37 protein-coding genes and 2 pseudogenes (1 of these 39 running past the window's edge) are annotated in these 57,671 nt (G+C 46.0%); 34 read left to right on the forward strand and 5 right to left on the reverse strand.

Annotated features, from left to right (window positions below; translation table 11 throughout):
* Positions 1-343 precede the first annotated feature (343 nt).
* The 11 genes from NBH16_RS13830 (at position 344) to NBH16_RS13880 (ending at position 14,796) form a co-directional block, all read left to right on the forward strand.
* The gene (locus tag NBH16_RS13830; RefSeq protein ID WP_122145659.1) at positions 344-886 is read left to right on the forward strand and encodes an RNA polymerase sigma factor; all 543 of its coding nucleotides are present in this window, start codon (positions 344-346) and stop codon (positions 884-886) included.
* A 75-nt stretch (positions 887-961) separates the two neighbouring features.
* Entirely contained in the window at positions 962-1,945 is a 984-nt protein-coding gene (locus NBH16_RS13835; RefSeq protein ID WP_250788751.1) for a FecR family protein, read from the forward strand.
* A gap of 142 nt (positions 1,946-2,087) precedes the next feature.
* Positions 2,088-5,528 carry a TonB-dependent receptor gene (locus NBH16_RS13840; protein ID WP_333558125.1) on the forward strand — a complete coding sequence of 1,147 codons (3,441 nt, stop codon included), beginning with the start codon at positions 2,088-2,090 and terminating at the stop codon, positions 5,526-5,528.
* Positions 5,529-5,546: 18 nt separating this feature from the next.
* The gene (locus NBH16_RS13845) at positions 5,547-7,211 is read left to right on the forward strand and encodes a RagB/SusD family nutrient uptake outer membrane protein (protein ID WP_250788753.1); all 1,665 of its coding nucleotides are present in this window, start codon (positions 5,547-5,549) and stop codon (positions 7,209-7,211) included.
* A 263-nt stretch (positions 7,212-7,474) separates the two neighbouring features.
* Complete coding sequence (locus NBH16_RS13850; RefSeq protein ID WP_250788754.1) at positions 7,475-9,157, forward strand: hypothetical protein; 1,683 nt, start codon at positions 7,475-7,477, stop codon at positions 9,155-9,157.
* Entirely contained in the window at positions 9,144-10,577 is a 1,434-nt protein-coding gene (locus tag NBH16_RS13855) for a DUF3863 domain-containing protein (protein WP_005863528.1), read from the forward strand. Before NBH16_RS13850 ends, NBH16_RS13855 begins: the two co-directional genes overlap by 14 nt.
* Before the next feature lie 7 nt (positions 10,578-10,584).
* Complete coding sequence (locus NBH16_RS13860; protein ID WP_005863526.1) at positions 10,585-11,088, forward strand: sugar-binding domain-containing protein; 504 nt, start codon at positions 10,585-10,587, stop codon at positions 11,086-11,088.
* Positions 11,066-11,821 (forward strand): glycoside hydrolase family 2 protein, encoded by a 756-nt coding sequence (locus NBH16_RS13865; protein ID WP_250788755.1) that lies wholly within the window; start codon positions 11,066-11,068, stop codon positions 11,819-11,821. The genes NBH16_RS13860 and NBH16_RS13865 overlap by 23 nt, the downstream gene beginning before the upstream one ends.
* On the forward strand, positions 11,818-12,291 hold the full coding sequence (locus tag NBH16_RS13870; protein WP_250788756.1) for a hypothetical protein: 474 nt from the start codon (positions 11,818-11,820) through the stop codon (positions 12,289-12,291). The genes NBH16_RS13865 and NBH16_RS13870 overlap by 4 nt, the downstream gene beginning before the upstream one ends.
* Positions 12,292-12,390: 99 nt before the next feature.
* Positions 12,391-13,536, forward strand: a complete 1,146-nt coding sequence (locus NBH16_RS13875) for a glycerate kinase (RefSeq protein ID WP_122382721.1) — start codon at positions 12,391-12,393, stop codon at positions 13,534-13,536.
* A 12-nt stretch (positions 13,537-13,548) separates the two neighbouring features.
* Positions 13,549-14,796: a GntP family permease gene (locus NBH16_RS13880; protein WP_005863520.1), complete on the forward strand. Its 1,248-nt coding sequence runs from the start codon at positions 13,549-13,551 to the stop codon at positions 14,794-14,796.
* 181 nt (positions 14,797-14,977) lie between these two features.
* Here NBH16_RS13880 and NBH16_RS13885 read toward each other — a convergent pair.
* A pseudogene (locus NBH16_RS13885) lies at positions 14,978-15,633 on the reverse strand (serine hydrolase).
* 379 nt (positions 15,634-16,012) lie between these two features.
* Here NBH16_RS13885 and NBH16_RS13890 point away from each other — a divergent pair.
* The 13 genes and pseudogenes from NBH16_RS13890 to porW all read left to right on the forward strand — a co-directional run.
* Positions 16,013-16,711 (forward strand): annotated as a pseudogene (locus tag NBH16_RS13890) (glycoside hydrolase family 97 C-terminal domain-containing protein); the annotation flags it as partial.
* A gap of 200 nt (positions 16,712-16,911) precedes the next feature.
* The gene (locus NBH16_RS13895) at positions 16,912-19,113 is read left to right on the forward strand and encodes a GH92 family glycosyl hydrolase (protein ID WP_250788758.1); all 2,202 of its coding nucleotides are present in this window, start codon (positions 16,912-16,914) and stop codon (positions 19,111-19,113) included.
* Between the two features lie 128 nt (positions 19,114-19,241).
* Positions 19,242-20,984, forward strand: coding sequence for a PD-(D/E)XK nuclease domain-containing ATP-binding protein (locus NBH16_RS13900; RefSeq protein WP_250788759.1), 1,743 nt, complete (start codon positions 19,242-19,244; stop codon positions 20,982-20,984).
* A 62-nt stretch (positions 20,985-21,046) separates the two neighbouring features.
* Positions 21,047-21,994, forward strand: a complete 948-nt coding sequence (locus NBH16_RS13905; RefSeq protein WP_009275201.1) for a tyrosine-type recombinase/integrase — start codon at positions 21,047-21,049, stop codon at positions 21,992-21,994.
* A 359-nt stretch (positions 21,995-22,353) separates the two neighbouring features.
* Complete coding sequence (locus NBH16_RS13910) at positions 22,354-23,118, forward strand: DNA-binding domain-containing protein (protein WP_121960703.1); 765 nt, start codon at positions 22,354-22,356, stop codon at positions 23,116-23,118.
* Between the two features lie 181 nt (positions 23,119-23,299).
* Positions 23,300-28,270, forward strand: coding sequence for a C10 family peptidase (locus NBH16_RS13915; RefSeq protein WP_250788760.1), 4,971 nt, complete (start codon positions 23,300-23,302; stop codon positions 28,268-28,270).
* A 117-nt stretch (positions 28,271-28,387) separates the two neighbouring features.
* A complete protein-coding gene (locus NBH16_RS13920) occupies positions 28,388-31,072 on the forward strand; it encodes a family 78 glycoside hydrolase catalytic domain (protein WP_211738732.1) in 2,685 nt (894 codons plus the stop codon).
* A gap of 57 nt (positions 31,073-31,129) precedes the next feature.
* Entirely contained in the window at positions 31,130-33,448 is a 2,319-nt protein-coding gene (locus tag NBH16_RS13925) for a GH92 family glycosyl hydrolase (protein ID WP_284705631.1), read from the forward strand.
* A gap of 72 nt (positions 33,449-33,520) precedes the next feature.
* Positions 33,521-34,342 carry an alpha/beta hydrolase gene (locus tag NBH16_RS13930; RefSeq protein WP_005863499.1) on the forward strand — a complete coding sequence of 274 codons (822 nt, stop codon included), beginning with the start codon at positions 33,521-33,523 and terminating at the stop codon, positions 34,340-34,342.
* Positions 34,343-34,890: 548 nt separating this feature from the next.
* Positions 34,891-36,126: a 3-phosphoshikimate 1-carboxyvinyltransferase gene (locus NBH16_RS13935; RefSeq protein WP_250788761.1), complete on the forward strand. Its 1,236-nt coding sequence runs from the start codon at positions 34,891-34,893 to the stop codon at positions 36,124-36,126.
* A 35-nt stretch (positions 36,127-36,161) separates the two neighbouring features.
* Positions 36,162-36,581, forward strand: coding sequence for a hypothetical protein (locus tag NBH16_RS13940; protein WP_005860099.1), 420 nt, complete (start codon positions 36,162-36,164; stop codon positions 36,579-36,581).
* Positions 36,582-36,598: 17 nt separating this feature from the next.
* Positions 36,599-37,402, forward strand: a complete 804-nt coding sequence (locus NBH16_RS13945; protein WP_005860097.1) for a metal ABC transporter permease — start codon at positions 36,599-36,601, stop codon at positions 37,400-37,402.
* Between the two features lie 7 nt (positions 37,403-37,409).
* Positions 37,410-40,970, forward strand: coding sequence for a type IX secretion system periplasmic lipoprotein PorW/SprE (gene porW, locus NBH16_RS13950; RefSeq protein ID WP_005863491.1), 3,561 nt, complete (start codon positions 37,410-37,412; stop codon positions 40,968-40,970).
* A gap of 16 nt (positions 40,971-40,986) precedes the next feature.
* On the opposite strand, the gene NBH16_RS13955 is transcribed toward porW, so the two are convergent.
* From NBH16_RS13955 to NBH16_RS13970, 4 genes are all read right to left on the reverse strand, one after another.
* Positions 40,987-42,000, reverse strand: a complete 1,014-nt coding sequence (locus NBH16_RS13955; RefSeq protein ID WP_005863489.1) for an AI-2E family transporter — start codon at positions 41,998-42,000, stop codon at positions 40,987-40,989.
* A gap of 56 nt (positions 42,001-42,056) precedes the next feature.
* A complete protein-coding gene (nagA, locus tag NBH16_RS13960; protein ID WP_250788762.1) occupies positions 42,057-43,232 on the reverse strand; it encodes an N-acetylglucosamine-6-phosphate deacetylase in 1,176 nt (391 codons plus the stop codon).
* Between the two features lie 11 nt (positions 43,233-43,243).
* Complete coding sequence (locus NBH16_RS13965; RefSeq protein WP_057326085.1) at positions 43,244-44,626, reverse strand: S41 family peptidase; 1,383 nt, start codon at positions 44,624-44,626, stop codon at positions 43,244-43,246.
* 76 nt (positions 44,627-44,702) lie between these two features.
* Complete coding sequence (locus NBH16_RS13970; protein WP_009016699.1) at positions 44,703-46,388, reverse strand: Na/Pi cotransporter family protein; 1,686 nt, start codon at positions 46,386-46,388, stop codon at positions 44,703-44,705.
* Between the two features lie 83 nt (positions 46,389-46,471).
* Here NBH16_RS13970 and NBH16_RS13975 point away from each other — a divergent pair, with 83 nt between their 5' ends.
* The 10 genes from NBH16_RS13975 to NBH16_RS14020 form a co-directional block, all read left to right on the forward strand.
* Positions 46,472-48,139: a nucleoside kinase gene (locus tag NBH16_RS13975; protein ID WP_048927006.1), complete on the forward strand. Its 1,668-nt coding sequence runs from the start codon at positions 46,472-46,474 to the stop codon at positions 48,137-48,139.
* Positions 48,140-48,447: 308 nt separating this feature from the next.
* On the forward strand, positions 48,448-49,905 hold the full coding sequence (gene rpoN, locus NBH16_RS13980; protein ID WP_005860047.1) for an RNA polymerase factor sigma-54: 1,458 nt from the start codon (positions 48,448-48,450) through the stop codon (positions 49,903-49,905).
* Between the two features lie 6 nt (positions 49,906-49,911).
* Complete coding sequence (locus NBH16_RS13985; protein ID WP_005863464.1) at positions 49,912-50,532, forward strand: hypothetical protein; 621 nt, start codon at positions 49,912-49,914, stop codon at positions 50,530-50,532.
* A 16-nt stretch (positions 50,533-50,548) separates the two neighbouring features.
* A complete protein-coding gene (gene gcvH / locus NBH16_RS13990) occupies positions 50,549-50,929 on the forward strand; it encodes a glycine cleavage system protein GcvH (protein ID WP_250788763.1) in 381 nt (126 codons plus the stop codon).
* 2 nt (positions 50,930-50,931) lie between these two features.
* On the forward strand, positions 50,932-51,438 hold the full coding sequence (gene purE / locus NBH16_RS13995; protein ID WP_250788764.1) for a 5-(carboxyamino)imidazole ribonucleotide mutase: 507 nt from the start codon (positions 50,932-50,934) through the stop codon (positions 51,436-51,438).
* A 106-nt stretch (positions 51,439-51,544) separates the two neighbouring features.
* Positions 51,545-53,380 carry a 4-hydroxy-3-methylbut-2-en-1-yl diphosphate synthase gene (locus NBH16_RS14000; RefSeq protein WP_005863460.1) on the forward strand — a complete coding sequence of 612 codons (1,836 nt, stop codon included), beginning with the start codon at positions 51,545-51,547 and terminating at the stop codon, positions 53,378-53,380.
* A gap of 33 nt (positions 53,381-53,413) precedes the next feature.
* Positions 53,414-53,848 (forward strand): dUTP diphosphatase, encoded by a 435-nt coding sequence (gene dut, locus NBH16_RS14005; RefSeq protein WP_022192384.1) that lies wholly within the window; start codon positions 53,414-53,416, stop codon positions 53,846-53,848.
* Between the two features lie 28 nt (positions 53,849-53,876).
* On the forward strand, positions 53,877-55,595 hold the full coding sequence (locus tag NBH16_RS14010) for a tetratricopeptide repeat protein (RefSeq protein WP_005863454.1): 1,719 nt from the start codon (positions 53,877-53,879) through the stop codon (positions 55,593-55,595).
* Positions 55,592-56,437, forward strand: coding sequence for a lipoprotein insertase outer membrane protein LolB1 (gene lolB1 / locus NBH16_RS14015; RefSeq protein ID WP_005860032.1), 846 nt, complete (start codon positions 55,592-55,594; stop codon positions 56,435-56,437). The genes NBH16_RS14010 and lolB1 overlap by 4 nt, the downstream gene beginning before the upstream one ends.
* 6 nt (positions 56,438-56,443) lie before the next feature.
* Positions 56,444-57,671, forward strand: the 5' portion of a protein-coding gene (locus NBH16_RS14020) for a murein hydrolase activator EnvC family protein (protein ID WP_044545170.1). 92 nt of this gene lie beyond the right edge of the window; the window shows 1,228 of its 1,320 coding nt (coding positions 1-1,228); its start codon is at positions 56,444-56,446; its stop codon lies beyond the right edge, outside the window.

The following is a 57,671-nucleotide window of genomic DNA, read 5'->3' on the forward strand; positions in this document are numbered from 1 at the left end:
ATAACCAATCGAATAATAATTTTTCTACATTTGCGTTACAGGAGATTTGAGGAAAGACACGATTGATCCCTTGTAAAATATATTTCTGAGATCTATTACAACTGAGTCTCGGCAAGACTATGGTTTTGTTGATAAACCGTAAATCACTCAACCATATATATTTATAATCTATTCCTCCTTTTTATGAAATCTCAGATCTATCAACTAAGCATCTTTTTAAACCTCGATTACAAACTGATTCTGTTCGCTTTATATCTTCGTTCTTCTTTTTGTTAGCCATAGTCTTGCCGAAACTCATTTACCTGTAAAGACGATTGCGAATATTCATGATAATAAAGATTGTATGCAGGAAATTCATGCCGATAAGGTTTTAATGATAGCGATCGGAAATAATGATTATATCAGTTATAATAAACTGTTTGATCGTTATTACGGGCGTCTTTGTCAGTATGTGTATAGTCTATTGATGGATAGAAATGATGCGGAGGATGTTGTTCAAGAGCTTTTCTTGAATTTATGGAAAAATAGGGGGAGAATAGAAATAAAGGAAAATGTATCAGGATATTTATATCGGATGGCTAAACATCTGGCCTTGAACTTTATCCGATCAAAGGTGCAGACGGGAAGTTTATCAGAGAATCAAGACTTATTACTTCTATCCTATGAGGATAATCAACTGGAAACAGAAGAGTTTAGGATCGCTCTTTATGATTGTATAGACCATTTGCCGGATCGGAGCAGAGAAGTGTTACTTCTTCACAGGGTAAAAGGATTGAAGCAGAAAGAAATATCGGAGAAACTATCTATATCCGTGAAAACAATTAAAAATCAAATATGGATGTCTTTACAGAAGTTGAAGGAATGTCTGGAGATGAAGGAGGTATAAAATAATGAGAAAATTTTCAAGGTTCGTATAGGACCTTTTTTTATTTGTGGTGTCATTTAAATAAAGACTAGACTCATGGAGAAGAAAAAGCAAATAGGAGAACACATCGTTGACCATTTATCGGAGAGGATGAATGAAGAGATCGTGGATCCGGTTCTGGATGAATGGTTGGCTGAGGATGAGTCTAATCAAGAGGATTTTAAACGGTATAAAGAGATCTGGAAAGAAACAGGCTCTTATCTGGAGCAAGAAACTTTTAATGCTCAATACGCATGGGATAAGATCGATCGTATCAATAAGGAGAGAGATAATAAGCGGAAACGCTTGGTGAATATCGGATATATCATTTCAGGAGTGGCGGCTACTTTATTGCTTGTCCTCGGGTTTTCGAAAATGGGAGTATTTGATAAACAGCCGGAAATGCTGGTTCGAATGACCGCTGATTACGGAAGCCGATCGGAGGTGGTCTTGCCGGATGGTTCCGTTGTTAAGCTGAATTCTGGATCTGATATTACGTATTCCTATAACGCAAAGGAGAATATCAGGGAAGTGAATTTCCAAGGAGAGGGCTTCTTCGATGTCTCGAAGAACAAGATACCGTTCGTGATCAAGATGAGCAATGGATTACGCTTAAAGGTACATGGAACTTCTTTTAATTTGCAAGCGTATACGGATGAAAAAACAGTTGAAGCCTCGTTGGTGGAAGGTTGTATCGAGTTGGATCATGGGAATGATAAGTTGTTAATGAACGCCGGTGACATGGCGATTTTCGATAAGCAAACCAACAAGATGAGACCGACATCGGGTGTGTTATCTCATTCGTACAGCTGGCTGGAGGATAAACTCTATATGGATCATATGTCGTTGGCTTCCGTCTGCAAATATCTGGAGAGGAGGTACGATGTAACCATCCATCTTCAAAAGGATTTGGGGAATAGTATACATTACGATGGAGTCATACAGGAGGAAACCATAACGGATATATTGGGCGTACTATCCCGATTGAGTGATATAAGTTATAACGTGAAAGGAAAAAATATAAGTATAACCTCTAAATAAAGTCTGCCTATGAAGTAAAGAACAGGAATCGCATGAATACACATGAAAAACGGGAAATGCTGGAACATTCCCCGTCATCTTTTTGATCATTAAAATTAGTGCTCGTAACACTAGTGTTAACAAACAATCGAATTACAAATATATGAATTTTTGGAATATAGCAAGGCCGGAAGAGTCTCCGGTCCTTAAAAAAACTTTGTCTATTATGAGATTGACGACATTATTCTCTATCGCATGTTCACTTCAGATCTCGGCCTCTGTCTATTCGCAAGAGACAAAGTTGTCTTTGGACGTTAATAACCAGACAATAAAGGAGGTTCTTTTCAAGATAGAGAAACAGTCTGGCTTCCGTTTTATCTACGAGAGCGAGAAGGTTAACCTGAATAAGAAAGTATCTGTACATGTGAAAGAGCAGACGGTGGAAACCATTTTAAAGCGTCTTTTCGCAGGGGAAGGCGTAAAGTATGAGATTACGGAGAATAATTTCATCTTGATTAATCCCTCTACAAAAAACGAGAAAGCCGCCCCTTCCTCACAAGCCGTTTTGCAAAAGAAGAATTTAGTGCAAGGTGTAGTGACCGACGAGAATGGAGAACCTATTATTGGCGCGAACGTAGTTGAGAAAGGTACTACCAACGGAACGGTTACGGACCTTGATGGAAAATTTACGATGGAGGTATCGGAAAACGGTGTCCTTCAAATCTCTTACATCGGATATGCCATGACGGAATTGCGTCCCGGCAAGGAAGCGAATTTGAACGTGAAGTTACGGGAAGATGCTTTGCAAATGGATGAGGTTGTAGTTGTCGGTTATGGTACGGTAAAAAGAGCGAACTTGGGTGGTGCCGTATCTACGGCCGACGCGAAAGCGTTTGAATCTCGTCCGATTCAGAATGCGGCTCAGGCTTTGCAGGGAGAGGTACCCGGTTTGACGATTACACGTGCCGGAGGCGCTCCGGGTTCGGACATGACCATGAAGGTTCGTGATGTCTCTTCTATCAACGGTGGTACTCCCCTTGTTTTGATTGATGGAGCGGAGGGAAACATTAATATGATCAATCCTTCCGATATCGAGAATATTTCTGTATTGAAAGATGGTACGGCCGCTATTTACGGTGCTCGTGCCTCGGATGGTGTTATTCTGGTGACAACGAAAAGTGGTAAGCGCAATCAGAAGACATCTGTTGCTTTTGATGCATATTACTCTATTAAGACTCCTGCGTTGTTAAGGAAACCGGCGAATCTATTACAACATGCGGAGATGGCCTTGGAGATCACCGATGGATCATTCACTCCAGAATACACGAGAGATCAATTGGACCTGATCCGGCAGAATAGTGATCTGGTGTTGACTGATGCGGAATGGGGGCGTTGGACCGGTTATCCGCAATTCTTCAAGGATCAAGACTGGAATGATATGCTTATTGGCAATGGTAATATGCAGAATTACAATGTCAATATCTCCGGCGGTGGAGAGAGATACTCGTATATGTTGTCTTTAGGCCATCAGCGGGAGGAAGGTATCCCTAAATTTGGTGAGGATGTGAACAAGCGTTACTTCGTACGTGCTAAATCGAGCGTCGAGATCTTCAAGAACTTGACTTACGATCTTAATTTAGCTTATGAGGCAAGCAACAGGGACTATTCCTCGGGTTTGACGGAAGGACAGAATATATGGGAACTGATTTATAAGACTCGCTCTTGGACTCCGATGTACAATCCGTCGGGAACTTTCTATACATTCGAGGGTTTCGATAATCCGGCTCAAGTATTGGAAGACGGGGGTATGGTGAATAAGACTACAGGTAATATAACGGTCAACAACCAATTACGCTGGAAAGTGATCGACGGATTACAATTGGTGGGGCAAGCCGTGATCCGTAAGTATGATCAGGATGAGAACGTGACGAACAAGAAAATCACCAATTACGATTGGGATAATAACGAGGTCCGGGAGAAACGTACGCCGAATAGCGCGGAGCGTCGTTACCAGAAAACTTTATCCAAGAACTTCACGCTCTATGCTGATTATAAAAAGAACTTCAATGACCGGCATGATTTAAGCGTGATGGTCGGTACTTCCCATGAGTCTGAGAATTATGATAGGTTCACGGCGAAGCGTATTAACTTCGACCAACAAGAAAATATGTCTTTGCAATTGGGTAGCGCCCAAGATCAAAACGCTTGGAGCGAGGGAAATCAGTGGACGATTAATTCTTTCTTCTCCAGAGTGAATTATACGTTTGCCAATAAATATGTCATCGAAGGAACGATCCGTGCGGATGGTAGTTCCCGTTTTGATCCGGATCACCGTTGGGGATGGTTCCCGGGTGTAAACGCGGCTTGGCGTGTCGGGGAAGAAGGCTTCATGAAAAGATTGGGTTGGTTCGAGGACTTGAAGGTAAGGGCTTCTTATGGAGAGATGGGTAATCAGTCTGGTATCGGATTGTATGATTATATTCAATTGATCTCTTTATCGAACGATTATTATCCTTTCGGGGCTGGCGTAAAAGGACAAATGGCTACGTCTGGAAATATTATTTCTACCTCTCGTACATGGGAGACGATCCAGACAACCAATGTGGGATTTGATTTCTCGACGCTCAATAACCGTTTATATGGATCGTTCGACTACTTCTGGAAAGAGAATAAAAACATGCTTATCCCGAAGACATATCCTTCTATGTTAGGTGCGGACGCTCCGAGCACGAACAGCGGCCATTTAAGTATTCATGGATGGGAAATCTCTCTAGGCTGGAGGGATCAGATCAAGGATTTCAGCTACTCGGTTCGCTTTAATATCAGTGACGCGAAAAACAAAGTCGTGGATCGGGTTGGAAGTAACCTGATCAAATTAGGTAATAACGAGACTCCGACCGGATATCCGTTGAATTCCTATTTCGGATATGAATTTGATGGAATCATCCAGAATGAGCAAGAATTGGAGGCGTATAAATCTCGTTTCTCGGAAGGGGGTATCCCGGGTGACTTGAGCGTAGGTGACGCTATGTACAAAGACTTGGATGGAGACGGGAAGCTATCCGTATTAGGTGATGGTAAAGAAGGCTCCGGTGACGTGAAATACTTGGGCGACAAGAACCCGCGTTATAATTTCGGCTTTAACCTGAGTATGGCTTGGAAGGGATTCGATTTGAGCGCTTTCATACAAGGAGTCGGCCGTAGGACGATGTTCTTGGAAGGGGAGAGCCGGTGCCCGATGCCAGAGGCATGGTATCAATCCGCCGAGTATTGGTATGGAAAGACTTGGACCCCGGAAAGAACGGACGCCCAGTATCCGGCGATCACGTTGAAGGATAAACGAAACTACAATTATTATGTATCTACGAACACGAAGTTTAACGTTGCGTATGCTCGTTTGAAAAACTTGCAGTTCGGTTATACGATCCCGCAGACTTTGACCTCGAAGGCCGGTTTGCAGAAGGTGCGGGTGTATTTTTCCGGCGAGGATTTATTCGAGGTACATAACACGCCAAATGGTTGGGACCCGGAGGAGAACAGCGGTAGCATTACTTCCTATCCGTTTACCCGTAATTATTCATTTGGTATAAATGTCGTATTTTAAAAATTAAAGCGAAAAGTCATGAAAAACTATCGGATAATATTGGGAAGCTTTATTGTTTCCGCTTTGTTCTTGTCAAGTTGCCAAGATATAGACCTGTTGCCAAAAGATAATATGCCGGACGAGCTATTCTGGAAAACCCCGGATGATTTCGAGAAAGAGGTCAATTGGCTCTACACACGTACCGAGACGTTCGGCACGAAGGATACGGATAGCGATATCGCCTATGAGTTGAACGAGAATACGACGAGCAACGGTACGTTGATCGCACCGAATACGGATGCCCTATGGGACTCTACTTTCATAGACCTGCGTCAGAGCAATATGATTATCGAGAAGAGCCAGACGTACGAGGGCGATCCCTCGGAGATCGAGCGGTATGTGGCTGAGGCCCGTTTCTTCCGTGCTTACTCGCATTTTCGGTTGATGGCGAAATACAACGATATCCCTATCTTGACGAAGGTGCTTACCGTAGATTCCCCGGAGTTGTATGGTTCTAGGAATAAGCAACAGGAGGTGGAAGACTTCATCTTGTCGGAACTCAACGAGGTGTATGCTAAACTACCCTTGCAGAGTGAGTTAAACTCGGATGAGGCGAGACGTGTAACCCAAGGCGCTGCCTTGGCGTTGAAAGCGAGGGTTGCCTTGTTTGCCGGGACTTGGGCGAAGTATCACCAGCACCGTTCGGACTATCAGCAGTTGTTGCAACAAGCGATCGATGCCGCTGCAAAAGTGATCGATAGTGGTGAGTATGCTTTATATGAAGGCTCTGGTGAGGAGAGCTACCGCTACTTGTTTATCAATGCGGGCGATAATTCAAAAGAGGGTATCTTCGACAGTCGGTACGAGACGGATATCCGCCACCATAGCGACGCGTGCCCTGTATATTGGGGATGGCGAGGGACGCCTACCCGTAAGCTGGCCGATATGTATTTGTGTAAGAGTACGGGATTGCCGATTGAGAACGCTAATTCCGGATTTGAGGGATATGCCACGATCAAGAGCGAATATGAGAATCGTGACCCTCGTATGAAACAGACCTTCTTGATGCCCGGAACCGACTATATCAGTCCGCAAGACGGCGCCTTGACCTGCCCGCCGCAATTTACCATACGTCCCGAGACACGTACGGGTTATAAGTTGTGGAAATATATGGCGGAGACTTCCGTTCCTTCTGACAAGGATGTATATGATTATCACATCATCCGTTATCCGGAGGTATTGCTGATATTGGCTGAGGCCACTTACGAGAAAGACGGGGCGATCAGCGATGACATCTTGAACAAGACGATCAATGTGATCCGTTCCCGGAAAGGCGTGGAGATGCCTCCTCTGACCAACGCTTTCGTGAAGAGCAATGGGTTGGATATGCGGACGGAGATCCGTCGGGAACGTACGATCGAGTTAGCGTTCGAAGGCTTCCGCAGGGATGATTTGAGACGTTGGAAGACGGCTGAGACGGAATTGATAGGTGCCATAAAAGGCATTAAGCTGAAAGGTTCGGAATACGAGAACTTGGATGTCTTGAACGAGGGAAATCCCGGTTTGACAGACGAAAATGGATTCTTGATTGTGGAACCGGCGGAGAATCGTAACTTTGTGACCCCGAAGCATTACTATTATTCCCTTCCGTTGGATGAGTTGTATCTGAACCCGAACTTGGCTCCGAACAACCCGGGGTGGTAGGGTAATGCCTTATATTCCGGTAAAAATGGCCTTGCACTGGTGTAAAATGCCTTTTTAGATCTAAGAAATGGCTTTTCACCCTCGCGAAGTACCTTTTAGATTTCTAAAAACGACTTTGCGCTTGTGAAATGCCATTTTTAGGTTTAAGAAATGGCTTTGCACCCTTGCGAAATGCTTTTTAGATCTCTAAAAATGATTTTACACCGGTGAAATGCCATTTCTAGAATATTTTATGAGAGTAAATGAATTTAAAATTGAATCGAATGTCATTCATAAAGAAGATAGGTCTTGTATGCTTTATCGTCTTCTGCTGTGCGGGATGCCGTAGCGCGGGAGAGAAACCGGTTGAGAGTGCGGCTGCTCCCCGTATTATCAACATCATCAATTTCATCCGCCAGACAGATTACCGGGTGGAGAACGCTGATAGTTTATTGTACGAGACGGTTTGTGAGCAAGTGAAATTGGTGAATAAATATGATTTACCGGCAACCTTCTTATTGCAGTACGATGCGTTGATCAACCCATTGTACCAAGATCTGTTGAAAAGTAAACTCAATGATCATTCCGAGATCGGCGCTTGGTGGGAACTTACGCAACCGCAGATCGAGGCCGCCGGGATCAAGTGGCGTGGCGAGCATTCTTGGGTCTCGCACGCGAATATCGCTTTCAGCACCGGATATACGAAAGAAGAACGGGAGCGACTGGTGGATGTCTATATGGCGAAGTTCAAGGAGATATTCGGCACGTACCCGAAATCGGTCGGCTCTTGGTTTATCGACGCGCATACCTTGGGGTATATGTACGATAAATATAAGATCGTGGCGTCGTGCAACTGCAAGGACCAAGTGGGGACGGATGGTTATACCCTATGGGGTGGTTACTGGAACCAAGCCTATTACCCGAGCCGGGTAAACGCCTATATGCCGGCGCAGACCGAGGAGGGGCAAATCCCCGTTCCTATTTTCCGTATGCTGGGCAGTGATCCTATTTATCAGTATGATGATGGTCTGGGACAAGAGCGTCAAGGGGTGATCTCCTTGGAACCCGTGTATGAGAAGGCGGGCATGGATCGCCGCTGGGTGGATTATTTCTTGGAATCGATCGTGGATCAGCCTTGTCTGGCCTTCAATTACGCGCAAGCGGGACAGGAGAACTCTTTCACGTGGAGTAATATGAGCAAGGGACTGGAGATGCAGATCCCTATCTTGGACTCCTTGAGGAAGGAAAATAAGATCCGGGTGGAGACGCTGGGCGAATCCGGTGCGTGGTTCAAGGAATGCTTCAAGGTTACGCCGGCGACGGCTGTCACTACGTTGACGGATGTCCGTGGAGAAGGCAATAAGACGGTCTGGTTTAACAGCCGTTATTATCGGGCGAACTTATTGTGGGAGAAGGGAACATTCCGCTTTAGGGATATCCATCTTTTCGACGAAGGCTATAAGTCCGCTTATATGGAAAAGCCCGGAGACGGGAACCAGTTCTTGTTCTATACCTTGCCCGTCGTGGACGGATTCATGTGGAGCGAGGGACTCGATCGTGCCGGGCTTCGGATCGTCCGATTAGACAAGGATGGAGATAAGGAGGAACTTACCTTGGATCATCCGGTAGTGACGGAGATAGGCAAGGATACCTTGGTAGTTTCCGCCGAAGACTCAAAAGGCCATCCATTCAAGATCACCTTCTATGAGACCCGCTTCGAGGTAGCCGCTCTGTCAAAGGAGGCGGATTTCTCATGGGCTTTAGAGCTAAAGGCTGCGGCAGGGAAGGAGCTACCTTTCACCGTTATAGAGGATAAGGCAGTCAACGCTAGCTTCGATGGTTTCAACTACGTGATCACCTGCGAGAAAGGCCATATAAGGAAACCTGAATCTGGTTCGGATTATGTCTTTAGGATATTTCCGTCGGATCAGGAAATAGTAATAGATTGTACAAATGCGAGAAAGTAATATGAATATATCAGTTTGGAGAAAATGGGTGATCGTATGGATGGTCGCTGTGCTCAGTGGTTTTCAATTAAGGGCGGCGGATCCTGTGGTCGTCCCGGCGAATACGGAACCGCTGACGATAGAAGGAAATCGTTTTGTCACCTTATGTATCATGATACGTACGACGCCTTGGGAAGTCTCCCGGGATGTCAAGTTACATCCCCGCGATGAGGTGGATTGGCATACGCTTGAGGGAGTACGTGCCTTGCGGGAGGCTTTCGCCACGAATAACCCGAACGGTCGTCTTACATGGGGATTCACGATGAATGCCTTGGAGGACGGACGGAAGAATTACCGGGAGATCCGTGATTATGTAGTGGAGTGCCAAAAGAAATATGGGGATGAGGTTACTTATTTCCCCGGTTATTTTCCTGCGATGTATCTACCCCGTGAGCGGGTAAACCGTGAGATGTCGGAGGCGATAGAGATCATTTCTAAAATGGTAGGAAATGGTTATCGTCCCCAATCGATTATGGGAGGTTTCTTATCGGCCGATAATCTAAGATATCTGGCGGAGAAAGAGAACATCCATGTGGCGCACGCCGTGATCTGGAGCCAGCATAATATAGACGGTGGTGGCGCTGACGGTTCTCCTTCTTATCCTTTCTATCCCTCGACGGAACACTTCTGCAAGCCGGCGCAGGGAAAAAGCGATTTCATCGATTGCGTGAATCTGGATGGCTGGACGATGGACTTTATCTGTGCCCGCCGTAGCGGACAGACCGGACATGGTATCGATGGATATAACAGCCGTAGAGGTGTCGGCCCGATCGAGACGTACAAAGGTTGGGGGCTTGATTTGGGGCATCGTGAGGTGATGCACACGGAAGCGATTCACTTTGATAAAGGTCTTGAGTTGAATGGCTTTGGCTGGGTAGCCAATATCTGGGAGGCGCAGATGGTACATGAGTTCGGGAAGGATCTCATCTGCGATGCCATGAAGATGTGGGTAACGGGTACCAAGGAACGCTGGCCGGATACTCATTTCGTTACGTTCGGAGAATTTGGCGAACTTTGGAGAAAACAATATAAATCGAACGACGACTGGAACTATCGCTTCGTAGAACGAGGCTCTGGTTTGGGAGACTCTTATAATAACTTGGAGATAAAATGGTTTATGAATAAGGAATTCCGCTTGGCCTTATTACGTGATTGGCATACGAAAAATTCCCCGGCTTATGTCATCGACTTTACCCGTTATGATTTGCCGGCTCATGAACCTGCCGATCCGACCCCGACAAAACCGGCTAAGGATTGGAGCTTGATCAACAAAATCAACCAAAAAGGTCTCCGCCCGCAAGATAAGCCGGTCTTGATCGATAAGTTGGAGAAAGAAGATCAAGATTTGATTCGGAAATATTATCCGGAATTATTTAAATAGTTGGTTTATGAAAAAGATTACCGTTGTTTGTTTAGCTCTTTGCTCCTTTCTTTTTGGGGGAGATCTCTTCTCCGTAAAGGCGCAAATCCTAGAGAAGTTCACATTGCCTACTCCATGGACAGAGGAGGCATTGAAGGCTGAGATTCCTTTACCGGAATATCCGCGTCCACAGATGGTGCGTTCGGAATGGTTGAATCTGAATGGTATATGGGATTATATGGGAGGAAAAGACCTGCTCGATCCTGTTACGGCGACCACTCCTCCAGCCTTTCCCGCGAAAGTAGAAAAGATACGTGTGCCGTATCCTCCGGAATCGGAATTATCCGGTATAGCTCGTGGGGGTGATACTTGTCTGTGGTATAAGCGTAGCTTCTCTGTTCCTCAAGCATGGAAGGGCAGGCATGTATTGTTGAATTTTGGGGCTGTAGATCGGATCTCGTCTGTGTTTGTCAACGGTAAGAAGGTGGGTACCCATACGGGAGGGTACGATGCTTTTAGTTTATATTACTGATTATTTGAAATCCGGTGAAAATGTCCTTGTGGTAGGTGCTTATGATCCTAACGACGGCCGGGCCGCTTCGGGCAAGAACGGCTCACGTGGAGATTATATTTTTACCTCCGGTATCTGGCAAACCGTTTGGCTTGAACCGGTAGAGAAACAATATATTTCTCAGATTAAGCTAGTGCCCGATTTAAAAAATAATCGGTTGGAAGTAATTGCTTATACGGAGGATAAGGAGTTAAAGGTAACGGCTATCGCGGATAATGGTACTTCAGAGGTGGCAAGAACCGAAGGAAATTCCAATATGAGTTTTTACTTGCCTATCCGGGAACCCCGTCTATGGAGTCCAGATGATCCTTTCTTGTATGGTTTGAAATTACAGTTGAAAGATCGAAAGGGTGAGATAATAGATGAGGTATCTTCTTATTTTGGTATGCGTTCTGTTAGTATGGGAAAGGTAGATGGTGTGCTTCGGCCTTTATTGAACGGGGAGTTTGTTTTCCATATCGGTCTTTTAGATCAAGGTTATTGGCCCGATGGCGCATTTACCGCTCCTACCGACAAGGCTTTGTTATATGATATAGAACTGGCGAAACGTGCGGGTTTTAATGTAATACGCAAGCATATCAAAGTAGAGCCTCAACGTTGGTATTATCATTGTGATAGGCTTGGCTTGATGGTTTGGCAAGATATGCCGAATCTTTGGGAGCCTTTGAAGCGACAGACATCACAGCTTGGGTGAAAAAGTACGATCCGAATCGTTGGGTAAACGGTATGTCGGGATATAATTACGCTCCGGGCTATCGGAAAGCTTATGGAGATCCCGGAAATGGAGATTTCGTGGATATGCATCATTATGGCAAGATCGAGCCTAAGGCGATCCCCCGTCCCGATGATAAACGTGCTGCGTCCCTTGGCGAATTCGGAGGAAAAGGTCTATTTGTGCGTGGGCATATGTGGCCTGTACGCAATGACGCTTATGAGATGATGTTGAATAGAGAAATCTTGACCGATACCTATGTATTAATGCTTACCGAGCTAGAGCAGATGATAAACTATTTCGGACTAAGCACGGCCATCTATACGCAGACTACAGATGTGGAACATGAGATAAACGGCTTGGTCACTTATGACCGAAAGGTGGAAAAGATGGATCTGGAGAAGGTTAAATACATCAATCAAGAGGTAATCAAATGTACACGGGCAAAATAAAGAATACCTAGTTAAGTTTATGGGAGTGTCCTCGGAAAAGGACACTCCTTTTTTATATATTTGGGCATCTTATTTTTCATGTTATAAAAAGGTTGGTAAATGAAAAAAATCGTTGTTGCTTCCGATTCATTTAAAGGCTCAGTATCTTCGATTGAAGTGGCTGAATGTGCCGAGTTGGCGATCCATAAGGTTTTTCCGGATTGCGAGGTCGTGAAAATCCCGGTTGGGGATGGGGGAGAAGGTACCGTGGAGACTTTGATTACGGCGATGGGTGGAGAAGCCGTATCTTGTGTCGTACATGATCCGTTGATGAGATCGGTCGAGGCCACTTATGGGATACTGGGAGATAATCGTACGGCGGTTATCGAGATGGCGACGGCGAGTGGTCTTACGTTAGTGCCTGTGTCGGAACGTAATCCCTTGAGAACAACGACGTATGGAACCGGTGAGTTGATAAAAGACGCTATGGATCGTGGTTGCCGGGATTTCTTGATAGGAATAGGGGGAAGCGCAACGAATGACGGAGGAACCGGTATGTTGCAGGCCTTGGGTTTTCGTTTTCTTGATAGAAAAGGGAATGAGCTGGGATTGGGTGGGCAGATCCTTAATCAGATTTATGAGATAGATTGCTCAAGGGCATTATCGCAATTGCGGGAAACTTCATTTACCATAGCCTGCGATGTGAATAACCCTTTTTATGGTGAGAAAGGGGCGGCGTATGTCTTTGCCCGCCAAAAGGGAGCGGACGACGCTATGGTCCGTTTGCTGGATGAGGGCTTGCGAAATTTTGCGGAAGTCATAAAAAGAACGGGACGAATAGAGATAGACGACATTCCGGGTGCGGGAGCCGCAGGTGGTTTAGGTGGAGGATTTGTCGCTTTCCTAAAGGCTGAACTTAAACCCGGTATCCAGATGGTTCTGGATGCCTTGCGTTTTGATGAATGTATACGGGGGGCGGATCTGATTATTACGGGAGAAGGTAAACTGGATAAACAGACTTGTATGGGAAAGACCCCATGCGGAGTATTGCAGGCAGGCATGAGACAGGGTATCCCGGTTATCGTAATGGGTGGTTCCGTAGAGGAGGTAGAGGCGCTTAATAAATCCGGGTTTCTGGCGGTCTTGCCACTTCTTCCTTATCCGGTTTCCTTGGAGCAGGCGATGGATAAGGATTTCACTTGCTGGAATATTGGGCGTGCCTTGGAACAACAATTGCGTGTAATCAAATATTATATGAATCACTAATACATGGGTATAATGAGTGCATGGGGAGCTTTTATCGGATTATTAGTGTCGATTTTCTTGATTATAAGAAAGGTATCGCCAGTCTATAGCCTTATTTTAGGGGCATTAGTAGGAGGATTATTAGGGGGTGTGTCGTTGCCGGAAACGATCTCTTTAATGATCAGTGGAGTAAATGACGTAACTCCGGCCGTCATTCGGATCTTGACGGCGGGAGTATTGTCGGGGATATTGGTGAAAACAGGTGCGGCGGCTTCTATCTCCAATACGATCATTTATAGATTGGGAGAACGGCATGTGTTTTTTGCGCTCGCTTTCGCTACGATGTTGCTGACGGCTATTGGAGTGTTTATTGATGTTGCTGTTATTACGGTGGCTCCGATTGCGTTGAGCATCGGCCGGAAACTGGCGGTTCCCCGGGGTAGCCTTTTGTTGATGATGATCGGTGGAGGCAAATGTGGCAATATCATTTCTCCAAATCCGAATACGATTATCGCCGCTGAGAATTTTCATGCGGATTTGTACTCTGTCATGTATGCGAACTTGATCCCGGCGTTGGTTGGCTTGTTGTTTACGGTATATGTCATAGGCCGTTTCTTACCCCGGCAAAATGGATTTTATGCGAACGAGGAGATAGATAACCTGCAAGCGGATCTCCCCTCCTTCGCCTCTAGCATGGTCGCTCCGGTAGTGACGATCCTACTGCTGTCGTTTCGCCCTTTATTCCATGTGGCGATCGATCCGATGATAGCCTTGCCCGTTGGAGGAATCGTTGGGATTCTGGCGATGAGGAAATGGTCATTGATTACGGACAGCCTCTCGTATGGACTCAAGAAGATGTCGAATGTCTCGATCCTGTTGGTCGGGACAGGCACTATAGCGGGAGTGATCAAGGCTTCCTCTATCAAGGATGTTTTATTAGATGCGTTATCGCATACGAATATGGGAGAGCTTTTATTGGCTCCGGTTTCCGGCGTATTGATGTCTGCCGCTACAGCCTCTACTACAGCCGGAGCGACAGTTGCCTCTTCGTCATTCGCGGATATTATTATCGCCGCCGGTATCAGTGGTGTCTGGGGAGCCGCTATGATTAATTCCGGTGCTACCGTGCTTGATCATTTGCCGCATGGATCGTTCTTCCACGCTACTGGTGGGGTAGCGGATATAAGCATTCGTGAGCGGTTGAGGCTGATTCCTTATGAGACCGCGATCGGCGCTATTTTGGCCGTTGGGACTATAATTGCTTATCTTACCGTGAATTAATTCTTTTCGTGATAAGGCTTAGTGTTTTCGTTTTGGAGTTATTCCCGAGTGTATTGGTCTACCTTGGATTTACGGTCATACAGATCGCATTTAGCCAGCATGGGTTGTCCGGCTTGCGCTATGTCTCGAAGGAGTGGTTACAGCGGATCGGCACGTATATGAAATGGCAATCCCTTGCATGCTAGTCTCTTTGGATATACTGATATACGATCCGGGATATATCCGCAATGATTGCCGCAGTTGCTTCCGGGCTCTCTTCCGAGTCTTTAGCGAATACCGCAATCGTATATCTTTCTTCATCCGGTAGGAAAACGAAACCTATGTCGTTCGTACCGATCAGTTGCCATCGGGCATTCAGGTCGCCCGTTCCTGTTTTATGCCCGATAATGGCATCGGTTGCCTCTAGCGGTTGAGCCAGCCGATCTTTTCCGGTCTCACATTCGATCATAGTCTGTTTGATGAACGTTTGATGAGGTTCGGTAAAGAGAGGGCGGGATACAAATAGGTCTAGCAGCTTGGCAGCATCCAGCGGAGAAGTCCAATTCTGATAGCATAATCGCAGGTCACGGTGCATATCTTCTTCTGTTTGGGAAATATATAAAGAAGTTGTGAGTGGTAATTTGTTTTGTTCCAGATAATGTATCACGGATAACGTACCTTATTATTCAGTGTAATCGTATCCTCGCCATTGATAATAACTGCGATTCCTACTTGGGCTTTTTTGTTGGCTATAGCTTCTCTCAATAATTTCTTTAATTCTCCTTTCTTGTCTTTGGCTATGACAGGTAGTGCGAATACAAGTAAGATTGAGAGAATCGTGCTAACGTATTTGTTCATGGAATATACCGTTTTTACGCGAAGGTAGGAAATTTTTCCATGTTCGGCTTGCCATTGGGTTATTGTATATTTTTCCAAAGGCGTTTACGATCTCATTATTTGTTTCTCAAAACACGTACGTGTTTTCCTGAATTCTCGTACATGTTTTTGAAAAAACACGTACATGTTTTCCCGAAAATATGATTGATGTTTTATTCTTTTGATTATTAATATATTATAGTGTAAGGTCGTTGAAGTACTTATTGTTTTTTTTACTTCTAGATTAACAGGAAATCTCAAAATGATCTCATCACCATATTGCCTGTCCATATATTTTTGATAATTAACCTTCGGAATTTGGGGCAGCCAAAGAACAAACAATTAAAGGATACTTCGCCTTATGGCAAAGGCGGCTAAACATCATTTGTTCGTGCAGTTCCATGGTTCCAGTAAGCCATCTGGATTACATCGGACTTATCCGAATGAATTTACCCGGGAAGGGACGCTCAATTATGAGAATTTCAAAGGATGTATGGTCACGACTGCGGATCATGATATATCTATGCCTTTTACCCGTTTATTGGCTGGAACTGCCGATTATCATTTAGGTGGGTTTCGGGCTCTTCCGAAAGACAAGTTTAAGATACAACAAAGCAACCCTTATGTCACTAGCACTCGCTGCCATATGCTAGCGATGTATGTCGTATTGGAGAGTTATTTGGGAATGATCTGCGATACTCCGGAAGCTTACGAAGGCCAGCCGGGATTCGAGTTCTTACAAACCGTACCGACTACTTGGGACAAAACGGTCGTACCGGATGCCTCTGTCAATGAGTATGTAGCGATCGCACGTAGGCATGGAGACGATTGGTACGTTGGGGCGATCAACAATAGTCAAGCCCGTAATGTGGAAATAGCCTTGGATTTCCTCGGTAAAGGAGATTATAAAGTAACTCTTTATAAAGATGCGCGAGACACGGATACCAATCCTAATCATCTTATCAAAGATACTTTAACTGTTACCGCAAAGGATAAAATAACAGTACCGCTCGCTTCAGATGGTGGTGCCGCTATGCATATTCAACCCGTATCCTTTTGATAAACTTTATTCTAGATAGAAAAGAGGTTCACTTCAAAAGGAAGGTAGCCTCTTTTCTAGTTATAATACGGGAACACGGCATGTAATTCTCTAGAGAGTTTTGCTTTGAATAGTTTACGATAGTTTTGCTTCATCAATTTTAATTTTCATCTTTGTAGGGAGACAGATGCTAGAGAATCGTTATTATTAATTACAATCTCATGAAGAAACTATTATTTCAGACAACCTTGTTTCTATTATTATGTAGTTGCATAAGTAAAATAGAAAAAACACCAGTAGATTATGTGAATAACCGGATTGGGAATATCAGTCATTTACTTGTGCCTACCTATCCCACTACCCACCTGCCTAACAGCATGTTGCGAATGATTCCGACTCATAATGAGTTTACGACGGATCGTATGGAGGGACTGGCCCTAAATAGTCCTTCCCATAGGCAAGGCCATTCATTGTTGCTGTTGCCTTATAGGGGGGACGTTAAGGAGTTCGGTGGGAATTTAAAATATCGATATGATCATGAGAAATCTACGCCTTATAATTATTCGGTGTATTTGGATGATTTCTCCGTAGGGGTGGATTTTGTGCCTGCTGCTAAATCGGCGATCTATCGTTTTCGGTTTGAGGATTCGGATCGACGGTTGATTTTGTTGAAAGCCAATGGAAAAGGAGAGATCGATATAAAGGATGGAGCTTTGTGTGGATATGATAATTTCGCCGGGATAAAACATTATTTTTATTTGGAGTTTGATGCCCAGCCCATTCAAGTTGATAGCCTCTCTCATTCTTTGGTATTTGCTGAATTTCCGGAATCGAAGGATGTGGTAAATGTCCGTTATGGAATTTCTTATATTGGAGTAGAACAGGCCAAGCGGAATTTATATAATGAAATCAATGATTTCAATCTGGAGAAATTGGCCTCGCAAGCTCGTGATAAATGGAACGACGTGTTAGGCAAAATAAAGATTGAAGGAGGCACGGAGGATCAAAAGACCACATTTTATACCGCCTTGTATCGGGCGCACGAAAGAATGATCAATATTTCTGAAGATGGTAAATATTTTAGTGCGTATGACGGAAAGGTACATGAAGATAATGGGGTGGATTTCTGGGTGGATGATTGGGTATGGGATACCTATCTGGCCCTTCACCCGTTGCAAGTGTTATTGAATCCGGAGGCTCAAGAACAAAAACTGGCGTCTTATATCCGGATGTATGAGCAATCCGGGTGGATACCTACTTTCCCTTGTGTATTTGGGGATGCGCATTGCATGAACGGTAACCATGCGGCAGGTGTCTTTGCGGATGCCTTGAATAAAGGCTTGCGGTTTGACGTGGAAAAGGCTTTCGAGGGTATGAAGCATACGGTGATGACTGAGTCCATGATCCCTTGGTACCGGGGACCTAAAACGGCCTTGGATGATTTTTATCATGAGAATGGCTGGTTCCCCGCTTTGCATCCGGGAGAAAAAGAAGAGTTTACGGAGGTAGGACCATTTGAACAGCGACAAGCGGCAGCCGTAACTACAGCCGCATCCTATGACGATTGGTGTATCGCCCAATTAGCTAAACATTTGGGAAAAGATGAGGATTATCGATTCTTTCAGGATCGTTCTTATAATTACCGGAATGTCTTTAACAAAGAGACTCATTTCTTCCATCCGAAGGATAAAGATGGGAAGTTTATAGAACCGTTCGACTATATTTTTTCCGGAGGTATCGGGGCTAGGGCTTATTTTGATGAGAATAATGCTTGGACCTATAATTGGGATGTACGCCATCATATTCAGGATTTAATAGATCTTTTTGGAGGCAACACTCCTTTTATTGAGAGATTGGATCAGTTATTTGTTGAGGATATGAAAATGTCAAAATGGCAATATTACGCTCTTCATCCGGACGCTACGGGCAATGTCGGGCAATTCGTGATGGGAAATGAGCCTAGTTTCCATATTCCTTATCTGTATAACTACGCCGATCAGCCGTGGAAGACGCAAAAACGGATTCGTATGCTTATGGAAAGTTGGTTCAGGAATGATCTGATGGGTGTTTGTGGTGATGAGGATGGTGGTGGAATGTCGGCTTTCTATGTATTCTCCGCTTTAGGTTTCTATCCGGTTTCTCCGGGAGTGCCTGTTTATACGATAGGTAGTCCTTTATTTGATAAATCGGAGATTCAGTTGGCGAACGGGAAAGTGTTTACCATGATCGCTCATGGGGTTTCGTGGGAAAATAAATACATTCAATCCGCTAAGTTGAATGGCGCCGAGTATAATAAGACGTGGTTTACTCATGAGGATGTCATGAAGGGAGGAACATTAGAATTGTTTATGGGAGACCACCCTAATAAGAAGTGGGGAGTGGGAGAAGGTGCGAATCCTCCTTCTGGTGAGTTTGTCGATTGATTTGGTTTGACGGCATGATTCTACGGTCAAAGATTCGTGAAATCATTTTGTAGATGTTATCTTTGCGTAAGTAAGTTACGAACAAGTGATTTATTCGTAAGTGACAAATAAACAGGAGGAGATATATTATGGCAACGAAGCAAATTCCATATGGCCTGACGGATTTCGAGCGAATCCGTACCGCCAATTATTATTATGTTGATAAGACTCGCTATATTGCGGAGGTGGAGCGGAACGCAAGTTTCTTTTTCCTTATCCGCCCGCGCCGTTTCGGGAAGTCGCTATTCTTGAATGTCCTCAGATGGTATTATGACGTGAACCGTAAGGATTCTTTTGAGGAACTCTTCGGCGACTTATATATCGGCTCCCATCCGACCCCGGAGCAGGGACAATATCTTGTACTGGATTTCAATTTCGCAGGCGTGAACCCAGATCCTGACGAGTTGATCCGCTCTTTTAATGATCACTGTGCCGCTCGTTTCCGGGAGTTTGCCTACTACTACGAACGTTTCTTCAATCCGGGCTTCCGGGAGAAAATGGAGAGTCTGCCAAATGCTGACGAGAAGTTGACCTACACGATCAGTGAGGCTAAACGCTTGAATCTCTCTATCTATCTCTTCATTGACGAGTATGATAACTTCACCAACGCTATCCTCGCCAATATGGGTGAGAAGCATTACAAGGCATTGACACACGGTACGGGCTTCTTCCGTTATTTCTTCAACAAACTGAAAGAAGGGGCTACGGGCGATGGCCCTATCAAGCGCATGTTTATCACTGGGGTATCTCCAGTGACGATGGACGACGTGACCAGCGGTTTCAATATCGGAGCCAACATGACGACAGATTACCGCTTTAATGGAATCATAGGTTTTAGCGAGGGAGAGGTACGGGAGATGCTGGCCTATTACAAGAGCGAGACAGGTTTTGAGGATAGTGTGGACGATCTGATCAACTTGATGAAGCCGTGGTACGATAACTACCGTTTCTCTACGAAGAGTCTGGACGAGCCTATGTACAACTCGGATATGGTACTGTATTTCATCAGCAATTACCTGCCCTTGAGATCGGCCCCGGATAAGATGATCGACAACAACATCCGCACGGACTACAACAAGCTCCGCCATTTGATCCGTCTCGACAAGCGGTTCGGCACGAACGCTTCGATCATCCAGGAGATCGTGAACAACGGCGAGACCACCGCAGTAATCAAGGATGCTTTTCCTGCCGAGGATATCGCCAAGCCGGACAACTTCAAGAGCCTGCTTTACTATTTCGGGTTGCTCTCCATCAAGGGTACCAAGCGTGGAGATACCCTTCTGGGCGTTCCCAACCTGACGGTACGTGAGCAATTATATACCTATCTGATCGAGGCTTACCGGGAAGCTGATGTCTTCTCAATAGAGTTATACAAGCTTCATGATCTGGTAAAGGACATGGCTTACGACGGAGACTGGAAGCCTGTGTTCGAGTATTTTTCCTCCGAGCTGGAGCGGCAGAGCGCTATCTGCGAGTTCATAGAGGGGGAGGCGCACGTGAAAGGTTTCCTACTGGCTTATCTAGGCTTGACCCGTACCTATATAATTTATCCGGAGTATGAGGCCAACAAGGGGTACGCCGATTTCTACATGATGCCCGACTTGATCCACCAGCCCGAGATAGGCTTTAGCTATATCGTGGAGGTGAAATACGCCCGTCGGGACGCTTCCGAAACGGAAATCGAGGCGTTGAGAGCCGAGGCCGCCATCCAGTTACGCCGTTACGCCGCAGACCCGAAGGTTCACGCTACTAAGGGGGATACGGAGCTTCGTCTTGTCACCTTGGTCTTTAAGGGTTGGAAGCTTGCTGTTTGCGAGATGGACTTGGCTTGATTTTGTTTTTATGCTATTTTTGATGGTAGATAATAATACGTTTAATCATCAAAAAAGGAGATATGAGCAAGAGAAAGAATAACCGCTTGGGCAAGGCGGGCATCACATTTTATACCTATGCCACCGAACGCATCCGGGAGAAACGTTTAGCGGGGAAACATAACACTGCCGATTTATATAGGACGACCCGTAATTGGATCTGCGCCTTTCTGGGTAGGAGAAACCTTTTTTTCCCGGAGATAACCCCGGGCTTAATAAGCCGTTTTGTCGCTTATCTGCAATCCGCCGGTTTGCGAGTGAATACCGTGAATACATACCTCAGCAACTTTCGCTCGATTTATAACCAAGCTTGCCGGGATGGTCTGTTGCCGGCTTGCGTCGTATCGCCTTTCGCATACTTGAACTTGAAGCGGGAAAGAGCCGGATCTAGGGCGTTGGGAAACGAGTCGCTCCGGGAGATCGTGACCTTGAAGTCTGAGGAGCCGGATTTGGCGTGCGTGATCGACTATTGTACGTTCGCCTATTTATCTTGCGGCATGCCTTTCGCGGATATGGCTCGCTTGACTACGGCGAACCTGTATGGCGAGGAGATCGTATATCGGCGTAAGAAGACGGGGACCTTAATCCGTGTCGGGATAACAGCGGGGATGCGGCGGTTGATTAATAAGTATGCGGACGCTTCTTCCCCGTACCTTTTCCCTATTTTATCTCCGGGTAGAGAGGTAGGGCATGAGGAATACAAGGCGATACTGCGTTCGTATAATAACTCGTTGAAGAAGATCGGTCGTGCGCTATCTCGTCCCATTCATCTGACCTCGTATGTTTTCCGCCATACATGGGCAACGAACGCCTTGCGGAAACAAGTCCCTTTATCGATCATTAGCCAAGCGTTGGGGCATACCTCGGAAAAAACAACACGTTTTTATCTGGCCTCTTTGGAACAGTCAGAATTGAATCGTGCGAACGCTAGGGTGACGGAAGAGGTGGATTTGCTTTTGGCGGCTGGATGATACCCTTATTCGCGAAATAAGGGGAATAGCCTATTCAGCATAAAAATTACCTATAATAGGCTATTTTCAACGGAAGGCTTGGCAAATGTAAAAAATATTATTGATAAACAATCACTTTTATCTATTTATTAAGAAATAGGAATTGAAGGGGATACAGATATCGTATCCTCTAATTAATCCAAATTTATGCTTATTGCGCATATATCGTGGATATGCGGTTAAAAATAGTGGTTATACGTGTTTTTTTTAGTTTATGTTGGACGTGCGATATCTCCTCCCCTTATTTCGCGAATAAGGGTGATAAACATTATTAAAAGGTAACGCCTCACTACCACGGGGCATTAAAGACAAAAAACATCATGGCAGAAGAAAAGACCATCTTGACCGTAGATCTGTACGACAACGTGTTAACCGAGAAAGCCGGTGATTACACCGGAAAGATCCGCATCACCGGAACCACGCGGACCTCAGACATCTCGAACCGCATCGTGAAGAAACGTACCGAGTATCGTCCGGAGACGATCACCAACATCCTCGACCTCTCCTACGACGAGATGATCGAGGCCCTCGCCCAAGGCCGTTGCGTGGTGAACAAGTTCGGGCAATGGCTGCTCACTATCAACGGCTCGTTCGACGGAAAGAAATCAGACTTCCGCTCTACGGAGAATAAGATCACCGTAATGTTCACCCCCAGCGCCACCCTCCTGAAGGCGCTAGAAAACATCTACGTGAACGCCGACGTAGCCACTGTGGGCCCGATGATCGAGAGCCTCACGGATTCTACCACGAAGGAGAAGAACCTCCATATCACTCCGAACGCCCCGGCCATCATCTTCGGCAGCACGCTGCTTATCAAGGGGGATGATCCATCTGTAGGCGTCTACTTCACCAAGGACGAGGAGGGCGCCACGCCCGTGAAGGTCTCCCTTATCGTACGTAACACCAAGAGCGAGATCATCATCCAGATCCCTCCACTCGCCGAGGGGCAGTACTGGCTGAGTGTCACTACGCAGGCAGGTGCGGGCTATTCTCTCGTAAAAGACCCACGCACCTACAAATTTCCCATACTCCTGACCGTTGGCGTAGGAGGAGGAGGCGACAGTGAAAGCCCGGACGAGATCTAGGCGCATAGCGGGATGGGAGAGCCTCTATACCTAGGGTAGGGAACACTGTTGCTCCCAGCCATGGGAACCGAGGCTTTCCCATGCCTATCAACCGGGGCTTTCCCACCCATGGGAACACCGTTGTTCCCATCCCCCTTACTAACGAATGTTAAATCATTTATTCATTATAAATTTATAATTCATGAGAAAACAACTTTTACTAATGCTGATCCTTTGCCTGTCGGCCACGATGGTCTGGGCGGAAAGGATAGATGTGTCCACGGCCCGCAAGGTGGCGGAGAACGTGGCTAATGCGGGTTCGGGCTTGCGCTCGGCTGGAGACTTATCGTTGGTTTATGCGGCGGCACCGGGAAAATCAAGTTCTGCGTTACGAAGCGGGACGGTTGATGGTGCTGTGGACTATTTCGTGTTTAATGTACCGGGAAACAAGGGATTCGTGATCGTCTCCGGTGATGATCGTGCTTATCCGGTTCTGGGACAATCGGACGAGGGTAATTTTGATCCGAATAATTTGCCGGACAACTTGCGTGCGATGTTAGCTTTCTATCAAAGCCAGATCACTTATGCCGAACGTAAAGACTTGGAAGCCTCGGTGAATATCCAATCCGAGTGGGGGCGATACCTAGCTGGTAATTTGAGGGCGGCTTCTACCGAGGTACTGCTTACGACCGCAAGGTGGGATCAAGGAGATCCGTACAATCGGCAGACACCCATCATTGATGGATACCATGCTGTAACCGGATGTGTAGCTACGGCACTTGCCATTGTCATGAGATATCATGAGTATCCGGTAGAGACTGTTACTAGCAGTAATAGAGTAAATGAATATTGGAGTGGACTTCCTGTTTCCTACGGGCCGTATGAGTGGGACAAGATGCCTCTTATTTATAAAGATGGAGAATTTACGGAGGAAGAGGCAAATACTGTAGCGTCCTTGATGTGGCAGATTGGGGCCAATGTTGATATGGGGTATTCTGTTGATGTAAGTGGAGCTAATACAAAGAATGCGATAGAGAGGCTTAACTCTGTATACGGTTATAGTGATGGCTTGCGATACGTTAATAAATCGGATTATCGTTGGACAGAATGGAAAAAGTTGGTAAGAGATGAATTGGAAAGTAATCGACCTGTTATTTACAGTGGGAATAATAGCGAAGGTGGCCATGCTTTCATTTGTGATGGCTATAAGGAAGATGAGGCTTTTCATATTAACTGGGGGTGGGGAGGTATCAGCAATGGATATTTTTTACTTTCCGCATTGGATTCCGACGGCGGGGATGATCCTTACGTTTTATATGGGATGGGAATAGGTATACGTCCTCCAAAGGCTGGTGATACGAAAATATATATGTTGAAGTATTTGTCTCTTGAACTATCAGGTCAACTAGCGGTAAATACAGATTTTACGATTAACGTAGGTGCGAAAAATATAGGGAATGCAGAGTTCTACGGTTCAGTGGATATGGCCGTGATCGGAGCGGATGGAAAAATCAAGAAGCGTATCAGTACGCCATCACCAGAGGTTTCAATTTGGATGCAAAAGTCTACATATTGGGATTTCAAATGTCAGCTGACCGAGGCTCTAGCAGAGGGAGAGAAAATTCTTCCGGTTTATTCAAGGGATGGAGAGAATTGGGTAGTCATGACAGGTACGGCTGAGGCTCCTTTATATATTGATATGAATGGAGTGCGAAATTCAAATGATGATCCGGACGATCCGAATGTAAGACCTATAAATGTGAGCATTCGTTGGAATGGTTTTGATGACAAGTATTTGGCAATAACGGGTTTGGATAACTCTGAATATAACGATTACAATACAGATAGGATTTCTTACGGTCTCGCCAATGTGGCGGAAAATGTCATTTTGCGTTATACCTTGAAAGATTATGCCGCATGGAAAGGACAATTGAATGTTTATTATGGTGATCGCGATATTTATAAAGCAAATCAAGGGACAAAGGCCGAGATCGGTACAGATGGCTCTTTCGACGTGCCGGTGAGCCTGGAGCAAATCACTAATGGGTCATATATAAATTATCTCAAGGTGCTGTCTGCCAAGGCTGGCGAGTTGGTTTACGATATTCAAATATATATCGAATCCGATATGGTTAATTCTAAGGGTGGGGTAAAAGATAAATCGATGGTATTTTTGAATCGCATCGAAGGAAAGATTACTCCAGACCCTGTCATTGGAACCGTGAATACGGAAATACCTTTCACTTATACTTTTGATAAGGCAGATCCTTGTCTTGTGGGAAAAGAGGTTAAACTATCTACATCTTTAGTTGCAGAGTCAATAGACCAAATTAAGTTATATTATGTAGATGGCGAACAGAAGACAGAACTTAAACTAGAGACGATTGATAAGAATTATCATTATACAAAAGAGCCATTAGCTGTCGGTAATCTTGCGGAGGGGGCTAGTTATCGGTTCTTGCTAAGTTCGGGGCGGCCAATTACAGAAGATGAATACGCAAATGTGTCTGTTTCTGTTGGGACTGTGGGAGGAAAGAGTGTTCCCACCGATAATAAGAACGCAAGTCTTATCATATCGGAAACTCCGATAACAACCCATAAGGTCCAAGTGAATTTGCAAGATTTGACTGTCCAAGACGAGGTGACAACTGTCATAGACCAGAAGTCCTTGGTGCTTGTATTACTTCCGAGTATGGGATATCAACTTCCATCTTCAGTTACGATTACGATGGACGGGAATACCCTAGATCCGGAAATCTATAGTTATAATCCAGCGAATGGATATGTATATATCAATAGCGTGACCGGCGATATCGTCATCACTGCTAAAGCCGATCCGATCCAAGCCGCCACATATCCCGTTAAGGCTAATTTGTCGAATCTGTCTTCTTCCCCTGCCATCGTAGACGCTACGACCGTGAAAGAAGGAGAGGCATTCTCTTTTACCTTATCAGCGAATAGCGGTTACATGCTTCCGTCAACGATTACGATAAAGATGTCCGGTTCCACTTTAGAGGCAGGAAAGGGATATACCTACGATGCCAAGACAGGCAAAGTAGAGATATTGAATGTGAGAGGTGAGGTAGCCATTACCGCTGAAGGAGTGTCTGAACCATCCGTTTATAAGATAACGGCAGAATTGAAGAACCTAACCTCCACGCCGGCCATTACCTCGGCTACGACCGTGAAGGAAGGCGAATCGTTCACTTTCACCTTGAAAGCCGCTACGAACTACAAGCTTCCGGATGCGATCAGTATCTTGAAGGGCAATGACGCATTGACAGCGGAAGAGTTCACCTACGACGCTAAAACGGGTAAAGTCGTGATCAAGGCAGTTTCCGGTGACTTGACCGTGAAAGCTTCCGGTATTGATGATCGCCATTATGAGGTGATACTCAATTTGGCTGGAGTTACTTCCGAACCTGCTTCTTTTGATCCGGTATTAGTTAATGGCAAAGTTGAATTGACCTTGAAGGCGGCTGAAGGTCATATACTTCCAACCACGATCACGGTGAAGATGGGTGATAAGACCTTGGTTGCCGGTACGGATTATACCTATAACACTTCCACAGGAGCTTTCTCTTTGGCGAAGATTACAGGGAAGCTCTCCATTACCGCACAAGGTGTGAAAAAGAGCTATTCAGTTACCGCTACATTGGCAAATATAACTTCCGATATCAAGTCGGACACTAAAGTTCAATTTGGTGAAGCCTTCGCTTGTGTACTTTCCGCAAATGAGGGTTATACACTTCCAACTGAGATCACGGTAACGATGGGTGGTAAAACATTGGTAGACGTAACTGATTATACCTATGATGCCGCTACGGGAAAAATCTCTTTGAAGAAAGTAACCGGTGAGTTAGCGATCACGGCGCAAGGCGTACAGAAGAGCTATGCGGTAGCCCTTACGTTAAAAGACTTGACTTCTGATATCTCGCAAGGCAAGAAGATTAAACATGGTGAGACCTTGACCGGTAAGTTATCTGTAGTGACGCCACAGTACGGGCTTCCTTCTACGATCGAGGTGATGATGGGTGGTAAAGTGCTGGCTGCTGGTTCCGGTTATACCTATGATCCGAAGACCGGGGAGATAGAAATAAAGAACGTAACCGCTGAGGTTTCCATTAAAGCTTCTGGTGCGGAGATCTTCCAAGTGAAAGAACAGACCGAGAACATAGAGATTAAGACTTCCGGAGAGACTGTGAAAGAAGGAGAACCATTCAAATGTGAATTAGCACCAGCTACGGGATACAAATTCCCTTATGTCATAAAGGTGATGATGGGTGGTCGTTTGTTGAAGCAAAAGAATTTGCTTAGGGCAGCAGGTTCTGAGTACTATACGTATGACAATACGACGGGAATAATCGAGATTGAGAATGTGGATGGCGAGATCGTCATTGAGGCTAAAGGTGTACAAGAGGGCTTCTTTGAGGTAATCCTGAATCTTGTTAACCTCACTTCCGATCCGGTTTCTTTCGAGCCTTTGGCTAAGGATTCCAAAGTGGAACTTACGCTGAAAGCAGCCTCCGGCTATACGCTCCCGACATCCATTACTGTGAAGATGGGAGAGAATACGCTAGCGTCTACGGATTATACATACAATTCTGGCACGGGTGCTTTCGCATTGGAGAAGATCACGGCTACCTTGGTGATTACGGCGGCAGGTAATAGGATTCCGGATCCGGAACCAGAACCGGAGCCAACCCCGACCACCTACATGGTGACATTGCCGGTTGTAGAGGGCGCTACCTTGATTGCGGAGTCTTCTACGAATGTAGAATCCGGCAAGAGTTTTGCGTTCACGCTGACTTTGAAGGACGGCTACAGTGCGCCTCAACTGACAGTGAAAGCGAATGGCTCAGTACTTGGTCCGGTATCAAGCGGCCGTTATGTGATTGAGAAAGTAACGAGTAATATCGTTGTTACCGTAACAGGCATCGTGAAAGATAATCCTACTGATAACGCAGAGGTAGATCCCAATGGCTTGCGAGTATGGGGAGAGAATGGGCGATTGCATATCCAGACTCCTGTTATGGACACAGCTTGTATCGTTACATTCGAAGGGCGTTTGTATAGGAACTTATCTTTGCCTGTAGGCGAGACTATCACGAGTATTCCACAAGGGTCTTATATAATTTATATTGGCAACCAATCCTACAAGATCCGCTTCTAGCCATTCTTGAGGAATCATAGGAAGGCGAGTCATTTGCGAGTGGCTCGCCTTTCTTGTTTAATAAATCTTAATATTTATCGGGGATATAAGTATCGTAAGCCATTAGAAAGTATATTCATGCGTAATCTCAATCTATTTATCATGAAATGTATATCTATCTACTTTGTGACCCTATTGTTACTGATGTCGGGCTGTGAATCCGGGCGGAGGATCATCTTAAAAGATCTTCGTTGTGAGAACTTGGAGAATCCGGTCGCGATCGACAATACCCATCCCCATTTTAGCTGGAAAATCGAGACAGACGGGCAAACTATGCGGCAAGCGTATTTTGAGATACAAGTAGCCACGGATAGTTCCTTGCTGGCTCAAGGCAAAGCCGATCTATGGAATTCAGGTAAGGTGGAATCGTCCGCTTCCGTGATGGTCCCTTATCGAGGGAAAGAGTTGCGATCTAGTGTGCTGGCCTATTGGAAAGTCCGGGTATGGGGCGATAAAGGGGAATCCTCGGACTGGAGTCTGGTCAATCGCTTTGGGATCGGGCTTTTGGATAAAGCGGAATGGCAAGGGAAATATATAGGGATGCCGGATGAGAAGAATCCGATGTTAAGGAAGAAGTTCGAGCTTCAAGACCGTGATGCCACATTACTCCTTCATGTAAACTCCTTAGGGTATCATGAGATCTATTTAAATGGGAGGAAGGTATCGGAAGATGTTCTCTCGCCTGCGGTATCTCAATTAAACAAAAGATCATTATCGGTGACGTACGATCTTACGCCGTACGCAAAGCAGGGAATAAACGACTTATTGCTTTGGTTGGGCCGTGGTTGGTACAGAAAAGCTACTTTTAATGCCGTTCATGATGGGCCGTTGGTTAAACTGCGATTGGACGAGATCCAAGCAAATGGTACCGCAAGTACGCTACTCGTTACGGATAGCTCTTGGGAAGGCCGGGGAAGTATGTATGGTGAGACCGGTACCGGTACTTGGTATCCCCATCAATTCGGGGGTGAATGTGTGGATGGGCGAAAGGCGTTGCCAGATTTGACAACCGCTACGCTTGACAAACTGGATTGGACGCCGGTATTGGAGGTGGAGGTACCCGGGATAGAGGTAAGTCCCCAGATGTGTGAGCCTAATCGAATACAAGAGATTATCCGTCCCAAAGGAATCAAACAAATAGGGGATAGTATTTGGCTCGTAGATCTGGGAAAGGCGTTGAATGGTTGGGTCGAGCTGAGTTTCCCAAAATTACCGGAAGGCCACCGGGTCCGTATGGAATATACGGATTGGTTAAATGAAAACGAAGATTTCAAGCCACAAGAGGAGAACGGACAGTATGAGGATTGGTATATCGGTTCCGGACAAGGCAAAGAGGTATTCCGAAATAAATTTAACCACCATGCGTTTCAATATATAAGGATATCCGGTTTGGCGAAAGCCCCCGAGGAGGTAACCGGCTATCTGATTCATACGGATTATAAGGATGCCTCGTCTTTCGAGTGCTCGGATCCGGACTTGAATGCTATCTATGCGATGATCAAATATACTTTCAAGAACCTAGCTTTCAGTGGTTATATCGTAGACTGCCCGCATTATGAGCGTATGGGATACGGTGGGGATGGAAATGCCTCTTGTAAGAGTTTCCAGACATTGTATGAGGGCTCTTCCGTGTATATGAACTGGATGCAGATGTGGCAGGATTGCATCCGTGAGGATGGGGGTATGCCGCATTGCGTACCGAATCCATACCCGGCGGGAGGTGGTCCGTATTGGTGTGGCTTTATTATCACGGGATCGTGGCAGACTTATTTGAATTATGGGGATAGCCGTCTGATCGAGCGATATTATCCGGTTATGCGACATTGGTTGCGTTATGTGGATGCGTATACGGTCGATGGGTTGCTGAAACGTTGGCCGGATACGGATTATCGGGCATGGTATTTAGGGGATTGGTTGGCTCCGGCGGGTGTCGATTATACGGCGCAGTCATCGGTAGATCTGGTTAGCAACTGCTTTATAAGCGATTGCCTCACTACGATGGAGAAGATCGCGAAGGTATTGGGGAAAGCGGAGGATGCCGCTAAGTATAAAGAGCGTCGCCAACGATTGAACGAGCTTATCCAGAAGACTTTCTATGATCCGGAGAAGAAACAGTACGCTACAGGCTCCCAGATCGATCGGATTTATCCGATGTTGGTCGGCGTGACAGATGAACAGCATATGCCCGAGGTAAAGGAAGGTTTATATCGAGAGACTTTGGAGAATTGTAAGGGCCATATCGGTTCCGGTTTGGTGGGTGTTACGATCTTGACCGATTGGGCGATAAAGAACGGAGAGGCTGATTTTCTCTATTCCATGCTGAAAAAGAGAGAGCTACCGGGATATCTATATATGATCGATCAAGGGGCTTCTACGACTTGGGAATACTGGTCGGGAGAACGTAGTAAGGTTCATAATTGTTTCAATGGCATTGGCGCTTGGTTCTGTCAGGCGATCGGAGGGATCTTGCCGGATGAGGATAGGCCGGGCTATAAACATTTCTTTATCAAACCGCAAGTGCCGGATGGCGTGACGTGGGCGAGGGTGGCGAGAGAGACCCCTTACGGTACGGCACGTGTGTCTTGGACTATGGAGAACCGATCGCTTTCCCTTGATCTGGAGATACCAGCGAATAGTACGGCGACCTTTATCGCTCCATTTAACGTATCGAATTGTGTGTTAGATGGGAATAATGTAGAAATATCGGCGGGTTCGATTCTGTTGGAAAGTGGAAAACACACGCTATCGCTGCCTGCGGAATAGGAATCATATGATTCCCTTCTTTTGGAAATAAATATAACTTAATACTACGAATATAACATGATTAAAGAAACATTATTAGCCTCTGCTTTCGGCTTATTGGGATTGGTTACCGTAGCTTGCGGCTCTCAAAAGAAAGATCTGATGGCGGGAACAGATTATGTAAATCCCTTTATCGGGGCGAGTACGAATACGGAGGCGGCCGGTGCTTACCATGGCTTGGGGAAGACCTTCCCCGGTGCGACCACCCCTTTCGGTATGGTACAGGTAAGTCCGAATACGATTACAGGGGGCGACAATGGTTCCGGATATAGCTACGAGCATGAGACGATCGAGGGATTCGCCTTTACGCAGATGAGTGGTATCGGCTGGTACGGTGATCTGGGTAATTTATTGGTAATGCCTACCGTGGGCGATCTGCGCACGAACTCGGGAAAAGAGGGGGGCGTAACCGGGTATCGTTCCCGGTATGATAAATCATCCGAGGAGGCCAAGGCTGGATATTATAAGGTATTGCTGAGCGATTACCAGATACAAGCGGAGGCGACAGCGGCTCCTCATAGCGGTATGCTGAGATTCGTTTTCCCCGAGAATAAGCAGTCTCGCATCCAGTTGGACTTAGCCCGTCGTGTAGGAGGTACTTCTACGTATCAGGCGGTTCAAGTGATAGAAGACCATACGATCGCCGGACGAATGGAATGTACGCCGGAAGGCGGAGGCTGGGGGAATGGTGAGGGTTCTTCCCGGTATACCGTGTATTTTTATGCGCAGTTCTCCAAACCGTTGAAAGATTATGGTGTATGGAGCGTGGATATCCCGGCTGGGCAGGATCGGCATCGGGAATTCGTGGAGAGCTCGGCTTTCCAGACATTGACAGCGAACGCAAAGATTTCGGAGAGACCAAAGGCATATGAGGGTGAGCACCTCGGGTTCTTTACGGAGTTTGAGACCGAAGCGAATGAGGAGGTTCTTTTCAAGGCCGGTATTTCCTTTGTAAGCTTGGAGGGTGCGGAAAAGAACTTGAAAGCGGAGATCAAGGATTGGGATTTTGACGCGGTACGTTCTCGTGCCCGCTCGTTGTGGGATACGGCTTTGGCTAAGATGGATGTCAGCGGTGGAACGGATGAGCAAAAGGTGATCTTCTATACCTCCTTGTATCATACGATGATCGATCCGAGGATTTACACGGATGTGGATGGTCAGTATATGGGCGCGGACGGAAAAGCGCATAAGTCGGATACGTTCACGAAACGTACGATCTTTAGCGGTTGGGACGTGTTCCGTAGTCAGATGCCTTTGCAAACGATTATTAATCCGGTATTGGTGAATGATTTGTTGAAGTCATTGACAACGATGGCAGAGGAGAGTGGTCGTGAGTACTATGAGCGATGGGAGTTGTTGAACGCCTATAGCGGTTGTATGTTAGGAAATCCGGCTATATCGGTCTTGGCGGATGCCTATGCGAAAGGTATTTGTAGCTTGGATATGGAAAAGGCTTATCGGTATGCGGATAAAACTTCGAGAATGTTCGGGAATGCGGAGTTGGGCTATACCCCGAATCCGCAGAGTATCTCCAAAACCTTGGAGTATGCGTATACGGAATGGTGTATGTCTCAGTTGGCGAAATCATTAGGAAAACAGGAGGATGCGGTTTATTATGCGAAGTTGGCTCAGTCTTACCGGAATTTATATGATGCGGAGAAACATAGCTTCCGCCCGAGAGATGCGAATGGCCGGTTTGAGGCTTGGCCGGAAGAGGGTAAGCTGAAGGAATGGTACGGCTGTATGGAATGCAATGAGCTGCAACAGGGGTGGTTCGTGCCTCACGATATTCCGGGTATGGTGGAACTGATGGGAGGAACGGAACGGGTGATTGCCGATCTGGATACGATGTTCGACAAGACACCAACGGATTTCCTGTGGAACGCTTATTACAATCATGCGAACGAGCCGGTTCATCATGTGCCTTTCTTGTACAATCATTTGGGACAGCCGTGGAAAACCCAGAAATGGTCTCGTTTCATTTGCGATAAGGCGTATAAGAATAAGGTAGAAGGCTTGGTTGGAAACGAGGATGTCGGTCAGATGTCCGCTTGGTATGTATTGGCGGCATGTGGTTTGTATCCGGTTTGTCCGGGAGATACTCGCTATGAGATATCCAGCCCGGTTTTTGAGAAGACTGAGATTCAGGTTGGCGAAGGGAATACATTTATCATACGAGCCAACCGAAATACCCCGGAAAACACCTATATCCAATCCGCTAAATTAAACGGGACGGATTATACGAGATGCTATCTTGATTATAAGGATATTATGAAAGGTGGCGTACTAGAATTGGAGATGGGGACTACACCGGACAAGACTTGGGGCATCGAGTAGAAATCTGTATATTTGTCCCCGTAGTTCCTTGAAAACAAGGCTACGGGGAATTAATCATTAATGTTCACTGATATGAATTGGATGAAAAAGGTAGCGGTAGCGTTGGTTTGTTTGCTTCCGCTCGGTTTACAGGCAGCGAAGGTAGATACTTTGCAAGTGAAAAGTCCTTCGATGAATAAAAGTATAGAGGTAGTCGTGGTAAGTCCGGATATGGCCGCGACGGAAGCGTGTCCGGTGATTTATTTGTTACATGGCTATGGCGGTAACGCTCGTACATGGGTCGGTATCAAGCCGGATCTACCTAAGATCGCTGATGAGAAGGGTATCTTTTTCGTATGCCCGGATGGTAAGAATACGTGGTATTGGGATAGCCCTTTGAACGCTGATGTACGGTATGAGACTTTCATCTCGGATGAGTTGGTGAAATACGTGGATTCCCATTATAAGACAGTGGCCGATCGTAAGGGACGTGCTATTACTGGTTTGAGCATGGGTGGACATGGCGCTATGTGGAATGGCCTTCGTCATAGCGATGTTTTCTCCGCGGCGGGAAGTACCAGCGGTGGCGTGGATATCCGCCCTTTCCCGAAAAACTGGGAGATGAGCGTGCAAATAGGTGAGAAGGCGAAATATCCGGAAAACTGGGAGAAGTACACGGTTATCAATTTGGTTCCAACCTTGAGGAAAGACCAGATCGCTTTGATCTTCGATTGCGGTGACAGCGATTTCTTTTTGGAGGTGAATAAGAACTACCACGAAGCGTTATTAAAACAAGGCATCGACCACGACTTTATCACTCGCCCGGGTAATCACGATTCACAATACTGGAATAATTCTATTGATTACCAGATCCTCTTTTTCTGGAAGCATTTCTTGAAGATGAAGGCCTTGTGATAAGACCGTTTGGCGATTTGACATTTTGACATTTTGTAAACTGAAGTCCCGGAGAACCGATTTTTCCGGGACTATGTACGACTCATTGCCAAATACGCAAGAAAAAAACAATAATTCGTTCATTGATAATACAATACCGAAAAACCGCCTTTCATTCTAGCGAAAATAATTCATCCTAATTCATATCCATTGACTTCTTCGGGCTATCCGATAGGGTTACGACTGGGTTCTAACCGGGTTACGATGCCTATTCACGACTATTGACAACCCTATTCGTGACTGTTTATAATGCCTAACGGCAGTATTGGCGTCGCCCAACGCGACTATACGTGTAGGCTTTTGTCGCCTTTCGTGCTTAAAAACGGGAATACTCTCACTTAAAAGGGCGTTTTATAGCCCCTCACGTCTACTGGTTGGGGCGATTCAAACGAATGCCTTGTCACGATTCGCATTCGAAAAGAAGCATAAAGAAAGTTTCCCGCTGTTATACTCCATATGTACGCTAATTTTCGTACTTTTGCCTCTTGAATCTTGAATATACGAAAGCGATGAATTATCAGATAGATGCTCCGGGTTCCGCTATCCGGACTACCGTAAAGCTTCCCGCTTCTAAAAGTATCAGTAACAGGGCATTGATCTTGAATGCGCTAAGTTATAGCGCATACGATGTGGAGAACTTATCCGATTGCGATGATACAAATTTGATGGTAAAGGCATTGAACTCGAACGATCGGGATTTTAATGTGGGTGCGGCGGGTACGACGATGCGTTTCCTTACTGCTTTCCTCTCGAAGGTGGTGGGCGAATGGACGATTACGGGAACCGAACGCATGAAGAACCGTCCGATCAAGGTGTTGGTGGATGCGCTGAACGCTTTAGGTGCCCGGATCGAGTACATGGAGAAGGAGGGTTATCCTCCTTTGCGTATTTTCGGAAGCGCCTTGCAAGGCGGAGAGATCTCGCTACCGGGAAATGTCAGCTCTCAATATATATCCGCTATCTTGATGATCGCCCCGTTAACAGAAAATGGGGTTACGTTGCATTTGGAGGGCGCCATTATCTCTAGGCCCTATATCCATATCACCTTGCAATTGATGGAGCAATATGGAGTGAGAGCCTCTTGGACGGAGAATACGATCAAAGTACTTCCCCAAGAGTATAAGCCGATTCATTTTACAGTGGAATCTGATTGGAGTGCCGCTTCTTATTGGTATGAGATCATGGCGTTATCGAAAAATGCTGAGATCGAATTGTTAGGTTTATTCAAGAATAGCTTGCAGGGAGATGCCGCCGGAGCGAAGTTGTTCGCTCAATTGGGAGTGGGCACTACTTATACGAAACGTGGAGTAGTGTTAAAGCATACTGGAAATATCTGTGAGAAATTGGTTTATAACTTCGTGAATGAACCGGATTTGGCTCAAACCTTTGTGGTGACTTGCGTGTTATTAAATATCCCTTTCCGCTTTATGGGACTTCAATCATTGAAGATCAAGGAGACGGATCGGATCGAGGCATTGAAGACAGAGCTTCGTAAATTAGGTTATGTGTTGACGGATCGCAATGATAGCATCTTGGAGTGGAACGGTGAACGCAAGGAACCGGAGTCGCATCCGGTAATCGCCACTTACGAGGATCATCGGATGGCTTTGTCATTCGCTCCCGCCGCTTTGGTACGTCCCGAGGGGATAGAGATCGCCCACCCGCAAGTGGTCAGCAAGAGTTACCCCCATTATTGGGAAGATCTTAAGGCCGCTGGTTTCTCTATTAGGGAATCAGCCCTTTAATTTTCAGTTTTCAATTCTCAATTTTCAATTGAATTATGTGGTACATTGTCATAAGTCTTATAGGCCTGGGTGTCGTAGCCGCTATCGCCGGGTATTTCCGGAATAAGAAACTTCAGAAGATGCTGGAACGGGGGGAGATCTCGGAGATCCCCGAGGCACAGGAGATCCCGGAGGTTTGCTGCGGACAGCATGAGACTTGCGAGCGGGATAGTTTATTAGCCGCCGTCAGCAAGAAAATCGAATATTATAACGATGAGGAACTGGATCGGTTCCAAGGAGTGGAAGCGGACGCTTACGATGAGGAAGCCGTTGAGGAGTTTAGTGAAGTGCTTTATACCCTCCGGGAAGTGGAGGTGGCCGGTTGGCTCCGTAGCCTGCAATTGCGGGGGATCAATTTGCCGGATGCCTTGAAGGATGAGGCATTCTTGATCATTGGCGAACGCCGTACTCATTAATTTAGGAAACGAATCATATGGATTTATTGCAATATGCCTTTTTTCAGAATGCCTTGATCGGGAGCTTGCTAACCGCTATCGCTTGTGGGATTGTCGGGACTTACATCGTATCCCGCCGGTTGGTATTTATCAGCGGAGGGATCACGCATGCTTCGTTCGGTGGTTTGGGCTTGGGTTTTTATCTGGGAACAAATCCGATCTTGATGGCGATGCTGTTCTCCATCCTCTCCGCTTTTGGCGTGGAGTGGGCGAGCAAGACGCAAAACGTAAGGGAGGATTCCGCTATAGCGGGCGTATGGTCGCTGGGTATGGCTTTGGGAGTGATCTTCATCTTCCTTACCCCGGGGTACGCCCCGAATCTATCCGCCTATCTATTTGGTAATATATTAACGATCTCTACGGCCGATATCTTATGGATTTTAGGGTTGGTGGTATTGTTGATACTCATATTCTCCCTTTTCCTCCGTGAGATTGTTTACGTGGCGTTCGATCGTGACTTCGCTGTCACGCAAGGCCTACCGGTAAAATGGATCGAGTATACGATGATGTGCTTTATCGCCATGACAATTGTTCTTTCGATCCGTTTGGTAGGGATTATGCTATTGATGAGTTTGCTGACCTTGCCTCAAATAACGGTGAACCTGTTTACTTCCGACTTCAAGAAGATCATGTGGGGAAGTATCGCGATCGGCTTTCTGGGTTGCGTCTCCGGACTGGTTCTTTCTTATTTCCTGAACGTGCCTTCCGGTGCGTTTATCATCTTGTTTTTGGTGGTCCTCTTTTTGGCCTTGAAAGCAATAAAACCGTTGTTACGGCGTTAATTAAAGAATGAAAAAAGGGTTTTATTACATAGTGGCGTTATTAACGGTACTCTTGCTTTGGTCGTGCAGCACGAAGAAGAACACGAAAGCGAGCCGTTTTTATCATGCCTTTACGACCCGTTATAATATTTATTTCAATGGAAAACAAGCCTTTGACGAGGCACTGAAAAGCCAACAGGACGGATATAAAGAGAACTATTCCGACAGGATCTATATGTATCCGATTAGCGCCCAGCCTAAAGACAAAGCCGAGCCGGGCGGCCCTTTCGACCGGACGATCGAGAAAAGTAATAAAGCTATTAAACTACACTCCATAAAAGCGAAACCGGCCAAGAAACCGGGCTGGCGGAATAATCCCAAACTACGTGCTATCCAAGAACAAGAGGAGTATAACCCTTTCTTAAAGAATAGTTGGCTGATCATGGGACAGGCGCAATTCTACAATGCCGATTTCCTGCAAGCCTCCGCTACCTTTTCCTATATAGCTCGTCATTACGCGAAGGACGAGGAGGTCGTGGCCGAGGCCCGTTTGTGGCAAGCCCGTTGTTATTCCGAGATGGGTTGGTTCTATGAATCCGAGGATATCTTGGATAAGATGAACAAGAACGGTATTCCTGCTTCCGCTTTGAAGCAATATGCGGCGGTGTATGCCGATTATTTGATCAAGAACGGGCAGTTCGAGGATGCCATCCCTTATCTGAAGACCGCTATCAAGGCGGAGAAAAACCGGAAGCAACGTACCCGGATGAAGTATCTTTTGGGACAAATCTATGCGGATCAAGAATTAGATGGCTTGGCTTATAAGACCTTTGGTGAGGTAGCCCGTTCGAATCCTCCGTATGAGTTGGAATTTGCCTCACGTATCCGTCAGACAGAAGTATTCTCGGGTACGAATTACTTGAAAGTGGTGAAGATGCTCGAGAAAATGGCGAAAAGCCAAAAGAATAAGGATTATCTGGATCAAGTATACTATGCTTTAGGAAATGTATACCTCAGCCGGGAAGATACGGTGAATGCCATAAAGAACTATCAACTCGGTATCGATAAGAGTACATTGAATGGAATGGATAAGGCGATCTGCCAGATAAAGCTGGGAGATATCTATTTTACGATGCGGGATTACGTGAAAGCGCAACCTTGCTTTAGCGGAGCCTTAGCCGGAATTCAAAAGGAATACAGGGATTATGAACGGGTTTCTAAATTGTCGGCGATTCTGGATGAATTGGTTGTGCATGTAGAAGCGGTCCATCTTCAAGACAGTTTGCAAGCCTTGGCTAAATTACCGGAAGCGGAGCGGTTAGCGATTATCGATAAGAAGATTGAGGAGGTAAAGAAAGAGGAGGAAGAGGCGAAAGCCTTGGCTGAGAAGGAGGCTTATCTGGCCGAGCAGGAAGCGAAAGGCACCGGAATCGACCGTCCCGGTACGGAAACCAACGCTGTTGTCTTGCCGAATGCGTCCGGTGGAGCGTCTTTCTATTTCTATAATCCTCAGACTGTAGCGCAAGGAAAGACACAGTTCCAGCGTAAATGGGGACGTCGTCCGTTGGAAGATCACTGGCGCCGCCGTAAGAAGGAACTCTCTACCTTTAATGAGAATCTGGATGAGGAGATGCTGGCCGAGGGAGATTCCACCCAAATGGTAGGGCCGGACGGTGAGCCGTTGCCGACCGATTCGATAGGCGGTGATCTGCCGGCTGTTGCCGCCGATGATCCGCATACCCGTGAGTATTATCTACAGCAGCTACCTTTCACGCAAGAGGATATAGACGCTTCTAACATTATTATTATAGACGGTCTTTACAATATGGCGATGATCTATAAGGATAAGTTGGAGGATATCCCCTTATCTGTCGAGGCGTTCGAGAATTTGGAACGCCGTTTCCCGGATAATGAGCACCGTTTGGAGAGCTATTATCAAGTATATTTGATGGCCTTGAAAACCGGAAATACAGCGTTGGCTACCGAGTATAAGAATAAACTAATGAACGCCTTCCCGGAAAGCGATTATGCGGTAGCTGTGGCTGATCCGAATTACGAGTATAATATCCGCATGATGGATGTGGTACAAGACTCGATCTATCAAGCTACTTACGACCGCTATCTGGAAAGCGATACAGCGTATGTACGTAAGAGTTTCCGGTACGTAAGCGAGAAATATCCATTGGCTACATTGATGCCTAAATTCATGTTCTTGGATGCGTTATCCTATGTGCAGGCCGGGGATGCGGAAGGGTTTAAGAATGCCTTGAAAGCACTGGTCGAGAAGTATCCGAATGCGGATGTCACGGAACTGGCCGGGGAGATGTTGAAAGGTGTTCTTCGGGGACGTGCCTTGGTGCAGGGCGGAGTGAAAGGTATGAGTTGGAACCTACGATTCGGTTTGGGCGAGGATGGTATGCTATCTGCCGAGGATTCGGCTCGTGTATTTAATCCGGAACGGAATACGCCTTATCAGATGCTTTTGGTATATCCTACGGGTAGCGTAGATCAGAATCAGTTGCTATTCGCCGTCGCCGCTTATAACTTTGCGAACTTCATGGTGAAAGAGTTTGATTTGGCTTTGGAGCAGGCCGGCCCGATCAGTATGCTGGCGATTAAAGGATTTATTAGTTTTGACGAGATTATCCAATATTATAAGATGATATACGGTAAGGATGGCTATGCTACGGCCTTGAATAAAGCGGTTGCCGTGTTACCGATCTCTGATGATAATTATGAGACCTTGATGCGTGGCAAGACCTTGGATGAATATATCACCTTCTTCGATGAGAGCTTCGGTGAGGAATTACCGGATTTGGCAGGTCGTTGGAAAGCCCGTATGGAAGCCGCTAAGGAGGAGGAGGCGACTGAAGATGAAATGATCACGGAGGAAGAAGCCGAAGTGCCGGAAGAGGCAGATGAATTGAAACTAGAAGTTGAACCGGAAAAACAACCTGTTACAGAGCCGGAGGAGGAACAACGGCCTGTTCAAGAACCTGTTCGACAGCCCGCTATACCAGTCGTCCCGGATACGATTGAGGTCCCTGCGTTTGACAAACCGGAAATCCAGCGTGTCGATACCCTTCGTAAGGATACGGTTCCTGTTGTTCAGCCGGCGGTTGAGGATCAAGGCATGACCTTGAAAGAAATCCAAGAGATCCGTAAACGGGAAGCTGCCGAAGAAGAAGCCCGCAAGGAAGAGGCTCGTAAGGCTTTCGAGGCCCAGCAAAAGGCGGATAAGGAATTACGTGAGCAGAAAGCGAAAGAACAGGAAGAACTTCTCAAGAAGCAAGCGGAGGAAGAACGTGCCCTGTTGAAAGCGAAGGCTGATCGAGAGAAACAGTTGGAAGCTGATCGCAAGGCCAAGCTGAAACAAGCGGAAGCCGACCGTAAGGCGAAACTGAAAGCTCGTGAGGACCTTCGTAAGGAAAAGGAACGTGCTTATAAGCAACGCTTGAAAGAGAAAGAAAAAGAACGTAAGGAGAAGGAACGCTTATACAAGCAAAAATTGAAAGAGAAAGAAAAAGCCCGCAAGGAAGCCTTGCGGGAAAAGGAAAAGGCCGCCCGGGAAAAGGCCCGGAAGCGTTAATTGCGTTAGATACTCTTTATTTATCCAAATAGCTCTTCTTGAAGATATCTATACAAAGAAGGAATAAGGATAGTAACAACGGCCCGAAGATGATCCCCATAAATCCGAATAAGGACAACCCGATTACGACTCCGAAGACGGTGATTAACGGATGTATATCCGCCAACTTCTTTTGTAGGATAAAACGAATCAGATTATCGACGTTCGTAATGACAAGCAAGGCATAAATAGCCAATCCCAAGGCATGTACCCAATCTCCGTTTAAAGCCATATAAGCCGCCAACGGAACCCAGACCAATGCGGTCCCTACAATGGGAATGATCGTAGCGATACAAGTGAGAAACCCAAATAACAGCGGATCGGGAGTCTGAAAGATAAAGTAACCGATCACCGCTACGATACCTTGTATAACCGCCAAAAGAGGGATACCTATGGCGTTTGATTTTACGATCATATTGATCTCGTTGAGTACCTCATCCTTGTTTTGATCACTGAAGGGGAATAAGGTGTATAGATAGTTTTCCATTTTTCTTCCGCCTATCAGCATGAAGTACAGAATGAAAATCAAGACGACGACATTTACGGCGAAACTGCTTATGCTACCCACTAAAAACTGTCCGATTTGTGGGAGTATAGAGGCCGCTTTTAATAAGTTTCCTCTATCCAGTACATCAAACCCGGTCTTTTCCTGAACTAGATCCGCTATATGTTGGCCTGTATTTAGCAGTACAGTCGGGTCTAAATTAATATTTTGAGTTTTGTTGATTACCAACCAGATCGCCAATGTGATTGGGATTAAGAAACATAAGATTGTTTCCCCCAGTAACAGTAAAGCTGCAAAAGCCGGTCTCATATTTAGCTTTTCTGTCAGGTGGAACATCTGTCCACGCAGCAATATATAGATGGTGAATGCTCCAAGTATACCTCCAAGAAACGGGGTAATCTTAAAAAATAGAATTACCCCTAGTCCTAATATAATGGTGATCAATGAGTATCTCCAGTAATGTTCTTTTACGTTTTCCATATACATTCATGCCCTTATTTATCTAAAAACAAGATAGGAGAAGTCATTGTTTATTGGATTTCTTATTCTTTGGAGAGCCGTTTACCTTCGATGAAGGTCTCTTGAATCTCTATATCGTTGTTGAAAATGATGATATCGGCATCCTTTCCTTTCTCCAATGTTCCTTTACGGTCTAAAATACCCATTAGGCGGGCTGGGCTTTCGGAAGCCATACGAACAGCGTCGTGCAATGGAATTTCCGCTTTCTCGACTAAGGTACGGATCAAGCGGATTCCGGTAGCTATACTTCCTGCGATAGCTGAGCGATCGGCTAATTTACATACGCCTTCCTCGATAATTACCCGGGAGTCCGGAAAATGTTCCGTACCGTTATCGCAAGCGGCGGCGGCCATTGCGTCCGTGATTAAGGACGTACGTTCTACCCCTTTGATTTGATATACCAACTTTAAGATTGCTGGTGGTACGTGGATACCATCGGCTACAACTTCAACGGTCATATCTTTCATGAGATAAATACCTTCTACTGTTCCTTCATGTTTATACTCACGGTCTTTATGGACGGAAGTCATGGCATTGTAGAAGTGGGTAGCATGGGTGAATCCGGCTTCGTATGCTTTTTTCACTTGGAGATAATCGACTGTGGTGTGGGCTAGTGAAACCAACACACCATGAGCTGACGCATATTTACCGAATTCCAAAGCCCCGTCAAGCTCGGGGGCGGCGCTCCAGCGTTTAATACATTGGGTACTGTTTAGTAATTCCTTATATTCTTGGGGATCGGGCGGGTAAATATAATTAGGGTCTTGTCCGCCTTTCATAGCCATATTCAAATAGTTGCCTTCGAGATGTAATCCCATGATGCGGGCTCCCTGTTCCGGGTGGTTCATGATGTGCTCGCAGGTCTTGATCGCTTCCCGGAAGGTATCGATAGGGGCAGCTGCCAATGTAGAATATAAAGCCGTTGTTCCCTGTAAAGCATGTGCTCTTGTGATCGCATAGAACGCTTTCGGGGTAGCTTCCGTGAAATCATGTCCGTTGCCGCCGTGTACATGCGTGTCGATACAGCCGGGAGCCACATAATATCCTTTTGCGTCGATGATCTCCGCATGAGGAATCTCCCGGTTTTGCCCGGTGATCTCCACTATTTTCCCATCCGAGATGATGATTTGCCCGTTTGGTAGGAGGCCCGAAGGAGTTAATACTTTTGCGTTTATGATTTTAAGAAATGCGCTTTCCATATATTTTGTTTTTAGTCTTTTGGAATCAGTAATAAGTTATCCTTATAGGACAACGGGGGATTATATTGGATTTCCCGGTTGCCCCTCGGGGTAGCGGATCGTAAGAGTGGTGACTGGCCGGTTATCTCGTAAATAGCTTGTCCTAATAAAGGATCCTTCAAATCTCCGAATTCAGCTAGATCACTCTTGAATTCATCAATAGCTATATCGGGATGAAATCCGTCTTCATAATCAGCTTCCCGATCCTTATTATAAATATGGAAAGTGACGGGAGAAAGTATCCAGCCATATTTTTTAGATTCATTGTAGATCGTCATACCGACGGTCTTGCCAAAAGTCTGCTTACCGATAACCCGAACGTCTAGATAAGATCGTAGCGAGTTAATGATAAGTTCGGAGGCAGAAGCCGTAGTTGAACCTGTCAAAACAAATAGCCGTTGTAGGTTTAAGTTTCCCGCCATGACCTCGGTCGTTTTGAGTAAAGGCAAGGTCTCATTTTTATTGGAGTTTTTATCGTTATACTCCATGATACATAAAGGTTCTCCTAAAACGTTTTCACGGACTAATAGCGAAGCCAGTAATTGGGCGCAATTGACAAGCCCACCCCCATTATAGCGTAAGTCAAGTACGAACTCATTGACGTTGCGGCTTTTGAATTTTTCGAAGAGTTGTTGCAAATAAAGATTATAACTAGTGTCGCTATAATCGTATTCATCCGGTCCGGAGGCGAAATGGTTGTACATCAAATAGCCGATTCGCTTATTGCCATATGTGTATACGGAATCTTTTAGGAATGGGGTGTCTTCTACCGTTCGGGATGCGTTCAAGGTAACTCTTCGGGTGGAGACGAATCCCTTGGTGTTTCCTATTTCTTTTCCTAGTTGGAGGGATACGCTGCCTCCGCTTCTCAATACATCATAGTCTTGGATAGAACCCAAGGAGCCGTTTACGCCAAGTATCCAGTCTCCCCGTTTCAATCCGGCTTCTTCGGCGGGTGAATCCTTTAATACATAAAGGACAATGGCTATTTTATAGGTACTGCCTCCGTCTTTAAGGTTGGAAGTCGCGAAATCGAATCCATATGAGTTGTTCGCGTCGTAAATGCTCTTTGTTACGGTCGCTTTCTCTAATTGGGAAAAGTAATGATGACCTTCAGGAAGATCTTTCCCGTCTTTATCGGATAACAGGCCCTTGAAGAAGGTCTCCGGATCAAGACTAAAGTCCAAGGAACTTTTATCCGGGAACTCGGAATACCAAAGATAATTCTCTCGCATCGTTTGCTCGATCCATTGATTTACTTCATTGTCGGTTGCCGGAATGTCAATATCATCTTTCTCGCAAGCGGAGAATGCTAAAAGGCCAAGGATAACGATCGTATAATATTTATAATTCATAGTGGATATATATTAAAAACAGCCCTTCTCTCAATAACGGAAAAGGGCTGTTGATATTGTTAAGGACAAATATACGCTATATTTTCTTCTCGATAACCGCTTGAACAACATTTAATACATAATCGCCCAGCTTTTCACTTTCACTAACCATGTCCATGTAATAAACGCCATCTTGATATTGGTACAGCTTATTGTTGATATCTTCGATATTCCGGCTCTTCAACTGGTTACGATAGTTGTTGATCTCGTTCTCTATGTTATAAGAAGGATTGATATCATCATGTACGAGTTCCGGTTTATGCAAAATTAGGTTCATGCGATTTAACGCCCCGGATACCAGCTCGAACATATGATCCAAGTGCTTGTTTTGCTCCTCCGTGAATTCGGATTTGAACTCGTTTCTGCGTTTGATACTTCGGGCAAGGTTATTACAAGAATCCGCTATACTCTCGATTTCCGAGACGGCACGTAGCATGATACGGATTTCTTCCTTACTTTCAGAACTCAAACGGCCTTCCGATACTTCAGTCAAGTAATTCGCGATCTCGATCTCCATGCGGTCGCTGATATTCTCGTATTTCTCGATGCGGCTATAAGTCTTGAGGAAGGTCTCCTCATTCTTCTCGTAGAATAATTCTTTCACCATATTAAACATCCTAGCCGTACGCTCGGCGAATAATGAGATTTCTTTATGAGCTTGTAGGATGGAAAGCTCGGCGGTGGATAACATACCTCCCGTGATATAGCGAAGGCGGTATTCCTCGTCTTCCACCTTGGGCTTGATAAGCGTACATACGGTCTTTTCGATCAAGCTTACGAACCAGATCATAATGAAAGTATTACTGATATTGAATGCAGTGTGGAACGCTGCCAGTTTAAAGGATACCGCCACAGCCGGATCACTGACCTTCATTACATGGGTAACAAACCATGAGACGGCATTCGTGAAAGGGTAGAAGAGCACCAAAACCCACATGACACCGAAAACGTTGAAAACAAGGTGCGCTAACGCGGCTCGTCGTGCTTGTGTGTTTCCGGTTAATGCGGCTAAGTTGGCCGTAATCGTGGTTCCGATATTTTCGCCTAATACCAAAGCGACTCCCAAATGGTAATCGATCCAGCCGTTGGCGCACATAATCAATGTAATAGCCATCGTGGCGGCGGAGGCTTGTACGATCATGGTTAAGATCGCTCCGATAAATAAGAACAAGATGATGGAGAAAAATCCCATATCCGTATAATTCTGCACGAAAGCCAGCATTTCCGGATTCGCTCCGAGGTCCGGGGCGTTTGCCTTTAAACTTTGAAGACCCATGAACAGGAACGCGAAACCAAAAACAAATTCACCAATTGATTTACGAGAGCTTTTTCCTGAGAAGAAGAGTGGGAGAGCGAAAGCTAAAAGGGGAAGGGCGAATGCGGCGATATCGACCTTGAAACCGAGGGCGGAGATAAGCCATGCCGTTACCGTGGTTCCGATGTTAGCACCCATAATGACTCCGATGGATTGGGTCAATGTCAAGAGTCCGGCATTCACGAAACTCACGACCATAACCGTCGTAGCCGATGATGATTGGATAAGAGCCGTTATTAACACCCCGGTGAGCATACCGGTTACTCTGTTTGTGGTCATCGCGGTTAGTATTCGCCGTAAACTGTCACCCGCAAATTTTTGTAACCCTTCACTCATGATCTTCATTCCGTACAAGAACAGCGCCAAGGAGCCGATCAGCCGGAGAAAATCAAAAAAAGAATAGTCCATTTAAATTACGTTTAAGTGGATTGTATATCCGATTAATATTCCTAACTTTAGGGGGCGAATTTACAAATAATAACTGAGATAGTATGTCTGAGACAATAACAATTTACTGCAAAAATAATAATACCTACAAGGATGTACCCATTGGTTCTTCGTTGTTGGACATTTATACGGCGGTTGGCGCTCCGCTTCGGTACAGGCCGATGAACGCGCAAGTGAATAATAAGACGGAAAGCTTGAACTTCCGTTGCTGGCAACCGAAGGATATCGAATTTATCGACTATACTCAATTATCCGGATTGAGAACCTATGTCCGCTCGCTTTGCCATATATTTTCCAAGGCGGTGTATGATATTTGGCCGACGGCGACCTTAAATCTGGAACATCCGGTGTCGAAAGGTTACTATTGCGTGATCCATAACGGCAAGAACATCGATCTGGAGACGATCGAGAAGATCAAGAAACGTATGTGGGAGTTGATTGATGCGGATCTTCCTTTCCTCCATAAGAGTGTCCGTACGGTGGATGCCGCCGTATTGTTCAGGGAGCGGGGTATGAATGATAAGGCTCGCTTAATAGAGACGGCGGGATTGCCTTATACCTCTTATTATGAGTTGGAAGGTTATATCAACTTCTTTTATGGCTGTTTAACCCCTTCGACCGGCTATATCCAATTGTTTGACTTGGAACCGTATATGGATGGCGTTTTGCTCCGTATCCCGAAGCAGACCGATCCGATGGAATTGCAGCCTGTCATCAAGCAGGATAAGATGTTCGAGGCTTATAAGGAACACCTTACATTGCAGCGGACTGTCGGCTTAGATAATGTGGGGGATTTGAATTTAGCGATAGAGAAAGGCCGCTCTCAGGATATAATCCTTGTCTCTGAGGCGATGCAGGAAAAACAGGTTGCCAAGATCGCCGAAAAGATCGCCGATGGATATAAAGAGGGCATCCGTATCGTCTTGATCTCCGGCCCTTCTTCTTCGGGAAAGACTACGTTTTGCAAGCGTTTGCAAGTACAATTGACGACTAACCTGCTTCATCCGGTAGGAATTTCCTTGGATGATTATTTCTTGAATCGGGAAGATACACCGAAAGATGAGCATGGCGAGTATGATTTTGAATCTTTGTATGCGCTGGATTTACCTTATTTTAATAAGGATTTGAAGAAGTTGTTATCCGGGGAAGAGATCGAGCTGCCTAGTTTCAACTTTGAGTCTGGCCGAAGGATTTTCAAGGGAAAGAAGTTAAAACTTCGTGAGAACTCGATTTTGGTAATAGAAGGTATTCATGCTTTGAATCCGGAACTGACGGAGTTTATCGATGATAAATATAAATATCGGGTATATGTCTCGGTCTTGACCTCTATCTCTTTGGATAACCATAATTGGATACCGACGACGGATAATCGTCTGCTGCGCCGTATTATCCGGGATTATCGCTTTAGGGGATATTCGGCGGAAGATACGATCAACCGTTGGCCGAGCGTGCGCCGGGGTGAGGATAAATGGATCTTTCCGTATCAGGAGAATGCGGACGCTATGTTTAATAGCGCTATGTTGTATGAGTTGGCCGCTTTGCGGAAATATGCGGAACCGATCCTAGCGCAAGTACCCGAGAGCAATAAAGCGAATGCCGAGGCATATCGTTTGCTTCGTTTCCTTCGCTACTTTAATTATATCCCTACGGAAGAGTTGCCGGGAACTTCCTTGCTCCGTGAATTCTTGGGGGGAGGAAGCTTCAAGTACTAGGTAGAATCAGACTCTATAAAGCCTTTAAAAAAAGACGTACGTGTTTTTCCGAAAACATGTACGTCTTTTTTTGAAAACACGTACGTGTTTTTATGTTACCCCTTTTTGACAAAATGTTTCGGGGCCCGGATTTAAGCTGTTTGTTATTTGGAGGCCGGGCAATGATCCGTCGGGCAAAAGATCATGCACCTTGTTTAGAACTATTATAGTTTAATAGCTGTACTGTTAAAACTAAAAACTTATATTTGCATGTTGATAAATAAGAGGGCGGGTGATTGTCCTGCCCTTACAGTGCAATGATTTAGATTATGTTAAAGCAACAGTTACAACAAAAGTTACAGCAAAAGCTATCCCCTCAGCAGATACAGTTGATACGGCTTCTGGAGCTTCCCGCGATCGAGTTGGAAGAACGTGTGAAGCATGAGCTGGAAGATAACCCAGCCTTGGAGGAAGGAAAAGAGCCTGTTGATGATTTTGAACGAACTGAAAGCGAGGAGGGGGGAGAAGAGATCCCTTCTGTTGATACTGAGACCGACCTTTCTTTGGGAGATTATTTAACGGAAGACGATATACCTGATTATAAGCTACGGGAAATGACCGAGCGTGCGGAACGGAAAGAGGATGTCCCCTTCTCCGTAAGCCAATCCTTGAATGAGTTTCTGTTACAGCAGCTCGGGTTAAGGGATTTACCGGATAAGCAAATGAAAATAGCGGAGTATATCATTGGAAATATCGATGATGACGGTTATTTGCGCCGGGACCTTTCGGCGATAGCGGACGATTTGATCTTCCAAGCCGGACAAGAGGTAGATGAGAAGGAGATCGAGTCTATCTTGAATATCATCCAAGATTTTGAGCCTGCCGGGGTAGGTGCCCGTGACTTGAAAGAATGTCTGTTGATCCAGCTGGATAAGAAGGAGAATACTCCGGTTACAAATTTGGCGATTCGTGTTTTGACCGAATATTTCGAGGAGTTCACCCGCAAACATTACGATAAGATCTTACGAGGTCTCGATATCGATGAGGAAACGTTAAAGAAGGTCATTCACGAGATTACTATGTTAAATCCGAAACCCGGAAGTAGTTGGGGTGGTTCTATGGAAGTGGCGATGAGCCAGATCATCCCGGATTTCGTGGTGGAAGCGCATAATGGAGAGCTTATCTTGAGCATGAATAACCGGGGGGTACCGGATATGCGTATCAACCGGGAGTATGCCGAGATGTTTCAGGATTATACGGCGAATAAGGCGAACCAAACCGCTGAGAGGCGGGATGCCGTACAGTTCGTGAAACAAAAGTTGGATTCCGCCCAGTGGTTCATCGACGCTATCAAGCAACGTAATGAGACCTTGCAGCGTACCATGGAGGCGATTATCTATTTACAACGGGACTTTTTCCTGACAGGCGATGAGGCTACCCTCCATCCCATGATCTTGAAAGACGTAGCGGAGCGTGCGGGATATGATATCTCCACTATTTCCCGGGTAAGTAACAGTAAATATGTGCAAACGAATTTCGGTATTTATCCGTTGAAATACTTTTTCTCCGAGTCTATGCAGACCGATACCGGTGAGGAGATCTCGACCCGTGAGGTGAAAAAGATCATGAAAGAACATGTAGATGCCGAAGATAAACGAAAACCGTTGACCGATGAGGAGTTGGCTACGATCCTGAAAGAAAAAGGGTATGTCATCGCCCGGCGTACGGTAGCGAAATACAGGGAGCAACTGGGGATTCCGGTAGCTCGTCTGAGAAAAGAAATATAAAAGCGTATGAAACTATTCTCGAATATAATATCCTTCGTGTTCCATCCGTTGCTTATGGTGACCTATGGGATCGTGTTGGCGTTGATGTTTACATTTCTCGCCATTTACCCGTTACCTGTGAAGCTGCTGATTGCCGGAGGTACCTTTATTTCGACAGCGATAGTTCCCGGGCTTTTCATCTTCTTATTGGTGAAAAATGGCGCGGCCGGCGATATAGAGCTTTCCGACCGGAAGGAGCGGGTGGTTCCTTATCTGATTTTTATCACTTCCATCTTGGTATGTATCTTTTTCCTGTATAAGATGCTGATGCCGTTTTGGTTGTTAGCGATGCTGATCGGGGCTTGCGTAGCCTTGGTAATCGCCTTATGCATCAATTTTGCTTGGAAGATTAGCGCGCATGCCATTGGTATCGGCGGGTTACTGGGCGGTGTTATGGGAGTGGCGCGTATCCATATGATAAATCCCTACTGGGCTTTTATAGTCGTGTTGATCGTGGCTGGTTTATTAGGTACCTCGCGTATCTTTTTAAAAAGGCATACACCAATGCAGGTATATGCGGGGTTTTGTCTGGGATTTATATGTACCTTTGTAGCCTCATTAATGAGTTATATCTATTTATTCATCTAATAAAAACACTAAAATTATGAATTTTCCTGCAGATTTAAAGTACACAAAAGACCATGAGTGGATTCGTGTAGAAGGTGACGTAGCTTATGTTGGTATTACTGATTACGCTCAAGGCGAGCTAGGTGAGATCGTTTATGTAGACATTACGACAGAGGGGGAGACCGTCGCTCAAGAAGAGGTGTTCGGTACGATTGAAGCTGTTAAGACTGTTTCCGATCTTTTCATGCCGGTTAGCGGAGAGGTTTTGGAAGTAAACGCTGAATTGGAAGACGCTCCTGAATTGGTTAATGAAGACGCTTATGGTAAGGGTTGGTTAATCAAGATTTCTTTTACGGACGCTTCTGAGTTGGAGGAACTATTATCCGCTGAAGACTATCAAAAATTAATCGCTAAATAAGAATGGCACCTGTTGTAAGTATTATCATGGGTAGTACCTCGGATTTACCCGTTATGGAGAAGGCGGCTAAGTTCTTGGATGAGATGGAGATCCCGTTCGAGATGCATGCTCTATCCGCACACCGTACTCCCGCTGAGGTGGAGGCTTTCGCCAAAGGAGCTAAAGGACGTGGAATCAAGGTTATCATCGCCGCTGCCGGAATGGCCGCTCATCTTTGCGGTGTGATCGCTTCCATGACGACGGTTCCCGTGATCGGCGTGCCTATTAACTCTACGCTGGACGGTATGGATGCCTTGTTGGCTATCGTACAGATGCCTCCGGGAATCCCTGTGGCTACTGTCGGCATCAATGGCGCTTTGAACGCTGGTATCCTTGCGGTGCAGATGCTTGCCGTCGGCGACGAGCAACTTCAGGAGAAGCTATCCGCTTATAAGGAGGATTTGAAGAAGAAAATCGTGAAGGCTAACGAGGAGTTGGCTAAGGTTTCTTTTAAATACAAAACTAATTAATTGAAAGTTGAAAGTTGAGAATTGAAAATTAAGGAGAAAGTCTCTCTTTAGGTTTTCAGTTCTCAACACTCATTCTCAATTTTCAATTCTCAATTTTCAATTAACAATGGCTTACTTTAATTACAACCGCCGTAAATCATCCGTTGCCCAAATCGGTGACACACCCATGGGAGGTGAGAATCCTATCCGTATTCAATCCATGGCTAATGTATCAACGATGGATACGGAGGCGGCGGTAGCTCAAGCGATCCGTATGATCGAGGCGGGAGCTGAGTATGTGCGTTTTACGGCACAGGGGGAACGGGAAGCCCGAAACTTGGGCGAGATTCGTAAACAATTGAATGAGCAAGGGTATACGACTCCTTTGGTCGCTGATATCCATTTTAATCCTAGAGCGGCTGATGCCGCCGCCGGTGAGGTGGAAAAGGTACGTATCAATCCGGGAAACTATGTAGATAAGGTAAAGACATTCAGCCATCTTGAATATACGGATGAGGAATATGCCGCCGAGATCGAGAAGATCCGTGAGCGGTTCGTCCCTTTCTTGAATATTTGTAAGGCACATGGCACCGCTATTCGTATCGGTGTGAATCATGGCTCGCTCTCCGATCGTATCATGAGCCGTTATGGTGATACGCCCGAGGGGATGGTAGCGAGTTGTATGGAGTTTCTTCGCATTTGCCGGGAGGAGAATTTCCCGGATGTGGTTATTTCGATTAAGGCTTCCAATACCGTTGTCATGGTAAGGACCGTGCGGTTGTTGGTTCGTACGATGGAGGCCGAGAATATGCATTACCCCTTGCACCTTGGGGTAACGGAGGCGGGTGACGGTGAGGACGGGCGTATCAAGAGCGCTGTCGGAATCGGTACGCTTCTATGTGACGGTATCGGTGATACGATCCGGGTTTCCTTGAGTGAGGACCCCGAGGCGGAAATGCCGGTAGCGCGTAAATTGGTGGATTATATTAGGGAACGGGAAAATCATCGTCCTATCGAGGCTTCGATGGCTCCCGGTTTCGATACGGTGGCGACATGCCGTCGTATAAGCCGTGTGGTGGAGGGTATCGGAGGTACTTTCCCGCCAGTCGTGATCTCCGATCGTAGTAACGGGGATTTTGAGTTTGATCATTTGTCCTTGCCGGACTATATATATATAGGAAAGGAAGATCCGGATAATTTGCCGGATAATTTCCGTTTATTGGTAGACGCTCATTTTTGGAAAGAGCGTCCGAATGCTTTTCCTTGCTTCATCGCCTCGGAAGCGGAGGAGTTAAAGGATTACGATTGTCCGCTTAAGTTTATCCGTCTGACGTATATGGATCTTACGGATCGTATGTTGGAGATCTTGAAAGCGGATAAGACCGTGGTGGTTTTATTAAGTACACATCATCGGAATGGGGTTGGCTCGCAACGTGCGGCTATGCATAAATTGCTGATGGCGGGTTGTGACGTGCCGGTTGTCTTGCATCGTGATTTCCGGGAGACGGATGTGGAGTTGTTGCAACTGAAATCCGCTGCCGATTTCGGTACGCTTTTGCTGGATGGTTTTGGGGATGGCTTGATGCTGCACAATGAGGGATGCGAGGCGGTTGTCTCGGATCGCTGTATGTTCGGGATCTTGCAGGCTACAAGAACCCGTATCAGTAAGACGGAATATATCTCTTGTCCGAGTTGCGGACGTACCTTGTACGACCTGCAAACAACGATCGCCCGTATCAAGGAGGCTACTTCCCATTTAAAAGGCTTGAAGATCGGTATCATGGGCTGTATCGTAAACGGCCCCGGCGAGATGGCCGATGCCGACTATGGTTATGTGGGTGCCGGACGTGGACAAATCAGCCTGTATAAAGGTAAGGAATGTGTCCTCAAGAATATCCCCGAGGAAGACGCTGTAGAACGTTTAGTTCAGTTAATAAAAGAGAACGGGGATTGGGTTAATTGATTGACTATTGACAATTTGTTTATCTTTGCAAGTATGAAAGTAAGAATTATCAATAAATCGCATCACCCGCTGCCGGGTTATGCGACTCCTTTATCTGCCGGGATGGATATCCGGGCGAATTTGTCGGAATCGGTCGTGTTGAAACCGTTGGAACGTAAATTAATCCCGACCGGACTTTATATCTCGCTGCCGGAGGGCTATGAGGCCCAGATGCGTCCGCGTAGCGGGCTGGCTTTAAAGCATGGGATAACCCTGCTGAATACGCCGGGTACGATCGATGCCGATTATCGGGGGGAGATCGGTATCATTCTCGTGAATCTATCTTCCGAGCCTTTTACGGTGAATGATGGTGAGCGTATCTGCCAAATGGTTATAGCCGCTCATAGCCATGTGGATTGGGAACTCGTGGAGACGTTGGATGATACGGAGCGGGGAGCCGGGGGATTCGGTCATACCGGAAAAGAATAAGAATAATAAGGTTAACAAGAATAATAGGATGTTTAAGCAACTGATATATCTCATCTCTTTCCTCTCGTTGGTCGCTGTGCTCCCGGCTGGTGCTACAGAAACGGAGAAGGATCAACGTAAATTCGATTACTTCTTTTATGAGGGCTTGAACTTGAAGAACGCCGGGAAATTCGACGCCGCTTATGATGCCTTCAACCATTGCTTGGCGATTGACTCGACGGCGGCTCCGGTCTTGTATGAGCTTTCTTCTTTTTATGTGCAGCTGAACCGTCCGGAGAAAGCGGTCGAGATGTTGAAAAGAGCCGTAGCCAACAGCAAGGATAATTTCACGTATAAAATGGCATTGGCGTCTATCACCCGGAATCTGGGTATGTATGGCGAAGCCGCCGAGGAGTACGAGGAATTGGTTCGTGATTATCCGGAGAAGGAGGAGCTGAATTATTATCTGGCCGATGCCTTGACGCAAGCCGGCGAGATCGGGAAGGCGATCGAGGCTTATGATGCGTTGGAGTCGGTTATGGGTATGAACGAGGCGATCTCCATGCAGAAATACAAGCTGTACGTCCAGTTGGAGAAACCGGAAGAGGCTTTCAAGGAGATCGAGAAGCTAGCGGCTAAATATCCTATGGAGGCCCGTTACCAGATCGTATTGGGCGATCTTCATTTGGAAAACGGGGAGATGGACAAGGCTTTGGCTTGCTATCAAAAAGCGAATGAGATTGATCCGACTGACCCTTATTATATCGTCTCTATGGCCAATTACTACGAGGCGAAAGGGGATAAGGAGGCCGCCGAGCAACAAATCCGTAGCGCTTTGGTAAACGAGAAGCTGGACGTGGAGACGAAAGTGAACATCCTTTCCCGGTATATCTTGAAACTGCAACAAACGAAGCAGGGAACCGAGAACGCGAACCATTTATTCCAAACTCTTTTGGAGCAACATCCGGAGGATATTGACTTAAAGCTGATGTATGGCGGTCTCTTGATGGCCCAAGGAAAGACAGAGGAGGCGAAATTCCAGTTCCAGTTGGTAACCGAGATGGAACCGAGTAACGCCGGGGCTTGGCAGCAATTGTTGAATCTGGCTTTGAAAGGGGAGGATATCCCGGAGGTCATCCGTATCTGTACGGCTTGTATGGAGCTTTTCCCCGAGTCGCCGGAATATTACTTCTATCTGGGTATCGCTTACTACCAACAACAGAAATATCAAGAAGCCTTGAATACCTATTATGCGGGCTTGAATATCATTCCGAAGGAGAACCTGCCGCTGAAATCGGATTTCTACGGCCAGATCGGTGATATTTATTACCAGATGGGGCAATTGGATCAAGCGTATAAAGCGTACGATGAGGCATTGAAGTACAATGACAAGAACGTGGTCGTACTGAACAACTACAGTTACTTCCTTTCCTTGGAGAAGAAAGACTTGAAGAAGGCGGAGCGTATGAGCGCCCAATGTATCAAGCTGGAACCGGACAACGCCACGTATCTGGATACCTACGCTTGGATCTTCTTCGTACAAGGAAACTATACCTTGGCGAAAATCTATATCGAGAGCGCTTTGGAGAAAGATAAGACAAAGAGCGCCGAACTCGTGGATCATTATGGGGACATCCTTTTCATGAACGGTGATAAGGAAAAAGCGGTGGAGCAATGGAAAAAGGCGAAAGAGATGGGGAAGGATTCCGAGATCTTGAACCGTAAGATCGCCGAGCAACAATATATAGAAGACGAGAACGCGAAATGAAAAGAGACTATTTCTTGACCTTCCTGTTATGTGGAGGTCTTTTACTTTCGATGTTGACAGGCTGTAAATCGTCCAAGAAAGTCGGGACGGTGGAATCCGCTAGCGTGAAGGCTCATAATGAGTTCTTCCAGTCGGTGGAGGATCAATCCTTCCAGTTCCGTACCTTGACGGCTCGGCTGAACGTGGATCTGGATATCCCCGGTAAGCAAATGAGCTCTCGGGTGGATATGAAGATGGTCAAGGATAGCGCTTTCCAGCTGTCGGTACAGCCATTTCTCGGGATCGAGATCTTCCGTATCGAGTTGAGCCGGGATACGATCAAGGTGGTAGACCGCATGAATAAACGCTATATGATCGAGAATTATTCCAATTTGCAAGGACAGACTCCGATCGAGTTCAACTTCTATAATTTGCAGGCTCTTTTCACGAATCATCTGTTTATCCCGGGGGAACAAGGCGTTTCCCGTAAGCATTATAATCGGTTTAAGCTGAATCAAGAAGGTCCGGTCGCCGAGATCAAGACGAAGGATGCCATGGGGCTATTCTATACCTTTAAGGCGGACGGCGAGGAGAAACTTCTCTCTACCTATGTAGCGGACCCTTCCGATCGTTATGCCTTGCAATGGCTGTACGAGGATTTTCGCTTGGTGGATCGGCAGCCGTTCCCGATGTTGATGGATGTGCAGGTGTTGAAGAACGGGAATCCCGAGGGTGGGGTGAAGATCCATTACTCCCGTATCCAACTGGACGAGCCGCTCAAGTTGGATTTTTCGGTTCCTTCTAAATATAAGCGTATTACCTTTGCGCAAGTATTGAAAACGATTACGAATCTGAATCAATAATCTATCATGAGGTACGTCTGGATCGTTCTATTGGCATTGTCTTTATCTACCGTGGTTTACGGTCAGAAATCCGCTGCTGTCCGTCAGTTGGAGCAGCAGCGCAAGGAGGCGTTGGCCGATATCGAGGAGACGAATAAATTATTACAAGAGACGGCCCAGACTGCTAAAACTTCCCTGAACCGTTTGAATCTACTTTCCAAACAAATTCTTTCGCGTAAGAAAGTCATCAGTTTATTGAATCAAGAGCTGGATGAGATCGAGAAAGATATCTTGAATATCCAAGGCCAGTTGCGCACCTTAAAACGGGAACTGGGCGATAAGCAGACGAATTACGGTAAATCGATGCGAGGGCTTTATAAACGCCATAGCTCGCAAGATAAATTGTTGTTTATCCTATCCGCCGAGAGTTTCTCTCAATCCATGCGGCGTATGCGGTATTTGCGGGAATATGCGGATTGGCAGAAGCGGCAAGCGAATGACATCGTTGAAAAGCAGGCCGAGATCAGCCGCAAGCAAGCTGAGATGGAGAAGACCCGTGCCGAGAAGCGTGTCCTTTTAGGAACTCGTCAAGAAGAGAGTAAGAAGCTAGAAAGTGAGGAAGCTTCTCAGAAAGAGGAAGTCCAGCTATTGAATAAGAGACAAAAGGATTTGAAGGCGGATCTCCAAAAGAAGCGTCGTCAAGCCGAGGCTTTAAACCGACAGATAGAGAAGCAGATCGCCGAGGAGATCGCCCGTGCCGAGGCCGAGGCGAAAGCCGCCCGTGAACGTGCGGAACGTGAGCGTCGTGCCCGTGAACAAGCTGCCGCTAAGGGTAAACCCGTACCGGAGAGTAAAAACGAGCCGATCCGTGAGGAACGTGTGGCGGATACGAAAGGGGGCTATGCGATGACAAAGGCGGAGAAGCAATTGTCCGATAACTTCGCCAATAACCGGGGACGTTTGCCGTATCCGGTGGCCGGAAGACATACGATCGTCTCTACATTCGGCGAGCAACAGCATCAGGAGTTGAAATATGTTCGTACCAGTAATAGTGGTATCGATATCCAGACCTCACCCGGGGCGGATGCCCGTGCGGTATTCAATGGGGAGGTAACGCGTGTGTTCGTGGTGCCGGGGTATAATAATTCCGTAATCGTTCGTCATGGTAACTACTTGACGGTTTATAGCAATTTGAGTCAGGTATATGTAAAAGCAGGCGACCGGGTCTCTACCCGTCAAGCGATCGGAAGGATCT

The sequence above is a fragment of the Parabacteroides sp. Y3-G-102 genome (genome assembly GCF_023656845.1).
In the GTDB taxonomy this organism is placed as follows: Bacteria; Bacteroidota; Bacteroidia; order Bacteroidales; family Tannerellaceae; genus Parabacteroides; species Parabacteroides distasonis.

Coding starts and splice junctions, on each gene's coding strand:
- NBH16_RS13985 (WP_005863464.1), top strand. CDS start 49,912: ATGAAACTATTCTCGAATATAATATCCTTCGTGTTCCATCCGTTGCTT.
- NBH16_RS14010 (WP_005863454.1), top strand. CDS start 53,877: ATGTTTAAGCAACTGATATATCTCATCTCTTTCCTCTCGTTGGTCGCT.
- NBH16_RS13845 (WP_250788753.1), top strand. CDS start 5,547: ATGAAAAACTATCGGATAATATTGGGAAGCTTTATTGTTTCCGCTTTG.
- NBH16_RS13840 (WP_333558125.1), top strand. CDS start 2,088: ATGAATTTTTGGAATATAGCAAGGCCGGAAGAGTCTCCGGTCCTTAAA.
- nagA (WP_250788762.1), bottom strand. CDS start 43,232: ATGGAAAGCGCATTTCTTAAAATCATAAACGCAAAAGTATTAACTCCT.
- rpoN (WP_005860047.1), top strand. CDS start 48,448: ATGTTAAAGCAACAGTTACAACAAAAGTTACAGCAAAAGCTATCCCCT.
- NBH16_RS13925 (WP_284705631.1), top strand. CDS start 31,130: ATGATTAAAGAAACATTATTAGCCTCTGCTTTCGGCTTATTGGGATTG.
- NBH16_RS13875 (WP_122382721.1), top strand. CDS start 12,391: ATGAAAAAAATCGTTGTTGCTTCCGATTCATTTAAAGGCTCAGTATCT.
- NBH16_RS13860 (WP_005863526.1), top strand. CDS start 10,585: ATGAAAAAGATTACCGTTGTTTGTTTAGCTCTTTGCTCCTTTCTTTTT.
- NBH16_RS13880 (WP_005863520.1), top strand. CDS start 13,549: ATGAGTGCATGGGGAGCTTTTATCGGATTATTAGTGTCGATTTTCTTG.
- NBH16_RS13955 (WP_005863489.1), bottom strand. CDS start 42,000: ATGTATATGGAAAACGTAAAAGAACATTACTGGAGATACTCATTGATC.
- NBH16_RS13965 (WP_057326085.1), bottom strand. CDS start 44,626: ATGAATTATAAATATTATACGATCGTTATCCTTGGCCTTTTAGCATTC.
- NBH16_RS13865 (WP_250788755.1), top strand. CDS start 11,066: ATGCTTTTAGTTTATATTACTGATTATTTGAAATCCGGTGAAAATGTC.
- NBH16_RS13920 (WP_211738732.1), top strand. CDS start 28,388: ATGCGTAATCTCAATCTATTTATCATGAAATGTATATCTATCTACTTT.
- NBH16_RS13855 (WP_005863528.1), top strand. CDS start 9,144: ATGCGAGAAAGTAATATGAATATATCAGTTTGGAGAAAATGGGTGATC.
- NBH16_RS13850 (WP_250788754.1), top strand. CDS start 7,475: ATGTCATTCATAAAGAAGATAGGTCTTGTATGCTTTATCGTCTTCTGC.
- dut (WP_022192384.1), top strand. CDS start 53,414: ATGAAAGTAAGAATTATCAATAAATCGCATCACCCGCTGCCGGGTTAT.
- NBH16_RS13970 (WP_009016699.1), bottom strand. CDS start 46,388: ATGGACTATTCTTTTTTTGATTTTCTCCGGCTGATCGGCTCCTTGGCG.
- NBH16_RS13835 (WP_250788751.1), top strand. CDS start 962: ATGGAGAAGAAAAAGCAAATAGGAGAACACATCGTTGACCATTTATCG.
- NBH16_RS13910 (WP_121960703.1), top strand. CDS start 22,354: ATGGCAGAAGAAAAGACCATCTTGACCGTAGATCTGTACGACAACGTG.
- NBH16_RS13915 (WP_250788760.1), top strand. CDS start 23,300: ATGAGAAAACAACTTTTACTAATGCTGATCCTTTGCCTGTCGGCCACG.
- NBH16_RS13905 (WP_009275201.1), top strand. CDS start 21,047: ATGAGCAAGAGAAAGAATAACCGCTTGGGCAAGGCGGGCATCACATTT.
- purE (WP_250788764.1), top strand. CDS start 50,932: ATGGCACCTGTTGTAAGTATTATCATGGGTAGTACCTCGGATTTACCC.
- NBH16_RS13895 (WP_250788758.1), top strand. CDS start 16,912: ATGAAGAAACTATTATTTCAGACAACCTTGTTTCTATTATTATGTAGT.
- NBH16_RS13935 (WP_250788761.1), top strand. CDS start 34,891: ATGAATTATCAGATAGATGCTCCGGGTTCCGCTATCCGGACTACCGTA.
- NBH16_RS13830 (WP_122145659.1), top strand. CDS start 344: ATGCAGGAAATTCATGCCGATAAGGTTTTAATGATAGCGATCGGAAAT.
- NBH16_RS13900 (WP_250788759.1), top strand. CDS start 19,242: ATGGCAACGAAGCAAATTCCATATGGCCTGACGGATTTCGAGCGAATC.
- NBH16_RS14000 (WP_005863460.1), top strand. CDS start 51,545: ATGGCTTACTTTAATTACAACCGCCGTAAATCATCCGTTGCCCAAATC.
- NBH16_RS13975 (WP_048927006.1), top strand. CDS start 46,472: ATGTCTGAGACAATAACAATTTACTGCAAAAATAATAATACCTACAAG.
- NBH16_RS13930 (WP_005863499.1), top strand. CDS start 33,521: ATGAATTGGATGAAAAAGGTAGCGGTAGCGTTGGTTTGTTTGCTTCCG.
- NBH16_RS13945 (WP_005860097.1), top strand. CDS start 36,599: ATGGATTTATTGCAATATGCCTTTTTTCAGAATGCCTTGATCGGGAGC.
- NBH16_RS13940 (WP_005860099.1), top strand. CDS start 36,162: ATGTGGTACATTGTCATAAGTCTTATAGGCCTGGGTGTCGTAGCCGCT.
- gcvH (WP_250788763.1), top strand. CDS start 50,549: ATGAATTTTCCTGCAGATTTAAAGTACACAAAAGACCATGAGTGGATT.
- porW (WP_005863491.1), top strand. CDS start 37,410: ATGAAAAAAGGGTTTTATTACATAGTGGCGTTATTAACGGTACTCTTG.
- lolB1 (WP_005860032.1), top strand. CDS start 55,592: ATGAAAAGAGACTATTTCTTGACCTTCCTGTTATGTGGAGGTCTTTTA.